A 52,117-nucleotide genomic window follows, 5' to 3' on the forward strand; every position below is an offset into this window, starting at 1 on the left:
AGGGCCTGGCGGGCGATCTCCTTGGCGATTTCGTAGGCGTCTTCTTCTACTACGTCATCTGCCCGTCCATCGCACCACCACGAGAATTGGCAGGGACCCTGCTCGGAGCCGGCGGTGATGACCTCGCATATCGTATTGGGGAACTCCGGATGTGCCAGCCGGTTCATGACCACGCTGGCCACGCCCGCCTTCTCTGTCTCGGGGGTGCCCTTGGCTTCCCAATAGAGGGCGCGGGCAAGGCAGGTCAGCGGATCTTCCAGCGCTGCCTGGCCGGCGGGATCCACGGCCTGGGCTTCACCTGGCGTGATGGGGGCGTCGGGTGGTGTGGCCTCGACGTCCGGCGCGATGACCTGTTCCAGCACCTCGGCCTTGTCGAGGGCGGATTGGGCCTTGGGCGATGGCGAGGCGACGGCTGCCTGGGCTGTGGCAAGTAGCGACGCGAACATGAGCGTGGCAAGCAAGGCAGTCATGCGTGGCTGGCGCATGGGAGGGATCTCTGAGCATGGACGCCAGGAGGCGCGCTGGTAAACGCAGTATAGCCGGTGGCCGCACTGCGGGCATGCTGCCACACTGGGTGTCGTTCAATCACCAAAGGAGTCGCCCCATGTCGTTTTGCTATCGCGCTATGTGGCGCTACGCCCGCTGATGGAACGGATGCCTTGATCTCGCTGCCGAACGAGGCCGGGGCGGCCTTCGACATCGTTGCCCGCGAGCTGGGCGAGAGCGTGGTCGGTGTTTATCTGTTCGGCTCGGCGCTTGCCGGTGGTCTGCGCCTCAATAGCGATGTGGACTTGCTGGTCATCGTTAGCCAGCCGCCCGCCGAGCTGGCTCGAAGACGCCTGGTCGAGGCGCTGATGAGGGTTTCCGGCAGCCCCACGAACGACGGCTCGCCCAGGCCATTGGAGGTGACGCTGCTGTGCCGCCAGGCGCTGGTGCCGTGGCGCTACCCGCCGCGGAGTGAGCTGGTCTACGGCGAGTGGTTGCGAGATGACTTCGAGCAGGGCCACATACCGCCAGCGGCTACCGACCCCGACCTGGCGGTGGTGCTGACCACCGCCAGGCAGCAAAGCCTCGCCCTGTGCGGACCGGAGCTCGCGGCGCTGATCGCGCCGATTCCCGAGGCGGACCTGCGACGGGCCATCGTCGATTCGCTGTCTGGCCTGGTGGCGGGGCTGCAGGGCGATGAGCGTAACGTGCTGCTGACCCTGGCGCGCATGTGGATGACCCTCGAGACTGGAGAGATCGCGCCCAAGGACGTCGCTGCCGCCTGGGCTGAGGAGCGCCTTCCACCCGACCATCGGACTACCATGGCGTTGGCACGTCTCGGCTACCTTGAAGGGGGCGGTGATGACTGGACGCAGCGCATGCCGCAGGCGGAAGCGCTGGCGGCTTTCATGCAGCGATCCATCGCTTGACCCGCCGTGGGGCCACTACGTTACTCTGTTAGCACGCTTATTTTTTCAAGGAGTACCTCATGAAGGTCGTGACACTAGGCAGCGGCGGCGGCTTGGATCAACTGCAGGTCGTCGATCGCGAGGCGCCGGGTGAGCCGGGCCCGGGGGAGATCCGCGTACGCATCCATGCCAGCTCGCTCAACTTCCATGACTATGCCGTGGTCGCCGGGATGATTCCTACCGAGGATGGCCGCATTCCCATGTCCGATGGGGCGGGTGTGGTCGAGGCGGTGGGCGAGGGCGTCGAGGAGTTCGCGGTGGGCGATGCGGTGGTCTCCACCTTCTTCCCCTACTGGCTCGACGGCCCGGCGCGGGTGGCGGATTTCAAGGCCACCCCCGGCGACGGCCTGGACGGCTACGCCCGCGAGCAAGTGGTGCGCCCGGCTACCTGGTTTACCCACGCGCCCCAGGGCTATAGCCACGCCGAGGCCGCGACCCTGACCACCGCGGGGCTCACCGCCTGGCGGGCGCTGGTGGTGGATGGCAACCTCAAGGCCGGCGATACCGTGCTCACCCTGGGCACCGGCGGCGTGTCCATTTTCGCTCTGCAGTTTGCCAAGGCCATGGGGGCGCGGGTGATCTCGACTTCCTCTTCCGATGAGAAGATCGAAACGCTCAAGAAACTCGGTGCCGACCACACCATCAACTACAAGACCGACCCTGAGTGGGGCAAGACGGTGCAGTCGCTGACCAACGGCCGGGGCGTGGATCACGTGATCGAGGTGGGTGGCCCGGGCACCCTGCCGCAGTCCATCGACGCGGTATGCATCGGCGGCCATATCGCGCTGATCGGCATCCTGACCGGCCGCGGTGGCGAGGTGCCGACCATCAAGCTGATGGCCAAGCAGGCGCGCCTACAAGGGCTGATCGTCGGCAGCCGCGCCCAGCAGCAGGAGATGGTGCGCGGCATCGAGGCCATCGGCGTGCGCCCGATCATCGACAGCAGCTTCGAGCTGGACAAGATCGCCGATGCCTTCCGCCATGAGGAGTCGGGCCGCCACTTCGGCAAGATCTGCCTGTCGCTCTAGCCTGGGCGGCCCTGCAGCGGTCAGTTGTTGCAGCGCCTCCTCTTGTGACCCAGGGCACGAAATCCCCGGTTTCTGCGTAATTCAGGCTGGCTATTCGCCAGCGCTTCTCCGACAGTACGGCACATGGAGCCCGCCGTGCTGGCGGGGGTCGAGACTGTTGGTCGAGGGAACGAGAATGAAAAGACGCTTTGCCATCTTGTTGGGATCGCTGGCCATCGTGCTGATGGGCTGTGCCGCTATGGAGGGGGAGATGAGGCACGACGAGCCGCTGGTGAACACCTACTGGAAGCTGACCCAGGTTGGCGAGGTGACGCCCCAGGCGGTGGATAGCCAGCGCGAGGCGCATTTCGTGCTGCACACCGAGGAGAGCCGCGTGGCGGGCTCCACCGGCTGCAATCGCCTGATGGGGAGCTACCGCTTGGAGAACGACACTCTCCGCTTCGGTTCCTTGGCCACCACCCGTATGGCCTGCCTGGAAGGAGGCGAGACCGAGCAGGCTTTCCTGGCCGCGCTGGAGGCGACGGCGACATGGCAGATCGAAGGCCAGGCGCTGACCCTGCACGATGAAGCAGGCGCTGCCGTGGCGCAGTTCGAGGCCGTGCACCTCTACTGAGCGATGACTGAACGCACGAAATCGCCCTTGGCCCGGGTATAGGCCTCGCGATCTACTTGGTGGCGGGAAGCCAGTTCGCACTTGAGAGCGGCGTAGCGAGTGGCCTGGATCGGGTCGGCGCGCAGCGCATCGCGGAAGGCGAGCCTCTGTCGCCATAGCTCGCCGTTGTGCACTACCACATGCAGATGGTGAGTGCGCCGGCCGTTGGCGTGGCGCATGAACCAGCGGCGGTCGGTGAGGGCGGCATTGAACTCCCGCGAAGTCACGTAGCCGTGATCGAGAATGGGCTCGAATAGGGAATCGGCCGCGGCCATGGAGGCGACCCCGGCCATGACGTCGATGATGGGCTTGGCCGGCATGCCGGGGATGGCGGTGCTGCCGATATGCTGCACGTCGATCAGCGCGACGGGGAAGCGCTCCAGCAGACGCTCGCGCTCGGCGTCGAAGTGTGCCGGCCAGGTGGAATCGTACTCCGCCAGGCGCACCGGCTCGTCAATGGCCTGCTGCAGCGACTGGGCGTCGTTCATGAGGATTCCCGAAAGCGGAGGATTGCTGGAGGTTAGCGGGCTCACGCTGCTGGCGCAGGACCCCGGGCGGATGGCCATGGATGCGCTTGAAGGCGCGGCTGAAGGCCGCGGTACTGCCGTAGCCGAGGCGGTAGGCGACGGTCTCGATGGGTTGGCGCTCGCGGCCGATCCACTGAGCTGCCAGGCGCATGCGCAGCTCGGTCACGTAGCGATGCGGCGTCATGCCGGTTACCGCCAGGAAGCGCTCGGCAAACACCGAGCGCGAGCTGCCCATCTCGGCGGCGAGCTCGGCTACCGTCCAGTGGCGCCCCGGCTCGCGGTGTAGGGCGGCGATGACGCGACCCAGGCGCGGATCGCGCAGCGCCTCGATCCAGCCGCTGGCGTCGCCGCAGCCGCACTCCACCCAGCCGCGTACGATAAAGGCGGCCATCACATCGGCGAGCCGCGCCAGGATGGCAGCGTAGCCTGCCCGCTCGCTTCCCGCCTCGCGCTCCATCGCTTCGAGCATGGGTAGGATCTCGGGCTGGCGCTCGAGCAGGGTGCCGACGTGCATCACTTCGGGCATCAGCGAAACCAAGGCGTGCATGCTACCCAGGTCGAACTCCATGCAGCCGCTGAAGGTCAGGGCGCCGTCCTGGGTACAGCCCTGCGGGCAGGCGCGAATCGCGCTGACCGCCTCACACAGTCTGGCGCTTTCGAAGGCGGCGACGTCCTGTGCCGGCTGGTCGGGTGTGGAGAGCAGGGCATGCAAACCGCCGCGTGGCAGCAGGAGCGCATCGCCGGTCGACAGGGTATGAACGCAGCCGCTGGGGCTACGTAGGTAGACGGGGCCGCGGGCCACGAAATGGAACTGCGCCCAGCCCTCTACCTGGCCGAACTCAACGCCCAGGGGGGGCGAGAGTTGGATGCGGCGATAGGCGATGCCACGCAGGCGCATGCCGAGCAGCAGCTCACTTACCAGGTCGCTGGGCAATTCCGGCTCGGGCATCTCGCACTCCTTTCTTCAAGATTCGGATGAAAGATCAACTATTCGAGAGCTTCTAGCATAGATCGTCCGGCCCGGTCCCTCTAGTCTTCTCGTTCCTGATGAACGCTTCTCTAGGAATGGGAACGAGCAATGAACGAGTCGGTATCGCGGGCACGGCCCGCATGGGGGGCGGTTATCTCGATGGCCCTCGGTGTGTTCGGGCTAGTCACGGCGGAATTCCTGCCCGCCAGCCTGCTGACGCCCATGGCGGCGGACCTGGGTATTACCGAGGGCATGGCGGGTCAGGCGGTGACGGTTACCGCGGCGGTGGCGCTGCTGACCAGCCTGCTGATCTCCACCGCCACCCGGCGCATCGACAGGCGCCATGTGCTGTTGGGGTTCTCCATGCTGCTGGTGGCCTCGAACCTGTTGGTAGCCTTTGCCCCCAATCTGACGCTCCTGCTGATCGGACGCGTGCTGCTGGGGATGGCGCTGGGCGGCTTCTGGACCATGTCGATTGCCACCATGATGCGCCTGGTGCCCGAGGATCTGGTGCCGCGAGGGTTGTCGATCATGTTCAGCGGCGTTTCCGCCGCAACCATCGCCGCGGCGCCGCTGGGTAGCTACTTCGGCGACCTGTTCGGCTGGCGCGAGGTATTCCTTATGGCGGCAGGGCTGGGGTTGTTGGCACTGGCGGTGCAGTTCATGACGCTGCCGCGGCTGGCACCGACTGGCCTGACCCGCCTGCGTACCCTGTTCGACGTGCTGATGCGGCCGCGCATCGGCCTGGGCATGCTGGCCGCAGCGCTGGTCTTCACCGGTCACTTCGCCTTCTTCACCTATATTCGGCCGTTCCTCGAAACGGTGACCGGCGTTGGCGTGAACGGCGTAGCCGTGATTCTGCTGGGCTTTGGTGTGGCCAACTTCCTTGGCAACTATGTGGGCGGCTGGATGGTCGAGCGCAGCCTGCGCATGACTATGATCTTGATGCCGCTGCTGATGGGCACGCTGGGGGTCTCGCTGGTGCTGCTGGAAAGCACGCCGGCCACCGATGCTGCACTGGTGGCTATTTGGGGACTGGCCTTCGGTGCCATCCCGGTGGCGTGGTCGACCTGGCTGACTCGCACGGTGCCCGATGAGGCCGAGAGCGCCAGCGGCCTGTTGGTAGCCTCCATCAACCTGGCGATCGCCACCGGTGCCGCCGTGGGCGGGCTCATCTTCGACCTGGGCGGTGCGCTAAACGTCTTCGCCGCCAGCGCGGCGGTACTGCTGTTGGCCGCGCTGATGATCCTGGTTGGGGTCAAAACCCGGACGTTGGCGACAGCGTGATTCACGAGGCCCGCATTGGCGGGCCTCAGTTCAATCTCTGTTACTCTTCGAGCGCCCACCTGACCGCTTCTTCGGCGTGAATGGCCGTGGTGTCATAGAGCGGCACCCCAGTATGGGGCTGCTGCACCAGCAGGGCGATTTCGGTGCAGCCGAGGATTACCGCCTCGACGCCACGTTCGTGTAGCGAATCGATGATCTCCAGATAGCGCTGGCGCGAGCTCTCTTTCACCTCGCCCAGGCACAGCTCGGTATAGATCACCTCATGCACCAGGTCGCGCTGGGCCTCGTTGGGTACCAGAACCTCGATGCCGAAGCCTTCGCTGATCCGCCCCTTGTAGAACTCCTGCTCCATGGTGAAGCGGGTACCGAGCAGGCCAACGCGGCGAATGCCGACATTGGCTAGGCGCTTCGCCGTGGCGTCGGCGATATGCAGCAGCGGAATGGAAATCGAGGCCTCGATCTCCGGCGCGACCTTGTGCATGGTGTTGGTGCCGATCAGCAGGAAGTCGGCACCACCGGCCTCCACGTTGCGCGCGGCACAGCTGAGGATCTCGGCGGTGGCGTCCCAGTCGCCGGCGTGCTGCAGCCGCTCGATCTCGGCGAAGTCGACGCTATACAGGCATAGCTTGGCCGAGTGGAACCCACCCAGGGCGGCTTTCACCCCCTCGTTGAGCGCGCGGTAGTAGCTGACAGTGGATTCCCAGCTCATGCCGCCGAGCAGGCCGATGGTCTTCATGGTCGTGTCCCTCCTCTTATTGCCGTTCACTCCATCACTATCGAACGGCTCGACTATGTCTCGTATTCGTCGTGGCGGCGGTTCCAACCATAGGGTGGCGTCTGAGGCCAGCCGGGCGGTGACTCTTCCCAGGTTTCCTGGCGGCCGTAGGGCGTCAGGTCCAGATAGGTCCACAGGCTGCCCAGGTACTCCACGCCGCGCTTGCCGCTGAAGTAGCTGCGAAACATCCGCTCGCCGTCGCGCAGGAAGACGCTAATGCCATGTCGCTCGCCGCGGTCGGTGTCCGGGGCGCAGCAGGTCTCGCTGGTGACCCCCATATCCTGGTTGAAACGATTGCCTTGCGACGAGACCCAGGTTGGGTGCTGCCAGCCCATGCGTGCCTGGTAGCGCTGGAGCTTTTCCAGCGGCGCACGGGAGACCAGTACCAGGGTGGTGTCGCGGGCGTTGAGATGGGCGGGATGGGTCATGGCATCCACCACCCAGGAGCAGCCATCGCAGCCGGCCTCCCAGTCGGGCCCGAACATGAAATGGTAGACGATCAGCTGACGGCGTCCCTCGAACAGGTCGAGCAGGGTGGCCTCTCCCTGTGGCCCATCGAAAACATAATCGGCGCGCACTTCGGTCATCGGCAAACGGCGCCGTGCAGCATTGAGCTTGTCGCGTTCACGCGTATGGGCCTTTTCACGAGCGATCTGTTCGTCCAGCGCGCTGTGCCACTCCTCTTCGCAGACGATAGGGGGCAGGGGTGAGGTCGTCATGGCGTCTTGCTCCTCATGCCAGATTGAGCTGCCAGGAGACGCCGAAGCGGTCGTTGATCCAGGCGAAGCGGGTGCTGAAACCGTAGTCATCGGAGGGCATCAGGGTCTCGCCCTGTTCCGATAGCTGCTCAAGAAGGCGCTCGAACTCTTCACGGCTTTCGCACTCGACGAATAGCGATATCGAAGGCGTAAAGCTGAAGGGGTGCGCTATGTGGCTGTCGATGCAGGTGTAGCGTCGGCCGGCCAGGGTGAATTCGGCCTGCATGATGCTGCCTTCTCTACCAGGCCCTTCGGGGCCATAGCGATCGAGCCGGACGATGTCGGAATCGTCGAACAGCGAGACGTAGAAGCGCATGGCCTGCTCGGCATTGCCTTCGAACATCAACTGCGGGGCGACATGATGTGGCATCGGTACTCCTCCTCTAGGCTCTCGAAGGTGGGCCAGAAAGGGGCAGGGGCATGGCCCAGAAGCCTTCGTAGAAGCTTAGCCACTGTTACACCTCACTGATCTGGCCTTGACGCTCGTACGGCAACGCCGTATATTTTGGCAATGCTATTCATCGAAACCTCAACGTTCACCAAACTATTGCCGAACTACCTCACGGATGAGGAATACCGTGGGCTTCAAACCTATCTTTTGCAGAAGCCGGACGCCGGAGATTTAATCAAAGGTTCGGGTGGTGTTCGTAAAGTTCGATGGGCTCCAGCGGGTTCGGGAAAGAGCGGTGGTATCAGAGCCATATATTACTGGCAGAAGTCTGACCACGAGATATGGATGCTCACGCTGTATAGTAAATCAGAGCGTGCCAGTATTCCTGGCCATACGCTCAAGCAGATAGCGGAGGCAATCAAAAATGGGTGACAGGAACCTTGGGGCAGAGATTCTTGAAGGCATCAATGAAATAAAGCAGTTCAAGAAGGGCAAATTGGCTCTACGAACCCATGAGCTATCAGAGCCCTCACCGCCTAAAGAGATCAGGCTGAAATTACACATGTCGCAGTCAGCATTTGCCGGTCTTATGGGCGTGAGTGTGCGTACCCTTCAGGATTGGGAACAGGGTCGGCGCGAGCCGCAGGGTCCTGCGGTTGCACTTCTGCGCATTGCTGAGCAACATCCGGAAGTTTTTAGTCAGCTTCACTGACCTAAGTGAGGCGTAACCAGACCATGCACCGGATGCCAAAACCTCCGCTGCGCTACGATTTTGTCACCGGTGATGGCAGGCGTTCCGCCGCCGCCAGTGGCTGCGGTTGCAGCCGGCAGTAGTGGGCGCGTCCTTCGATGCGCCGTTCCATCAGTCCCGCCTGCTCCAGTACGCGCACTTGCTTGGAGAAGGCGGCCAGCGAGAACGATCATGATGCGCATCTGCTCTCTCCTCGCTTATCGGCGAGCCAGGTGTCGGCTCGCTCGCCAGCGAGGCTAGCCCCTCGACTTCACTTGAGGTCAACCTTCGAGGGGCAAGCCAGAGGTGCGGGTTGTGAGCCTATAGGCGTCGCTGGCGTTGCCAGACCCACAGCCGGTCGAGCACCAGCATCGCCAGCAACGAGGCCCCCACCAGAGGAAAGATCACGCCGCCCAGTGCCAGAATGGCGACGACGCCGCGCAATATCTTGGGGTCTTTGGGTAGCGGGGGAGTGCCGAGCTTGCCCGAGGGGCGGCGCTTCCACCACATGATGGCTGCCGAGACGGCGAGCAGGACCATGGCCAGGCAGGCGATCAGCAGCACGATCTGATTGGTGCGACCGAACTGTTGGCCGAGATGGACATTGATGCCCCACTCCAGCCAGCGGCCCAGGGGGCCGTAGTCGGCATAGCGCATGTCGAGCAGTGGCTCGCCGCTGTACTGGTCCAGGTGCACGACCCGTTGCTGCGCCACGTCATCCGGGTAGACCGAGCCGGTGAATACGCCATCCGGCGTGCTGGGCAGGTTGACCGCATAGCCGGGATGCAGCCCCAGGCGTTCGAAGGTGGCCACGGCCTGGTCGAGGTCGATGGGGGCGGCGTCATGCCGGTCATGCGAGGAGAGAGGCACCTGAGCCCGCTCGAGCGACCAGGTGGTGGGGCCCAGGTGATCGAGGTGCTCGTCTGATAATGGCACTGCCACACGCAGGCCGGCGGGATAGCCGAAGTTGTTGCCGTTGGCCCACTCGTTGACCTTGCCGCCCCACAGGTTGGACCAGGGCATGCCGGTGACGGCCAGGAAGACGATGAAGGCGCCGACCAGTACGCCGCTGACGGCATGGGTGTCGCGCCAGAATAGCCGGCGCCTGGGGGTGCCACGCACGCTGAGCACACCGCCGAGCCGGCTGCTCCCGCTGCGCCGCGGCCACCATAGGTAGAGGCCGGTCCCGACCAGCAGGATCGACCAGCCGGCGGCGATCTCGATGAGCCCGCGGGCGATGGGGCCGAACAGGCGCAGGCTGTGCAAGTGGCGCACCGTCCACATCAGGGTGCCGCGATCGGGTAGCCAGCCCAGCACTTCGCCGCGATAAGGGTCGAGGTAGACGGCGATCGGCTCGCCCTGCGGATCGGCGATGGTGATCTCCGCCGAGGCGTCTGGCGTCGCGGGGGCGGTGTACTTGAGCGGGGTGCCGGGCTGGGCCTCTAGTGCCGCTGCCAGTAGCGTGGAGGGTGGCAGTGGCGCCTGCTCCTGGACGCTGACACGCTTGAGATCGGCGTGCCACCAGGCATCCAGCTCGTCGTTGAATAGGTAAAGTGCGCCGGTCACGGCAAGGGTAACGAGAAAGGGGAGTACCAGTAGTCCGGCGTAGAAGTGCCATCGCCATATGGCGAGATAGAGGTCCTGGGCGGCACGTCGCGGCGCCGGGCGAGGCGAACTGGCCGCAACGTCATGATGGGTCTGCATGCTTCCTCCAATACGCATGAGTACCGTCTGGCCGGTTGGGGCCAGGGCGGTGTGAAGATCGAGTCGGGTTACGCGTGGGTATTGGAAGGAGCGGGTGGGGCGCGAGCATCCGGCAGTAGCTGGGCGCGGTGGAATGCCCGACGGCTGGGCAGGGTATCCGGTGTGTCCTCGATCCGCGCGGCTAGCGAGGCATCCGGTGCATGGGCCGGTACGGCCGTGGCGAAGCTGCAGGCCAACTGGCAAAGTGCCTGGCACTGGGCATGGAATGAAGCGTCGTGGGTCGGGGCGAGGTGGGAATCGCAGTCGGCATGATGGTGGCCATGCGACCCATGGTGGCCATATGACCCGTTGCCGAGCATGCTGGCCTGGCCGTAGCTGCCTAGCGTACCGATCATGAGCGTCAGCGCGGCCAGCAGCAGGGCAACAGTGCGCTTCCGGGGCTGGAGTGGGCGGTGTTGGCCCGGTCGCGTCATCAGCGTCGTTCCGTGTCGTGATCGGCTGCCAAGCTGGCGGAGCTAGTGAGTGAAGCCACTTTCCGCTGCCGGGTCAATCCCACTGCCTGCGGCGAATCAGCTCAGTTGCCCAGCACAGGGCCTCGGGATATTCGTCACCATTCAGCACGAACTCCTGGCCCCGTGCCACGGCATCAAGCTCAGTATGGTCGGTGTGCTGGCGCCAGCGCTGGCGATTGGCGTGGTAGCTCAGCGGCGTACGGCCATGCTCCGGATAGCACCAGCGCGGCAGGCGCCATTGCGAGACCCGCGTCGCCTGGGGGGCCGTCAGCTGCCGTTCCGGCGCGACGTGCGAGAAAGCGCCGACACCTGGCAGCGGCTCGTCGAGTTCCGGCAGAGCGAGCCGGGGACGCGCCAGATAGAGCATGTTACCGGGATCCGGCGGGCGCCGAAAATGGGGGTGATAGTGCGCCCAGGCGTGGTGGTCGCCTCTGGCTTGATCGACCGGCAAGACCGAGGCGACCTGTAGCCAACCCCAGATCATATGACAGGGCCGAGCGCCGGGGACCCAGCGCCAGCCGCCGGCGTGGGGTTCGACGCGCCGAAACAGGCCGAAGAATAGAAACAGATCGCCCGGGCCGACGCCGTGGTTGCGCAGATGCCCCTGGGCCTGGCCGCTCTGGCCGAAGAGCGGCCGCCAGCCCGGTGCCCGCGGCAGCATCTCGGGGATCAGGTCAGGGTCGAGGTGAGCGCCATGTTCCGCAGTGATCTTGCCGCGGGTGAGCGGCTCGACCAGCCGGCTTAGCGGCGCGCCGTCGAAGCTGATATCCGCATAGCGAATCATCGAGGCCGCATCCGGGATCGGCAGGGCGAGCAGCCGGCCGTCCGGCAGGATAGGGCTGGGTACCCCGCCGGCGGAGGAGTCGAAGCCCTTGCGGCTGAGGATCAGTTTCATGGCGATCAGTGCTGCTGGGCACGCAGCCAGGCGATTTCCTCGGCCCAGATCGCCGGCTCGATGGTCTCCAGCACCAGGGGGATACCGTCGATGCGCGGGTCGCGCATGATGGTGGTGAAGGCGTCGAGGCCGATATTGCCCTGCCCCAGGCTGTGGTGGCGGTCGACGCGGCTGGCGAAGGCGCTTTTGGCGTCGTTCAAGTGCATGCCACGCAGGTACTCGAAGCCGACCACCTTGCCGAGCTCATCGAGGGTGGCGGCGCAGGTCTCCGAGGTGCGCAGGTCGTAGCCGGCGGCGAAGGCGTGGCAGGTGTCGATGCACACCCCGACCCGCGATTTGTCGTCGACCTGCTCGATGATCTCGGCCAGATGCTCGAAGCGCCAGCCCAGGTTGGTGCCCTGGCCAGCGGTGTTCTCGATCACTGCGGTGACGCCGCGGGTCTCGGCCAGCACCCGATTGATCGAGTCGGCGATGCGGGTCAGGCATTCGCTCTCGCTGATCTTGTTGAGGTGGCTGCCGGGGTGGAAGTTGAGTAGGGACAGCCCGAGCTGTTCGCAGCGCTGGAACTCGTCGAGAAAGGCGGCACGCGACTTCTCCAGTCCTTCCGCATCAGGATGCCCGAGATTGATCAGGTAGCTGTCGTGGGGAAGGATCTGCCCCGGCGCGAAGCCGTGTTCATGGCACGCTGTGCGGAAGGCCTCGATGGCTTCGTCGGTGAGCGGCTTGGCTTTCCACTGGCGCTGGTTCTTGGTAAACAGCGCGAAGGCATCGGCGCCGATCTCCACCGCGCGCAGCACGGCCTGGTCCGGTCCACCGGCGGCACTGACGTGGGCACCAAGATATTTCATGCGACCTTCCTTGCTAAGGGTTTCGAGGAGGCCAAAGCTTAGCATTGCGGCGCCATGGCATCAGCCGTAGCGCCGCTGGCTACGATGCGCAGCCCACAGATAAGCTCATGATGATGTTGGCGGCATATGCAGGAACAGTCTCTCACGCGGCCAGCGTACTTTCTCCAGGCCAGCGTGTCGGTCGGCGCTGCTATCACGATAGCCTAGTGCCATCAGAGCGACGCTGCGCAGGTTCTGTTCTCTGAGCCCCAGCAGATCATCCAGCGCCGCCGGGTCGAAGCCCTCCATGGGCGAGGCGTCGATACCTTCCATGGCGGCTGCGGCCAGGGCCGTGCCCAGTGCCAGATAGGCTTGCTTGGCAGCCCACTGAAACTTGTCCTGGTTAGAGCCAAAGCCGTTGACGGTCTCCTTGATGGCACCTGCGTATGATGCCAGCGCCTCGGTGGGAAGGTTCCGTATCTCGGCGGTGAGTTGAATAAAATCGTCGACGTGGCTCTCTTCCACGGGCTCCCAGGCGGCAAAGACCAGCAGGTGCGAGGACTCAGTGATCTGCGGTTGGTCGAAGGCTACCGGGCTGATCCGCTCGCGCAGCGCTCGATCCTTGATCACCAGTACGGAGTAGGGCTGCAGGCCGTAAGAGGAGGGCGCCAGGCGCACGGCCTCGAGGATCCGGTCGAGCTGTGGCTGGGGCACCTGCTCGCCGTTCATGCGCTTGGTGGCGTAGCGCCAGTTCAGGGCGTCGATAAGGCTCATGAGTCACTCCTTTCAGGTAATAGTAATGAGGGAGGCGCCATCAAGTGGTGGTAGCACCCTTCGGGATGGACGCGGCGCGGGCGCCACGATGGAAGAGCAGGGTGCCCAGTGCCACCAGTAGTGCCGCCAGACCCAGGTTGGGCGGCGGGGCCTCACCGAGGGCCAGTACTGCGATCAGTGTGCCGACCAGTGCCGCGACCGTGCCGATCTGGCTCAGGTAGACAGGGCCGGCGAGTTTCTGCAGCACGAAGTAGAAGAGGTAGAGCACCGAGAATACGGCGATTTCCACCAGCAGCAGTTGCATCGCGGCCCCGCTGGTGAGCAGTGCTGGGAACTGGCCGGGCTCGAACAGCAGTACGAAGGGCAGCAGCGTTGCGGCGCCGCCGAACATCATCAGGGCTGCCAGGAACACCGGCGAGGTGCCTGTGGGCCAACGCAGGGTGCGGTAGATGTTACCGAGCGCGATCAGTAGCGGCATGGCCAGTACCAGTAGGACCCAGCCCAGGGCATCGCCTGCGCCGCCGGCCTTGGCCATGGCCAGCACCAGCCCGCCGGAGAGCCCCAATAGCACGCCCAGCAGGCGTAGGGCGCGCAAGCGCTCCAGGCTCAGCCACACGGCCAACACCCAGGTGATCAGAATCGGGAAGGCGAAGCTGAGTGAGATGAACCCGGCCCCGACATGGCGTATCGCCAGGAAGGCCAAGGCGTTGGGTACGGCGAACAAGGCGCCGGCCACGGTGGCATATTCCAGGCTGCGCAGGTTGATCCTCATCGTCTTGCGCTGCATCGCGCCAATGGCGCTTAGCACGATGCCGGCGCCTGTCATGGCGGCCATCAGGAAAGTCAGCCGCGGTGCCCCGGCTCCATCGGCCAGCTTGGCCACCACCAGCGACAATGCCAGGAAGGTACCCACCAACAGCAGGCAGCCCAGGGCGTAAAGCCCGTTTCGATCCGCGCCCTTGCGCGGTACGCGTGCATTCGACATCATTTCTCCTAAAGCTCGACATGAAGTATCTTTTCGTCAGATATCTTTCCATCGAGATAAAAGTATCTTAGTACCAAGATAGGTGGTTGGCAATGAACAGAGTGAAATCGGCGATCAGCCAGTGGCAGCGCGAGATGGCTGACCTCGACCTGCTGCCAATGGAGGTGGTCGGCTACCTGAAGACCAGCCAGTTGCATACCCGGAATCAGCTTGAGGCCTTCTTCAAGCAGCACGGCCTACAGGCGGGGGAGTTCGATGTGTTGGCCACCTTGCGCCGCTCCGGCACGCCCTACGCACTGACGCCGACACAGCTCTTCGAAGCATTGATGGTCTCGTCCGGCGGAATGACCAATCGGCTGGATCGCTTGGAAAGAGGCGGCTTGATCGTGCGTACTCCCAACCCTGAGGATCGTCGTGGAACCTTGGTCTCGATGACAGAGCAGGGGCTAGCGCTGATAGACAGACTCGTCCCACTGCATGTGGAGAACGAAGCGCGCATGCTCTCAGCCCTCAGTCGGGAGGAGCAGGAAACGCTGGGCCGACTGCTCGGCAAGCTATTGGATGGCCTGGAGGAAGCAGCGCACGGTCGATAGCTGACCCTGACGGCGATTCAGTTGAGTGCTCTAACCAGTGATGCCGAGCATAGTGCTACGGTCAGGCAGCCATCAGCTGTCCGCCGAAACCGATGAGTAAGGCTGCGAATACCCCGCGTTGCAGACGCTGCATCATTGGATGGCTGGTCAGCCACTCTCTGAGCAACGAAGCGGCCATGGCATAGAGCGTATCGAATAGGACGCCAACGCTAACAACCAGTAAACCAAGGAACAGAAATTGCAGCAGGATGTCGCTTCGCTCGACGTCCACAAACTGCGGCAACAGGACGGAACAGAAGAGCAACGACTTGGGGTTCAGCAGGTTGGTGAGCAGTCCGCGCTTGCATGCCGCTCTCAGTTCCATCGGGGAAGTTGGGGGCAGGGGCGAGTCGACAACTGCGAGGCCTGGACCCGATAGCAGTATCTGGATGCCCAGCAGTATCAGGTAGCAGGCACCCACCAGTCGAATGACATCCAGTGTCCAGGGGCTTGCAGCGAAGAGGGTGGCAAGCCCGGTGGCTGCGAGCAAGACGTGAGCGCCTCGTGCCATGGCGAGTCCCGCCGCAGTGGCCAACGCGGGGAGGCGCCCGTTGGCGACGCCGGTTTGTAGTACCAGGATCATGTCCGGGCCCGGTAACAGATAGACCATGACCAGTGTGCTAGTGAATACCCACAGTTCCACGACGCAGTCTCCAAGGTTTGCTGATGCCTGCGTCAGTTTATGGGGTGTCCTTCAGACATGTCCTTGCGTAGTATGCCTATAAGAGGATAAATATTGGCATACTTCGCCCTTTTATATCCTGGAATGTAAAGATTATGCCAATTCGTTCGCTAGACAATCTTGATCGACGGATTCTTGCCGCGCTGCAGCGCGATGCCCGCCTGACCAATGTTCAGCTTGCCGATGAGGTTGGGTTGTCGCCTTCGCCCTGTCTGCGTCGAGTGCGCAGGTTGGAGGCCGCCGGTGTCATTCGTGGTTACCATGCAGAGTTGGGGCGCAGCGAGACAGGGTTTGGTCTCACCGTTTTCGTTGGCATCAAAGTGGAGAGGCATCATGAGGAGCAGGCGGATGCTTTTCGGAAAGCGGTTCAGGCGCTGCCAGAGGTGATCTCCGCCCACCTAGTATCAGGGGAGGCCGACTTCCTGCTCCAGGTCGTGGTGCCTGACCTGGCTGCCTATGAGTCATTCCTGACCGAGACATTGCTGAGGCTGCCCTGGGTGAGTGATATCCGCAGCAACTTTGCCATCCAGACCGTTAAGCAGGCAGGTCCGTTACCACTGCAGCAACTGTCACGTGAAGAGAGTCCCTGAGTGACATGAGATCTGCCGGGATACGGTGTTAGAAGGCACAAAGGGGGGGGCGGTCCCCCCCCTTGTGCGTTGTTCGGCGCTGGCATGATAGGGATCCTCGAACACGCTGCTGATCAAACCGCTAGCGCTTGTGCCGCGCTCGGCGCTCCGTGAGGGCCTTGTGCGCATCCTCTTTCAGCGGCAGGCGCGACGCCCACAGGATGTCGTCACGCCGGTGCCCCATATCCTCGAGGATATGGTCGTCATGGGCCAGCAGTGGCAGGAAACGCTGCCGGAACTGGCGGCGCCGACGGTATCGCCACCACCACAGCTCGAGTGCATGGATGAGTCCGAGCGGTGGCGTGGCCGGCATATATAGCGCCAGCCGGGGCGGTGGTGTGGGCGCTTTGTCGTCAGTTGGTGTTTGACGATGAATGGGCTGGTACTGGGTCATCTCGCACCTCCATACAGGCAGCCGTTACCGGCGGCTGCGATGTCTCTCTGGTTGTGAATGGAGGGTCGCGACCTCTGGGGAACAGCATGGCTTGGGCTCTTTGATCAAACAAACGAAAAGGTCTAAGCTTTCAGTTAAGAAAAATTGAAAAGTGTGACCATGACACAGATGCCCTCACTCTCCGGCCATCGTGCCTTGCCCCTGCTGGATAGCGATGTGCTTCGGACCTTCGTGACGATTGCCGAGAGCGGCAGCTTTACGCGCGCCGCTCAGCAGGTCTTCCGTACGCCGTCGGCGCTCAGCATGCAGATCAAGCGCCTCGAGGAGACCCTGGGCCAGCCGCTGTTCGTGCGCGAAGCCCGCCAGGTGCGGCTCACCCCCGAGGGCGAGATGCTGCTGGGTTACGGCCGGCGGCTGCTCAAGCTCAACGAGGAGGCGGTGACGCAGTTTCTGGCGCCTGCGCTGGCAGGGCGGGTGAGCTTAGGCACTACCGACGACGTCGGCACTCGCATCTTGCCTGGGGTCCTGGCCCAGTTCGCACGTTCGCATCCGGCGGTGCATGTTGATGTGGTGGTGGGCAATAGCGCCAGCATGTTGCAGCGCCTGGATGCCGGCGAGCTGGACTTGATACTGATCACTGCCGGCAACCCGGGCCAAGAGCCGCGCGGCGAGGTCGTGCATAGCGAGCCGCTGGTATGGGTCGGCCGCGAGGGAGGGGTGGCGGTTACGCGTTCCCCCTTGCCGGTGGCGCTGGCCCACCAGGGCTGTGCCTGGCGTCAAATGGCGCTGGATGCCCTCGACAGTGCCGGCATCGGTCATCGCGTGGCTTATACCTGCGAGCACTCGGCGGGCCAGGAGGCGGCGATGCTCGCCGACCTTGCTGTGGCGCCCTTTCCGCGAAGCCTGATTCGCGCACCGCTGCGGCGTATCGAGCCGGAGCAATTGCCGCCACTGGGTGAATACCAGGTCGCCTTGGTCAAGCGAAGCAACCTCGGCGAGGCGAGTGATGCCCTGGCCGGGCATGTCGTGGAGGCGTTTGGCGAGACACGCCACTGACGCCATTGCCACTCTGCCTCGTGCAACAGCGCCGCTCGTATGAGCGGCGCAGCTGGGTAATGAACGAGAGTCGGCGAAAGTGAAGCATCGAGCCAGGCATGGGCGTTCGCTATGACGGCGATAGCCTGCGGTTTCATTGATCTCAACTTAACTTTAGGTATTAGGCTCCGAAGAGTGGGCCGGCCCTCATGTGTCGGCATGACAAAGCCAACGGCAGTGGTGTGCCGCTAGGATAGGGAGTCTTCAAACATGACCACTACTCTGCCTCGATCCGCCCTTCACGATACGGCCCAGTGGGAGACATCGCCGCTCGACCTCGACGCCTACCTGGCGCGCATCGATTATCGCGGCCCCCTCGCGCCGACATTGAGTACGCTGCGCGAGCTGCAGCGTGCGCATCTCGCGGCGGTGCCCTTTGAAAATCTCGAGATCGTCACCGGCGGCGAGATCCGCCTCGATCTTGAGCGCCTGCAGGACAAGCTGGTGCGGCGGCGGCGGGGTGGCTACTGCCATGAGCAGAACACCCTGTTTGCCACTGTGCTGGATCGGCTTGGCTTCGTCGTCGCGGGGCGCAGTGCGCGGATACTGATGGGCGATGATGCGGACAAGGTGACCCCGCTCGGGCACACCATTCTCAACGTGACCTTGGCGGGACGTCAGTGGTTGGTCGACGTCGGGGTCGGCAACGTTGGGCCGCGCGAGCCGATAGCGCTCGAGTTGGGCGTCGAGGCGCGCCATGGCCACTGGGAGTATCGCCTGGAGCGCTCATCGCTGGGGTACTGGCTGCTGCGCCATCATCGCCACGATGGCTGGTTCAATCTCTACCAGTTCAGCGATGAGCCATATTACCGGGCCGACTATGAGGAGCAGAATTACCTCGCCTCCCATCATCCGGACTCGCCCTTCGTGCGACGCATCGTGGCCCAGCACAACGGCGCGGAGGAGCGCCTGGCGTTGACCGATCTGGAGCTGAAGATCTTCCGTCCCGGCCAGGCGCCTGAATTGCAGCGACTCGATGCCGAGGCGCTGCCCCAGATACTGCGCGAGCGCTTCGGCCTGGTGCTTGCGCCGCAACAGGAAGCGGCACTGCTGAGGCGGGCCGAGTCACTAGTCGAGGCGTCGGCCTAGTTGGCGGCCCAGTTGGGCGCTAGGGCTATTCATCATACGGCTTATCCGTACGCGGGGCGTTTGGCATCTGTTCATCGAGTGACTGCCGGTACTGGATGCAGCCACGGATGAATTCCGGCCATTCAGGCACCACGGGAACTGGGTCGCTCTTGTCGGGCAGCAACGCCCAAAGGGCTGGGTGGTGCCAGCACAGGTCGTGTCCGCTGCAGTCGCGGTGCTCACGAATGCCTTGGCGCAGCCGTTTGGCTTCAGCGATCAATTGCTCGTGGGTCATTCTGTCCAGGTCTTCGTCCATGGCTCCCTCCAAGCATGCACGGAGCATGTTCTGAGCGAGTGGCTCACTCATGCTGCAGGATATTGATGAGCTTTCCGAACGGGTCTCGAACGTAGAACCTACGCACGCCCCAGGGCTCGCTTACCGGCCCATACTCGATGGGTATGCTGGCCTTCTCGAAGCGTGCCTGTGCCGTTTCGATATCGTCGACTTCGATGGAAAGGTCGGGCACCGGTGTGCCGGAGCCACCTTCGCTAGCGAAGCTCACCTGTACGGTCATCTTCTCGTTCGAGCCGTAGGTTCGAAACCAGCCGTGATCCATGAGTAGATCGAGACCCAGGATGTCACCGTAGAAGGTAGCAGCCTTGTCGAGATCCGATGTGGCCGAGTTGGACATGATGCGTTTGACTTTCATGTGGCGCCTCGGGATGTGTTGTTGTACGTGGTCAGTGCGGGGCTACGAAATGCTTAAACATAGTCGCTTCGCTATCGTCCTGCCTGTCCTGTCATTCCCCTGGCGCCTACTATGATCGGGTACCCTTTATCACCGAGGAAACTCCCATGAGCGGCACCCTCCATCGCCTTGCAGCCTTTACCGACACCCCAAGCGGCGGCAACCCCGCTGGGGTGTGGCTGGGCGATGCGCTGCTCGAGCCGGCGGTGAGTCTGGAAGCCTAAGCCTGGCCGAGGCGTGGTAATACCTGGCGCAGTCGGGTCGGCTCACGGCCTGAGTACCCAGTAGTCGTTCTGGATGTCGTGGGGCAGCTGATAGACCTCGATGCCGCCGAAGCTGGCTTTGCCGAAATACTCCCGCGCCTTTTCGCGGCCCCACATGGTTCCCAGTCCCTCACCGCCTTGGGCGAGGGAGACGCTCATGCAGTGCATGATCGACAGGGTGTAAAGCAGCGTTCCCAACGGGTGATCGCGGTCGCCGTGGTGGTGGCTCGACGCGTGGATGTCCTGGGCCAGGTAAACGCCATCTTCGCGCAGGGTGCGGCGAATGCCCTTGAGCAGGTTTAGCGGGTGGGCCTGGTCATGGATGGCATCGAAGGTGGTGACCAGGTCGTAGCACTGGGCCGGCGCCGAGCGGTCGAAGTCGCTGAGGTCGCGCTCTTCGAAACGCAGGTTCGTCAGGCCGCGTCGTGCGGCTTGTTCTGTCGCCCAGCCGATCGCCTCGGCGGAGAGGTCGTAGCCGGTAAAGCGACTCTTGGGGAAATGCTTGGCGAGTTTCATCAGCGCGAGGCCCCGGCCGCAGCCCAGATCGAGCACGTCGATGCCCTGAACCAGCCGTTCCGGGAGTTCCGGCGCCAGGGGCAGGATGGCATCCAACAGCACGGGCAGCACGGTCTGGCCGCTGTCCTCGGCCATGACCTGGTGAAAGCGGGCATAGCGCGTGTACGGCACGCCGCCGCCATGCTGAAAGCATTCCAGCACGTCATCCTCCACCTGGCCCATCAGCGGTAGGTACTGGGAGAACACGGCCAGGTTGGCCTCGCCGCCGTCGGTCAGCAGCGTGGCATGTTCGGGGGGAAGGCGATAGGTCATGGCCTGCGGGTCGTGCTCGACCAGGGCGGCGACCGTTGCGCCGCCCAACCACTCGCGCACATAGCGCTCATCGAGCTTGGCCTTGGCGGCAAGTTCGTTGCTGGTCACCGGTTCGCCGTCGGTCAACTGGGTGAGCAGGCCGCTGCGGTGGGCCAGCGAGATCAGTTGCAGCATCGCACCCTCGTTGAGCGCGGTCACGAAGCGGCTCTCGAAGTCGGCGGCGCGGGAGGCGTCGAAATTGGCGGGAACGGAGGGTTGGGCTTGGGCAGTCATGGTGGTTCTCCATAGGTCTTGTTGTGTGCATTGGCGCATCCATTCTGGCGCGCCCGGCTGGGCTACACTGAAGTCCCTACGGACACAAACCGGCGGTTTCCGCCATGTCGATGCACAAACCCACCATCGCCTTGTTGGCGATTCCCGAAGTGGCGGCTTCTACCCTCTATGGGATCTACGATGTCTTCGCCGCCGCGGGGCGCGACTGGCCCGCCCTGATCGAGGGTAAGACCGGTGAGCCATTGTTCGTGCCGCAGGTGGTCGCTCGCACCGGAAGTCGTGAATTGACGGTCGCCAATGGGGTGCGCATCGTTCCCGACGCTGGGCTGGATTGGGTCCCCGAGGTGGTGTGCATTCCCGAGATCATGCTGCCGCCCGAGGCGGTGCTCGAGGGTCGCTATGCCGATGAGGTCGAGTGGCTCAAGCGTTGCCATGCTGCTGGCGCCATTCTGGCAACTGCCTGTTCCGGTGCCTTGCTGCTGGCCGAGTCGGGGCTGCTGCAAGGTGAGGACGCTACCACGCACTGGGCCTACTGCGATGTGTTGGGCCGCTACCCGGGCGTCAGGGTGCATCCACATCGTGCGCTGGTGATCGGCGGTACCGGTAGTCGCTTGGTCATGGCGGGGGGCGGCACCTCCTGGAGCGACCTGGCGCTGTATCTCGTCGCCCGCTTGGGTGGTGTCGACGAGGCGATGCATCTCGCCAAGCTGTTCCTGATCGATTGGCATGCGGCCGGCCAACTTCCCTTCGCCATGCTGGCGCGCACTCGGCAGGCCGAGGATGCCATTATCGGCCGCTGTCAGACGTGGATCGCCGAGCACTACGACGAACCCTCTCCCGTAGCCGCCTTGATCGAGATTTCCGGCCTCAGCGAGCGCAGTTTCCATCGGCGCTTCCGCAAGGCCACCGGCCTGACGCCCATGGAGTATGTGCATACCCTGCGCCTGGAGGAGGCCAAGCAGATGCTGGAGAGCGAAAAAACGTCCGTGGATGCCATTGCCGAGGCGGTGGGCTACGAGGATGGCGCCTTCTTCGGGCGGCTATTCCGGCGCAAGGTCGGTCTGACCCCGGCCCAGTACCGGCGCCGCTTCGGCGGGCTGCGCAAGGCCCTGGTGGGGTGAGGGCTCTTGGGGCCGAAGCAGCGGCAGTGCGCAACTCACAGGCGTCGCCTGAGGATCACGGTGGCGAGCAGGTGTGTGGCGCCGCCGACGGCAGCGACCAGGGTGAAGGCGCCGGGTGCACCGCGCGCGATCTCCCAGAAGAAGCCGAACAGTGCCACGCCGAGCACGGCGCAGTAGGCGGCACGCAGGGCGTGGAGCTGGATCAGAGCGTGGCGCTCATCCAGCGGTGGGTCCTGGCTGAGTACCTGGACCGACTCGAAGCGTTGGCCGAAGCGCATCAGCGCGGCATAGCCTAGCATGATGGCGAGCATGACCAGGCCGACCCCAGGGGCATCCGCGGCCAACCAGGCGGTCAGGAACATCGCAACGCCGAGACCCGCGCCGACCAATGGCACGAGCATGGGTTTGTCATGGGCTGGCGTGTCATGGCGGTGTGTCATCAAATACCTCCTCGACTGGCTTGCCGAAGAATCGCGCCAGGCGCAAGGCGAGTGGCAGCGAGGGCACGTAGCGGCCAACCTCGATGGAGTTGATGGTGTTGCGCGAGACACCCATGGCCTCGGCAAGGTCAGCCTGGGTCAACTGCCGCGCCTTGCGCAGCGCGCGAATGTGATTGTTCATATGCCAAGCTTGTTTGTCACGATGGCTTTTGTCAAGCAAGCTTGGCATTGGGCGGTCAGGACTGGTAGCTGCCGGCCTCGGCGGCAAAGCTGATGGCCAGACGGTTCCAGGCGTTGATGGTACAGACCGCCAGGGTCAGATCGGTCAGGGCCTTTTCAGAGAAGTGCTCGCGGGTGGTCTCGTACAAGGCAGCGTCGATGCCGTTGCCGGCAATCAGGGTATTGGCTTCGGCCCAAGCCAGGGCGGCGCGCTCGCGCTCGGTGTAAAAGGGCGTTTCACGCCAAGCGCTTAGGGCGTACAGCCGCTGCTCGGTTTCACCAGCCTTGCGCGCGTCCTTGGTGTGCATGTCGATGCAGTAAGCGCAGCCGTTGAGCTGTGAAACGCGGGTATAGACCAGCGCCAGCAGGCCGTCACTTAGCGCTTCCTGTTTTGCCGAATTGGCGACATGCTGCTGTAGGCCGAGCATCGCCTCGAGGCCTTCGGGGCTGGCCGAGAAGTAGTTCATGCGCATTGGGAGGTCTCCTGAGTGAAAGAGAGGTTCCACTCTAGCCAGACAGATCGCGGCGGAATTGTAGGTTTTCGACCTGCTGGTCGCTCTGCTGCAGGCCTGACGCTTCGGCGGTTTCACCCTTGCGCGGCACTGCGTCCCTACGTGCAGTGCTTATGGCAGGCCAGGGGGCAAGCGAGCAGCGAAGCAGCGGGGGTCGAACTGCTGCATCCGGATGGCGCCGCGGGGCTGCTGTTCAACTTCGGTGGCGTGCTCGAGCGCGACGGTGAGCGAGTGGGTGGCGCCTATTGGGTCGATGGGCCCAAGCGACGCACGGCGCGGCTGGCGGTGGGGAGTGAACTCGATCTGTTGGGCATACGCTTCCTGCCGGGCATGGCGTTTCCGTTCGTTGGCGAGGCGCTGTCGGCCCTGGCCGGCGGGGAACTGACGTCGGGCGATGCCCTGCGCCGGCTCGAGCTTGAAACGCTACATGAGCGGCTGTGGCAGGCTCCCGGCCTGGCCGGGCGCCTGGCACTGCTGGAGGAGTATCTGTTGGGCAGGCTGCGTGACGCAGAGCCGGTGCCGCTAGGGCTGGTGTCCTCACTTGGCTGGTTGCAACGACACCAAGGCCAGGTCAGCATCGCCACGCTGGTGGATGAGCTGCCGTTCGGCCAGCGCCGCCTGGAGCGGCTGTTTCAGCACCACATGGGGCTCTCGCCCAAGCGCTACGCCCGGCTGCTGCGCGTCGCCCGCAGCCGCGAGTTGATCAAGCAGGGCGGAAGTGCCACTTCCTTGACCGAGACCGCCTTCACCGCCGGCTATTTCGACCAGGCCCACTTCATCCACGACTTCAAGGCCGTCACCGGCCTGACGCCAGGCGGCTATCGCGACCATGTGCGGCGGCGTTATGGGTAACGCTTCGGTCAATCTGGAGTCTGGACAGGAATGAGCGTTGCCGATGAGATTTATCTCGTCGTTTCATACTCATCGTGGCGTTTCACCCAGTCCATCAGGTTGTGATGGGGACCCGTTTCGTTACGGCCCTTGGGCGTCATGTCGAGCAGTATGTAGGTGCTGTCGACGAGTTCGTCGCCGCGCCCGTAGGTCGAGTAGGTGTGGTAGATATCGCCCTTGGCGTTCCGGTAGAACACACTGATGCCGCTTAGATCCTCGATCGAGACGTTGCTCGGGGCGTAGTTGTAGGTGACCTCACCCGTGGCGATCTCCTCGGGCCGGAACGAGACATGATAGTCGTAATTGAAGTCGCTGCCGTGCGAGGAGACCCACTTCACCTGCCAGCCCATGCGCTGGTGATAGGCCTCGATCTCGGCGAGCGGGGCGCGTGAGACCCGCACCAGGCTCACATCGTGGTGCTCGAGATGCACCAACGTGCCTTCGATGTGATCGGCAGCGAAGGAACAGCCGATGCAGCCCGCTTCCCACCCGGGGCCGAACATGAAGTGATGGACGATCAGCTGGCTGCGCCCGTCGAACAGATCGTTGAGCGTCATGCGGTCTCCTAGCGTATCGAAGACATATTCCTTCTCGACCTTCACCCACGGCAAGGCGCGGCGCTTGGCACTTAGGTCATCGCGCAGGCGGGTGAGCTCCTTCTCCCTTGCCAGCAGTTCCTTGCGCACGGTTAGCCATTCTTCGAGGGATACGACGGGGTGGGACATTTCATCATGCACTGACATGAGGATTCCTCCTGTGCTGACGTTGCACGAGGTAATCGTCCTGCGGGGGCTGGATTCGACAGGTGGGCAGTGCGCGTATGTTGACATAATTGCCTAGAGCAATTAACTATTTGCCTTAGGCAAACAAATAGGTGGCTGCCATGAGCGTAGAACAAGACCTACACGAGCGGGCCGGGACCGTACGCAGCTTCAATCGTTTCTACACGCGGCAGATTGGGGTCTTGCACGAACACCTTCTGGAGAGCCAGTTCTCGCTGACGGAAGTCCGCATGCTTTACGAGCTGGCGCATCGGCCGATGCTCACCAGCGCCGATATCTGCCGAGAGCTTGGCCTCAACGCCGGTTATGTGAGCCGGGTGCTGAAGGGCTTCGAAAAGCAGGGGCTCATTACCAAGACTCCCTCGCCCTCCGACAGACGAGCAGCGCAACTGCAGCTGACGGATCAAGGGCTGGCTACGTTCCGGCCGCTGGACGAGGCGTCGCAACGCGAGGTCATCGGCATGCTGAAGCAGCTCACGGAGCTGGAGCAGCATCAGTTGATCGAAGCGATGAGCCAGATCAGGCGGTTGCTCGGAGAAGCCGGCTCGAGCTATCTGATGCGCGGCCCACAGCCGGGCGACATGGGCTGGATCGTACACCGGCAGGCGGTGCTCTACGCGCAGGAGTACGGCTGGAACGAAGAGTATGAAGCGTTGATCGCAGAAATCGTTGCCAAGTACCTGCGCAATTTCGATCCGCGCTGGGAGCGGTGCTGGATCGCCGAAAAGGATGGCGTCGTCATGGGGTCGGTGTTCGTCGTCCGCGAAGACGACGCGACCGCAAAACTGCGGCTGCTCTATGTCGATCCCTCTGCCCGTGGGCATGGCATCGGCAGCCGCTTGGTAGATGAGTGCCTCAGGTTCGCCCGCCAGGTCGGCTATCGGAAAATGATGCTGTGGACCAACAGCGTACTAACCGATGCGCGCCGGCTCTATGAAAAAGCAGGATTCGAACTGGTGGAGGAGGAGCCCCATCACAGCTTCGGCAAGGATCTGGTAGGCCAGGTTTGGAGTCGTGAGCTGTAGTACTCTTTTCATTCCACGCGGCATAGAGCAAGCCGCCGAGTCGGCATACAGCCAGCCCTGATTTGTTGACGCCTCGATCATCGAGGTATAGGTTTCCCCCATGACCAACGCGAAATCCGAAGCGGCCGCCGGCCGCCGGATCCCCGACTACAGCGACCCTTCCTACTGGCGCGGCACGATAAAGATGTCGCTGTCGAAGTTCTTCGTGCTCAGCGTGTTGCACCGCAAGCCGATGCACGGTTACGAGGTGGTGCAGGCGGTAGAGAAGAGCACCAACGGCTGCTGCAGCCCCTCGGAGGGTACGGTCTATCCGGTGCTCAACGAGTTCGAGGCGGGGGGCTATCTCTCCTCGAGTAACGAGGTCGTGCAGGGGCGCTCGCGCAAGGTCTACGCGCTGACGGAGAAGGGGCGGGATGCCTTTCAGGTGGCGGTGGACGCCTGGCTCGAGGCCACGGCCTGCATCGTCGAGAGCCGCCGCATGGCGGGCGGGTCGGTGAAACGGGAGGAGTGGGAAGGATGAGCGCGGCGCGTTTTTTCAGGTCCAGATACCTCGATGATCAAGGTAGGCGATGAGTTCGCGCACCGGGGTGGTCGTCGCCCTGGGCGTTTCCCAGACGCTTGCCTGGGGCTCGACCTATTATTTGCCGGCCATTCTGGCCGTGCCCATGGCGCAAGACCTCGGCCTTGCCACGGGTACGGTATTCGCGGCGTTCTCCTCGGCACTGGTGGTCTCGGCCGTGCTGGGCCCGGCGGTGGGGCGGCGCATAGACCGTTTCGGCGGGCGCGACGTGCTGGCGGTTTCCAGCCTGGTGTTCGCCCTGGGCCTGGTGCTGCTGGGGTTGGCGGATGGCCCCGTGCTGCTGTGGGTGGGATGGCTGGTGATCGGCGTCGGCATGGGCATGGGGCTGTACGAATCGGCTTTCTCGACCCTGGCCGGGCTCTATGGCCGAGAAGCGCGTGGCCCCATTACCGGTATTACGCTACTGGCGGGCTTTGCCAGCACGGTGTGCTGGCCGATCACCGGCTGGCTCAACGCCGAATTCGGCTGGCAGAACGCCTGCTTCACCTGGGCGGCGGTGCACCTGCTGCTGGGCCTGCCGCTCAACCGCCTGTTGATTCCCTTCGGTATCCAGCCGCCCGCGCCTCACGCCGAGGCGACAGCGGCCGAGGGAGAGGCGACCTGGCTGCCCATGGCGCTGCTGGCTTTTGTCTTTGCCGTGACTTGGTTCGTCAGTACCGGCATGGCCGCGCACCTGCCGTGGCTGCTGCAGATCGCCGGCCTGTCGCCCGCCGCCGCCATTGCCGCCGCGGCGCTGGTAGGGCCGGCCCAGGTGGCGGCGCGGCTGCTCGAGTTCTCGCTGCTGCGGCGTTTTCATCCCTTGCTTTCGGCCAAGTTAGCGGTGGTGGCGCATCCCATTGGTGCGCTCGGCGTGATGACGCTGGGGGCACCGCTGGCCACGCTGTTCGTGCTGCTCCATGGCGCCGGCAACGGCATTCTCACCATCGCCAAGGGCACGCTGCCGCTGGCTATTTTCGGCCCCCACGGCTATGGCCTGCGCCAGGGCGTGCTGATGGTGCCGGCACGCTTCGGCCAGGCGCTGGCGCCGTTGGCCTTCGCCCTGTTGATCGAGCGCTTCGGCACCCAGGCGCTGCTGTTTTCCTCGGCCCTGGGGCTTGCCGCCCTGGTGGCGCTGCTCGTCCTGCAAACCCACGCCATGAAGGAGGCGACATGAGGCTTCGCACGCTTAACGACCCCGACCAACTACCGGCCCTCGACGAGCGCTTCGCTCTTCGGCATCCCGGCCAGGGCTTGCCCGATCCGCTGGGCCATCCGCCGCGCATCCTGCTGCTCTACGGTTCGCTGCGCGAACGCTCGTATTCGCGTCTGGCGGTGGAAGAAGCCGCGCGGCTGCTGCGCTATTTCGGCGCCGAGACGCGGATCTTCGATCCGTCCGATCTGCCGCTGCCTGATCAAGTGCCGGGCGACGATCACCCAGCGGTGAGGGAGTTGCGCGAGCTGGCCATCTGGTCCGAGGGCCAGGTGTGGTGCAGCCCCGAGCGCCACGGCCAGATCACCGGCGTGATGAAGGCGCAGATCGATCATCTGCCGCTGAGCATGGGCGCGGTGCGGCCCACCCAAGGGCGTACCCTGGCGGTGATGCAGGTCAGCGGCGGCTCGCAGTCGTTCAATGCGGTGAACACCCTGCGCCTGCTGGGGCGCTGGATGCGCATGTTCACCATCCCCAACCAGTCCAGCGTGCCCAAGGCTTACCAGGAATTCGACGAGGCCGAGCGCATGAGACCCTCGCCGCTCTACGACCGCATCGCCGACGTGATGGAGGAGCTGGTGCGCTTCACCCTGCTACTGCGGCCCCACAATGAGACGCTGGTGGACCGCTACTCGGAGCGCCGCGAAGCGGCCGGCGCCAAGGCCGACCCGGTGACCGACAAGGCGGCGGTCGGCCAGGCCTCATAGCGGTGAAACGCAGAGCGGGGCGCCAAGCGCCCCGGTGTCCGGCCATCGAGGGGGGGCCATCAGGCTGGCTGTAGTTGGCGCTTGGCCGTAGCTTCACTTCGCAATTGCTCGACTAGCCGATCGATACGCGCCAGGGCGCTTTTGGTCGAGGCGGCCAGCGCCTCGCCGCCTTCCTCCTGATGCTCGATGGCGATGCTGTGAAAGCCGCCGATGCCGATGAACTGCAGGGCGGTGCGTGCGCCAGGCTCCATATGGTTGAGCTCGGCTAGACGGCCCCCGGGGTCGAAGCCGTGATCGCCGCGGGAGGAGAGCAGCACCGCGTGGCGCGGCCGGTCGGCCATTAGCGGAATGTAGTGCGTCAGCGGCAGGTAAGGGTGATCTCCATATTGCGGGTCGTAATCGACGGTGCGGCCCAGGCGGACGATATTGTCGATCCAGGCCTTGAACGCGGCCGGCGGGCCGAAGTTGTACATCGGTACGCCGAGCACCAGGATATCGGCTTGCTCGACCTCATTGGTCAGTGTGTCGCTCTCGGCGAGCACTGACTGCATGGATTCGCTGCGATTTTCGGCGGGCGTGAAGGCGGCCTCGATCCATTCGACGCTGGTCAAAGGAGGCGGATTGGCGCCGATATCCCGATAGACGATCTCGGCATCCGGCGCCAGAGTGCGCCAGCGGGAAACGAAGTGATGGGTCAGCCGGCGGGTGTGGGAGCCGTGGTCGTGGGTGCCGGCACGACCGGGGCGTGGGCTGGCATCGAGATGGAGTAGACGTGTCATGGGATTTCTCCTTTAATTGGACATAGGTTCTTTTGGATGAATCTTTTTCAGGCGTGTTTGATAGCTTGTGCCAAGCATTGATTGGCAACAAACGACGATTCTTTTTCGATATCGGAAAATTAAGCTCATCTATGATGCCGCGACGACTCCCTTCGCTCTCCGCCCTGCGCGCCTTCGAGGCGGCGGCGCGCCACCTCAGAGCCAAGCGTGCCGCCGAGGAGCTGTCGGTCACGCCGACGGCGATCAGCCATCAGATACGCCAGCTCGAGGAGAGCCTGGGCGTGGCCCTGTTCGTGCGGCGGCCGCGGCAGTTGGTGCTGACGACTCAGGGCCAGGCGCTGCTCGGTGTGTTGAGCGACTCTTTCGACGCCATCGCCGAGACGGTGACCAAGCTGCGCCGTCCGCCGGCGCGGCAGGCGGTAACGCTCTCCACCACGCCGGCCGTGGCCGCACGCTGGCTGCTGCCCTGGGTCTGCCTGCTGCGCGATGCCCATCCGCAAATCGACTTGAGCATTCAGGTCTCACACAAAGCGGTCGCCCTGGATGGTGTCGTTGCCGATATGGCGATTCGCTATGGCGAGGGCCCCTGGCCCGGGCTGGTTGCGGAGAAGCTGTTCGACAATGTCTTCGTGCCCGTCTGCAGCCCCGTGCTGAAGCTGCGTGAACCGGCCGAACTGGTGCACCACACGCTGCTTCACTTCTCTTCGCCCGCACCCTTGGACTGGGTGGCCTGGCAGCGCCAGGTCCGAGTGCCGGGGCTCGACGTCAGCGCCGGACTGATGTTCTCCGACGAAACCCACGGCATCGCTGCCGCACTGGATGGCCAGGGCATAGCCCTGATGAGCCGGTATCTGATCGAGGAGGAACTGCGACAGGGGCGCCTGGTGCAGCCATTCGGCCCTGAGGTAAAGGCCGCTCCCTTCCAGCTCGTCTACCCGCCTGAGCGGCTCGAGGAACCAGCCATCGCTGCCGTGCGCGAGTGGATCATGGGGTTGCTGGACGCTTCGTCCAGAGAGCGTGCCTGTCGGTCAATCGTCGAGGGGCAGCCTTAGCGTGCAGCCTGATAAACAGTGATGCTTATCAGGAGCAAAGCGGCTTGGGAGTCGAGGCTCAATGTATCGATTTATATCGATCACGTTTGAGGTTGGGGAATAAGGCGCCGCAGTTCTGCAATACGTGATGATCTCAACGGCGCCCATCAGCGAGGAGGGCGGAGCAGCCAGCTACGCCTCCTTCTCGTAGTTGATCATCCAGGCCACGCCGAACTTGTCCACCAGCATGCCGAAGCGATGGGCCCAGAAGGTCTCTTCGAGGGGCATCTCCACATTGCCGTTGTCGGCCAGCGCATTGAAGAGCTTGTCGGCCTGCTCTATTGACTCGACACCGACCGCAATACTCGCGCCCTTGATGCCTTCATAGGGCGCCGGGCAGAAGGGAGCATTGTCCGACGCCATCAACAGCTGGTCGCCGATACGCAGGCGGGCGTGCATGATCAGGTCGCGGGCTTCGTCGGGTATCTCCATGCCCTCGCTGGCGGGCATCTCGGCATAGGTGGAAATGGCCTCGAGCTTGGCGTCGAAGCAGCGCTGGTAGAACGCGAAGGCTTCGCGGCAGTTGCCGTCGAAGATAAGGTAGGTGGAAAGCTGCATGGTGAATCTCCAGGGGGTGTTGTCGGTGCTACCTCTTTGTGTCGATTCAACCCGGCCAGTTTCGACAAGCGCTGCGTGGCAGTACAGCGTTGGCAGTAGACTTAATCGGCACGAATACTCAACCGTCCCACCAGCTGCATATCGTCTCCATCTGGGCGTACCACGATCATTTCTCCAGAGCCCACGCCGCCGCCCACCAGCGCCGAGATATTCACCTGGTGCGTTATCAGCAGAAGATTACCCGGCCCTTGCCAGCCCAGTAAGCGCTCACGGGCGCGCTGGCTCCGCGCTGCCTGTTCGCTACGTTCTCGGAAGAAGGAATCTAGCCATGGGGCAGGCGCTACCTCGCCAACATCCATCAGCTCGGCGGTATCCAGCGCTCGACACCACTGCGACGAGAACACCGCCGCAATTGGAATGTCCCGCTGGCGCAATGCCCGGCCGGTCGCCTCGGCCTGGGCGCGCCCGGCAACGGAAAGATTGCGCTGGGTTTCGCAGCGGCCACGCTCAAACCCAGGCGGGTCGCCAACGCCAGGCGCCAGCGAATGGCGCATCAGAATTACCAAGCCACCTTCACGCAATGCCTGCCAGGTTGCCTCGTTAGCCTGAGCGCTTACAGGTCCCGCGGCCAACACGCTGAGTAGTACGGCGAATGTGAGGCGGCGTAGGTTGAGCATGGGAAGATACCAAGCGGATGGGAAGCAGCCATGAGGCTATCCCAATCGACGGGGCACGGGTAGCGGCTCAATCAACGACTTTGCTGCTGTCAGTGCTATGTGGTCGTTGTTGCTTGGCTGTAACGCTGGCTTGTTTATTCTCTTGAGGCCAGCCGATGGAGCCGCTCGGCCTGGGCGGAGAGGGCGGCGCGCAGCTCGAGTGGGGCCAGGATCTCGAAGTCGAAGGGCTGGTGGGCCAGCTGACGTGCGAACCAGCTCAGGCTGTCGGTGCGAGCGTACAGCATCACTCCGTTTTCATCGGGAGTGAACACGCCGATATGGCGGCCCAGCTCTTCAACGGCATGGGCAAGGTCGGTGTGCAGGCGCACGCTGACGGCGATGGCGCGGGGCAAGCTGGTAATGCTGTTGGCCAAATGCTCGGCGGCATCGAAATCGGCGGGTCGCTCGAAGCTGGCCTCGAGCAGTGTTGCCTCGGTGATGCGGTCCAGGCGAAAGCTACGCAAATCACGGCGCAGGTGGCACCAGCCGCTGACATACCAGCGCCCTTCACGATAGACCAGGCCGTAGGGATTGAGCACGCGGTCACTATGCTGTGCTCGGTCGTCTTGGTAGGCAAGTCGTACACGTTGCCGCGCCTGGCTGGCCGTCGCGAACAGGATCAGCAAGCGTTCGTCGCCCGGGGCCTGTGCCGAAGGCAATTCCAGCCGCGCACTCTCGCTCAGAGCTTGCGCCTGTTGTTTCAGCCTGGCGGGCATGGTCCGCTCCAGTTTGGTTCGCGCGGTTTCCAACGCAGGGGCCACGTCGGCGACTCCTAGCTCTTGAGCGGCGAGCAGCCCCAGAGAGATGGCCAGCGCTTCCTCGCTGCTGAACATCAGCGGCGGTAGCTTGAAGCCTGGCATCAGCCGATAGCCGCCGTGACGTCCGCGTTCGGCGGTCACGGGAATGCCGAGCTCTTCCAGCGCCTGGATATAGCGCCGCAGCGTGCGGCGATCGACACCCAGCCGCACGGCCAGCTCGCGACCGCTCATATGGCGGTGGGTCTGCAGCAGTTCCAGCAGCGTCAGGACGTGGACGGCGGGGTTGGCCATGCTGGAATTTCCCCTTTTTAATAGGACGTAATTTGTCCTATTTGGCCATTACCTTGCTGACAAGGCCAGGCGCAGAGGGCGCTGGCCTTCACCATCAGACTTAGCGAGGAGAACCGGCATGTATCTATCGGCGCAGGATATCGAGGCTCTAGAGGGCGTGAGGAAGGTGCACTTTCTCAATGCTCAAGCCGTGCGTATCAATAAGTCACTGGGGGATGCCGTGGGTATGTCCCAGCTAGGCATCCACCAGATCAGCGTGCCACCGGGGCATTTCTCGACCGAATATCACTACCACTGCTATGAGGAGGAGGCGATCTACGTGCTTTCAGGAACCGGCTTGGCCACCCTGGGCGACCGCACGCAGCCAATCAGTCCTGGCGACTTCATCGGCTGTCCCATCAACGGCGTGGCCCATGAGATGTACAACGACGCTGACGAGCCGCTGGTATGTCTGGTGATAGGCCAACGGTTGGCTCAGGACGTATGCGACTATCCGCGCAAGGGCAAGCGGCTGTATATCAACAATGGTGAACGGAGCTTGGTCGATCACCATGCCATCGAGCATGCGCCGTGATAGCTCGTTGTCATGCTGAACTCAATGCATCCCGGTAAGTAAGGACTAACCGGGGTGGGGTTCGGCTCGCCTTGGCCAGAATTGACCTTCACGCGAATCGTGCTATGTTCATCAGGTCTGGTAACCGCAGCGAGACTGCTTTGACATGACCTTGCCGATACGCACTTCGCTTTCCGCACCGATGGCCGTCCTGGCCATGTCGGTGGTGTGTGCGGCATCGCCACCCCCTCTTTCATCTGTCGCCCCGCCGCTCGGCGTTTCGCCGCCAGCGGGGCTCGGCGTGGTCGGCGTTTCTCCGCCGCCCATGCGCGCCCTGGGCTGACCTCCAGCCCACCAGCTGCCTCAGCTTTTGTCGTTCGGCATCCCTTGCTCGATGCCGGCTGAGGTCTGTGCGTCTCTAGACAGGTGAAAGTCATTATGACAAACCCTTCCGTGGCCTGGACCGCCTACGCGTCCACGGCGCTCTTCGTGCTGCTGTGGGGCAGTGGCGCCATCTTCACCAAGTGGGGGCTGGATCATGCCCCGGCCTTTGCATTTCTACTGTTGCGCTTCGCTTTGGCGCTTTTCTGTCTCTCGCTCATCGGTATGTATCGACGACGTTGGCTGCCTCGGGCGGGGTCGCGCTCCTACGTCTTTGCTACGGGAGCGCTGATGATCGGGGCTTACGCGATCTGTTATTTCCTGGCCATGGCGCAGGGTATTACGCCCGGGTTGCTGGCCACTGTGTTGGGAATACAGCCGATTCTCACCCTGATGCTGCTTGAGCGACGTTTCTCACCGCTAAGAATGGTGGGGCTCTGCGTAGCACTGATGGGGTTGGTACTGGTGGTGTACCAAAGCGTCGTCCTGGTGCGTTTTTCCCTGGCAGGTATCGGCTTGGCCCTGGGAGCGCTGGGTTGCATGACGGTAGGCGCCATCATGCAGAAGCGCATCCGGCAGTCGCCCGCTGAGGTTCTGCCGCTGCAGTACGTGGCCAGCCTGGTCTTGTGCCTGCCCTTCGCCGCCGTCCAGCCGGTGGCGTTCGCGCCAACCTGGGAATTCCTGGTACCGCTGCTGTGGCTGGCAGTGGTCATCTCGGTGGTGGCGCAGCTGCTGCTGTATCGGCTGATCCAAGCCGGCAATCTGGTCAACGTCACCAGCCTGTTCTATCTGGTGCCGGTGGCCACCGCCGTAATGGATTACCTCTTCCTGGGCAATTCGCTGCCCATGCTCAGCCTGACGGGCATGGCGCTCATCCTGTTTGGATTGGCACTGGTGTTCCGTCAGCCGGCAATGGCGTCTCGGCAATAAGATAGGCCAGGCCGCGAGCGATCACGAAGTATCGTGGTGCTCGCGGCTGTCGGATTTGGGGATGACTTCGCAGATGACGGCGATCATGCATGGACCCTGTGGCTTACCCGTCGTTTTCGCCCGGGATGAACCGAGCGTGAGGGATCGGTTGCACAGAGAGCTGGAGGAGGGGGTTACTATCAACTACGAGTACCTGCTCAAGCACCTCGGAATAGGAGAGACCCTCATGCCTGATACACGACTCGATAACCCGCTTACCTTGCATTTTGGGCGGGAAGAGTTGGTGATCCGACGCCGCTACGAGACGCTCAGCATCGCCAATGATTTCTTGATTGCCATCTGGTTCCTGGCTGGCAGCATCCTGTTTCTCTATCCCAGCATGGAAAGGGTTGCCGTATGGCTGTTTATCATCGGCAGTTGCCAGTTCCTGATTCGCCCCACTGTTCGACTGGTGAGCCATCTCCACCTCCAGCGAGTGCCACCGAGTCATTGGGAGAGTTGAGGCAGGCATGACCCATGAGATGTACAACGACGGCGACGAGTCGCTGGTATGTCTAGCGGTGGGCCAGCGGCTGGCCCTGGACGTTTGCGACTATCTGCGCCAGGGCATATCAACAGCGGCGAGCTGACCTTTTGGTCGCTCACGATACCATCGAGTACCCGTAGCGCTAGCTGCCAAGTAAGTAAAACTTACTTGGGTGCGGTCCTACTGCTCGAAACGTGAAGCTTCGTCGTGGCGCTCGCGACTGTCGGCAGGCGCCTGTCCGCGTTCGTGCATACCGTAGTCGCGCATCACCCCGGCCACGCGCAGGCGATAGTCGTCGAACACTATTTCACGACCTTGGGTCTGGGCGCTGCGGTGGCGCCCGAGCTGACGCCATTGGGCGACGGCTTCCTCGTCTCGCCAGAAGGAGAGCGAGAGGATCTTGCCCGGCTGAGTGAGGCTCTCGAAGCGTTCGATGGAAATGAAGCCATCGATCTCGTCGAGCAACGGACGCAGGCTGGCGGCGATATCGAGGTACTGGTCGCGGCGGCCGGACTTGGGAATGACTTCGAAGATAACGGCGATCATTGGGCACTCCGTTTTGACTTATCGGTATTGAAGCGATGTTCCCGCTTCGTCTTGTTCAATGTCGCTCCATTGTGTGCCGTTGGCCTATGCTTGTCAGACATAAACAGTTAGGTGTGGAGCTAACGATGGCTGAGCCGGACCTACCACGCCTGTCCCGTACCATTGGCGATCCAACCCGCATGGGCATGCTCGCCTTGCTGATGGAAGGGCGGGCATTGACCGCCAAGGAACTGGCCTATGGCTGTGGCGTGCAGCCGGGCACGGCGACGGAGCATCTCAAGCGGCTCCAGCGCGACGGATTGATCGAATCGACGGCACAGGGGCGGCACAAGTACTACCGGCTGGCGACTGCCGAGGTGGCGCATGCCGTCGAGGCGTTGATGGTGGTGGCCCAGCCAGTGCCGGTGGTCTCGCCGTGTAGGCGACCGGCGGGTGCCCTGGGGGCTGCGCGGTTCTGCTACGACCACTTGGCGGGGGAGCTGGGCACGCGGATGACGGCGGTACTGCTCGAGAGGGCGTTCTTGGTGACGGATGGCGAGGCCTTGGACGTGACGGAGCGAGGGGAGGCCTGGTTCTCGAACTTCGGCATCGATACCGCTTCCCTGCGCAAGCGCCGCCGGCGTTTCGCCTACCTCTGTCTCGACTGGAGTGAACGGCACGATCATCTCGGCGGGGCGCTGGGGGCCGCCATGGCCGAGCGCTTGCTGGAACTCGGCTGGATCGGGCGTCAGAAGCACTCGCGGGTGGTGAGTATCAGCGAACTGGGCCATCAAGCGCTGGCACGCGAGTTCGGGCTCGTCATCGGTTCGCCGGAGGAGTGATCGAGCGAGCCCGGTCCGTCTTTGCGCCGATGTGTCAGAGAGCGCCTAGCCAATATCCGGGCACTAGCTGGTAAGTAAGAGCCTATGGAGCAGCGGGTGATATTCGCAGGGTAGCGGGGGCTGTGGGGGTAAAAGATCAATTTCTTTCAATAACCACAGTGGTCTTTCTTGGCAGGCTCCAGGTTCAAAAAGAGGAGCCGCTATGTCCATGAAGACCGTTATCGTCCTTTCTAATCACTTGCCTGCTGGCCTTGCGGTCAACTTCGCTGCTGTGCTTGGCATGAGCCTTGGGAAGCATGTGCCCGACTTGGTGGGAAGCGATACCACCTCCGCTGATGGCATCTTGCTCAAAGGGATTACTACCGTGCCCCTACCGATCCTCAGTGCCCCTGAAAGTGATCTACCCGGTCTCTTTGATGCTGCGGAGGAATTACCGATTCGTTTTGCCTACATGCGTGCTGCATTCGAGGCGAGTGACTATGCGGATTATATGTTGCGCATCACTTCAACTGCATTCGGTGAGCAATTACCCAAGGGAATCTTATTGGCCGGGCCGAGGAGAGCGGTAGACCGGATATGCGGCCAATTACCTCTGCTGCGTTAAGCACGCGTATGGCTGAAGAGGTGGTCGTACGGCTGTGGGCTGCTCAGAAAGCGGTGCCGGCAGGGGGCACCGCTTTATGGCCATCAGGTGCGATTGATCGAGGCGCCACCATCGGCCAGCATCGCTGTGCCGGTGACGAAGCTGGCATCGTCGGAAGTCAGATAGAGCGCCGCTCGGGCAATCTCTTCCGGCGTGGCCATGCGCTTGAGCGCGTGCAGGTTCTCGACGAATGCCAGGACCTCCGGGCCCGCGTCGGGGGCGTTGGTGATGCTGGCGGGTGTATCGGTGCCTCCGGGAAGCAGGGCATTGACCCGAATGCCGTTGGGTCCCAACTCTGCAGCCAGGCATTTCATCATTCCCAGGATCGCGGCCTTGCTGGCACCGTAGGCCGCCATGCCGGGCATGCCGGCGGTATGGCCAACGAAGCTGGAGGTGAACAGCAGGCTGCCACCGCCGCGCTGCAGCAGCGCCGGTATCTGGTGTTTGGCTCCCAGATAGGCGCCGGTCAGATTGGTATGCATAATGTCGTGCCAGTCACTCGGTGCCATGTCCTGCAGTGGTCCCATCGGCCCGACGATGCCGGCATTGTTGAAGGCGATATCGAGCCCTCCGAAGCGTTCCAGGGCGGTAGTGACCAGGCGCTGGGCCAAGTGCTCGTCGCCTACGTCCCCGGCGACGGCAACGGCCGTGCCGCCATCGCGAGCGATGGCGTCGACCAGCGCATCGAGTTCGTCCCGGCGGCGCGCGCTCACGATCACGCTGGCGCCTTCGCTGGCGAACAGCCGGGCGGTGGCATGGCCGATACCTGAGCTGGCCCCGGTGACGATGGCGATCTTTCCGACAAGTCGGTTCATAGCGGTAATCTCCATGGGAGGTGTGGGGTGGTTTGCGTTCCCACGCCTACTCTGCCGGTGCTCGGGGGCGCCCTCACTCCACTTCTTGCTATCAAAAATCTGACGGTTTGATGGTGCTATGCTGCGAAATGCTGTGAAGAGATGGGGCACTTTGAAAGCAAGGGACGGAGTGTGTCAGGCGGGTCCAGGGTTCATCCTGAACTTACGGAAAACGCCGAACTCACTGCGGAGACCCGCCATGAACGAGACAACCACCGAACCACTTGCCGCCTTCGATTCCGATGAGGCGAAATGGGCAGCGGTGCTGGCGCGCGTTGCGGCGGCGGATGGCGCTTTCGTCTACGCGGTGCGTACCACGGGCATCTATTGTCGTCCGACCTGCCCATCGCGTCGGCCACGTCGCGAGAACGCGGAGTTCCATGCAGACGCAGCGGCGGCCGAGCGGGCCGGCTATCGGCCGTGCCAGCGCTGCAGGCCGCAGGAAGCCCCGCTGACGCAACGTAATGCCGAGCGCATTGCGCGTGCCTGTCGGCGCATCGAGGCCGCCGAGGACCTACCTTCTCTCGATGAGCTGGCACAAGCCGCGGGGCTGAGTCGCTTTCACTTCCACCGGGTGTTCAAGTCGGTCACCGGGCTCACGCCCAAGGCCTATGGTGTGGCGTGTCGTGCCGAGCGGGTGCGTGCTGAGTTGCTTAACAGTGAGACCGTAACTGACGCGATCTATGACGCAGGCTTCAATTCCAGCGGGCGCTTCTACGCTGGGTCGACCCAGATACTTGGCATGACGCCAAAGTGCTACCGCTCGGGAGGAGAGGGCCTGGAGATCCGCTTTGCCCTGGGCGAGTGTTCTCTGGGCGCCATTCTGGTCGCGGCAAGCGACAAGGGACTCTGTGCTATCTCCCTGGGAAATGACCCTGAGGCACTGCTACAGGAATTCCAAGATCGTTTCGCCAATGCCAACTTGGTCCCGGGAGGAAAGGATTTCGACGCCTGGGTGGCCCGGGTGGTGGGCTTCGTCGAGGCGCCCGAGGTCGGGTTGTCGCTGCCCCTGGATATTCGTGGCACGGCCTTCCAGCAGCGGGTCTGGCAGGCGCTGACCGAGATTCCCGTAGGGCACACCATTAGCTACAAGGAGCTGGCGGAGCGAATCGGCTCGCCCAAGTCAGTGCGCGCCGTTGCCAGTGCCTGTGCTGCCAATAGCATTGCGCTGGCCATTCCCTGCCACCGGGTGGTGCGTAGCGACGGGGCGCTTTCCGGATACCGCTGGGGTGTGGAGAGAAAGCGCACGCTGCTCGAGCGTGAGGCGGCACTGGTGGATGCCGCCGTAACGGAGAATCTACGGGAATGACGTGAATTCAGCGCCTCGGTGATGCCCGCCTGGGGCGTGGCCAACCCTATCGCTCTCAACCTGCTGCTGCGCCGCCTGGGGGAGCTCGACCCGGCGCAGCGCGGCGCCATTATGGGGCTGAATAGCGCGGTAACCTACCTGTGCGTTTTCGTCGGCGCGCTGCTCTATCGCCCCATCTTCCTGCACCTTGGTTTCGCCGCCTGCGCCTGGGCCTCGGCGATGCTGGTACTGCCCGCGCTGGGCTGGGCGCTGGAGCAGCGGCGCAGAAAACAGGCAGTGCTACGCTGTCGTTCTGAGGTTTGAGACATCCGTAAGGAGGGAAACTGGGTATGATCGCTTACACCATGGTGGGGACCAGAAACTTAGATAAAGCACGGACGTTCTATGACCCACTTTTCGCCGAAATGGGCTGGGATATCTGCTGGCAGGACGAATCGTGCGTTTCCTATGGAAAAGACACCGATCTCGATTTCCCCAGGTTCTTTGTTACCTATCCCTTCGATGGCCAAGCCGCCAACGTGGGAAACGGCACCATGACGGCTTTCCAATTCGCTGCCCCCGAGCAGGTCGACAGGTTATATCAAATCGCCATCGACAAAGGCGGCAGTGACGAGGGGGTTCCAGGCTATCGGCCGGAGTATGCCGAAGGCTTCTACGCGGCTTATGTGCGTGATGGGGATGGCAACAAGTTGGCTTTCGTGGTTTATCCCAAAGAGGCAGAAAAAAAGTAAACCACCATCCGGAGATGCCGGTGCTCGTCCACCAGCAGCGTGGTGTGTTCATACGTCTGGGTAACCGAGTCGGCGTCGATGAGCGTGCCGATGCCGTAGCGATAGGCTTCGTGATCGGGTTGCTCCCACCAGCGCCGAAAGTCCGGCGATAGCGTGGAGAGCGCTTCGATCAGCGCCTGCATGGCCGGCCCATGTACGCAATGAGCGTCACGGGCCAACTGGGGTCAGTCATGACCGGTTCGTATCCGTAGTCGCCCCGGGAGCCCAGCACCACCATCCGCTTACCCATCCCGGTCAGCATTGGCCAGTTGGGCAGTCCTTGGCGCGAGCGGTCGAAGCCGAAGGTGCGCCCGACTCGCACGATGTTGTCGATATATACCTTGAAGCCCGCCGGGACGCCGACGTTGTACCTCTGCACGCCGGCAACGATCAGGTCCGCCTCCAGCAGTTCGTCGACCGCTGGGACGGGCTTTTTGCCATTGCTCGACGAAAGAGCGCTAAGACGGCGCGAATGGGAGCCGTGCGGATCGATCCCGGAATGTCCGGGCTCGCGCTGGTATCAAGGTGGAGCAGGGTGGTCATGGGTCATCTCCTGTTCGGGCCAAGGCTGCCGGGGCTGCGCTATCAGCTGGTTCGGCATGGCTGCTTCAAAGACCACGCTGCCCTCGAGCGGGTCGACGAATGGCTGCGAGACGTGTTCGCTGAGCCGTGCCTGGGCGTTTGAGATAAGTCGAATAGTGGCGCCCTTGCCAAGGCGTTCTATTCTTTGCGGTGACAAGGATGCCGCGTACCTATCACCGTTAAGGAGAGGCAATGTTTTCGTTCGAGATTTGGGTCGCCTATACCGCGGCCTGCATTCTGCTGGTGCTTGCGCCAGGGCCTGACAACCTGCTGGCGGTGGGGCGGGGGCTTAGCCAGGGCTGGCGGGCGGCTTGGACCTCGGGGGTGGCCTCGGGAGCAGGAATTCTCTTTCACGTGCTGGCGGCGACCTTCGGCCTGACGCTGCTGCTGCAGACGTCGGAGATTGCCTTCTGGGTCGTCAAGGTGCTCGGCGCCGGTTATCTGATCTGGCTCGGGATTCGGGTGCTGCGTGCGCGAAACCTGATTCACTTTGCGCCTTCCAAGCGCCAGCCGCTGGTGCGCATCTTTGCCATCGGCTTTCTCTCTGCCGCCCTCAATCCCAAGCCGGGGCTGTTCGTGCTGGCCTTCATTCCCCAGTTCGTTGACCCAGCGGCGGGATCCGTCGCCGTGCAAATGCTCATCTATGGTGGCTGGTTTGCTGCGTTGACGGCAGTCGGGTTCTCACTCATGGGCGTCTTTGCGGCGCGTCTCTCCATCTGGCTGCAGGCGCGGCCACGGATCGTTGCTGGTCTCAATGTCGGTGCCGGCCTGACTTTCGTGGTCACGGGCCTGTCGGTGGCGGCCATGAAGCAGCGTTGATCTCCCAGCAGACGGGAGTGGGACGATGTCGAATAGCGCCGACCTGCAGCGATAGTGTGATGACCAGGGCGAACGGCCTTGTCAGATAAATGGGGAGAGATGACATGCAATACATGCTGATGTGCTGTATCGACGAAACGCTGTGGGAGGGACTGCCGGAGGCGTCCCGCGATGCGGTAATGCACGACTACCATGCGCTGATCCAGGAGATGGTCACGAGCGGCGCTTATCGCGGCGGGGCGCGTCTGCAGTCGGTGGAAAGTGCTACCACGCTGCGCGAGCACAATGGCCAGGTGGTGACTCACGACGGGCCTTTCGCCGAGGCGCGCGAGCAGTTGGGGGGCTTCCATGTCGTGGAGTGTCGCGATCTTGATGAGGCGCTGGCGCTGGCTCGACGCATTCCGCCGCTGCGAGTGGGGGGCTCGGTCGAGGTGCGGCCGGTCGACCCCGCCTATCGCATGTAGGCAATGAATCTCGACGCGCTCTATCGCGAGGCCTATGGCCGATTGCTGGCGGGTCTGATTCGTCGCTTCGGCGACTTCGCCCTGGCCGAGGATGCGCTGCAGGCGGCCTTCGAGGCCGCCATGTATCAGTGGCCCGAGCAGGGTACGCCGCCCAGTCCACTGGCCTGGCTGGCGGCGACCGCCCGCCACAAGGCGCTCGATCAGCTGCGCCATCGCCAGATGCTCGAGCGCAAGCAGGGCGAGTTGGCCATGCATCTCGAGCAGACTCTGGGCGAGGCGCCAGCGCCGGATGATGAGGTGCCGCTGGATAGCCTACGGCTGATGTTCACCTGCTGCCACCCGGCGCTCGGGCGTCCCGCTCAGGTTGCCTTGACCTTGCGCACTCTGGGCGGTCTGACCACGGAGGAAATTGCCCGCGCGTTCATGCTGCCGGTGCCGACGCTGGCCCAGCGCCTTGTACGCGCCCAGGCCAAGATACGCGATGCCGGCATTCCGTTCGAGGTGCCGGATGACGCCGCCCTTGGTGAGCGTCTCGATGCGGTGCTGGCGGTGATCTACCTGATCTTCAACGAGGGCTATGCCGCCAGCGGCGGCGAGCGGCTAGTGCGCGAGGAACTGTGTCATGAAGCCATCCGACTGGGCCGCTTGCTAGTGGGGCTGATGCCCGCCGAGCCCGAAGCGCGCGGCCTGTTGGCATTGATGCTGTTCCACGATGCACGGCGCGATACGCGTCTCGACGCGAACGGCGATATCGTGCTGCTCGAGGATCAGGAACGCGCGCGCTGGCATCATGAATCAATAGAAGAGGGGCGTGCCCATCTGCACCAGGTGCTGCGCGACGGCCCACCCGGCCCCTATGTCGTGCAGGCCGCCATCGCTGGGCTGCACGTCGAGGCGGCTACCGCTGCCGATACCGACTGGCGGCGCATCGCCGCCCTCTACAGCCTGCTGCATGCCATGCAGCCGACCCCGGTGGTGGCGCTCAACCGTGCCGTGGCGATCGCCATGGCCGATGGTCTCGAAGTCGGCTTGGCACTACTCGATGAGATTCATCTGCCGGGTTACCACCTGCTGCCGGCAGTGCGCGCCGACCTGCTACGACGCTTGGCACGCTACGATGAGGCAGCGCAGGCCTATCGCGAGGCCTTGGCGCTGTCGCCCCAGGCGGCGGAGCAGCGCTTTCTCGAGCGCCGCCTGGCTGAGGTGCGCTCAGCGTGCGACTGAATCGCTGAGGGTGTCGAGCCACTCGCTTATGCGCGGATGATGGAAAAATGCCGCCAGCCGTTCGGCGCTGACCTCGCCGATCCCCGGCTGGGCACGCCAGTCGACAACGGCGCGCTGGCGAAGCTCGGCCAGTGATAGCGTTCCGCTGGCGTCTTGCAGCGCTTCGGGGGCCACGCTGGGCATGCCCAGGGCCACTAGCCAGGATGTCAGCGACTGCTCCTCTGCAGCGGAAAAACGCGCATGCCACTGAGCGGCACGAACGTCGCCGACGCCGTGGGCCTGTTGAAGCTGAGCCGGGTCGAGGATGCGCCAGTCGAGCAACCCCTCTATCAATCCTGCGTCGATCAGGCGTTGCCAGCTGCCCTCGCCGATGCCGGCCATGTCTAGGCCGTCCGGGCCGGAGAGCCACGTCAGCCGGGCCAGAAACTGGCTTTCGCAGCCCGGGCTCAGACGCAGGCAACTCAGCGGGTGATAGGCCGCGGGGTCGGGTGCGTCGAGGGGTGGGCGCGGTTCGCGGCGCGTCAGCACCGACTCGAACTGGGGGATGGTCAGTCCGGCAAGGCGAATCGTGACGTGATCCCCAGGGCGGATATCGTGACGTTGCCACTGCGCCAGCGAACCGAGGCTCACGCGGCGGATCGTGCGATCGTCAAGAACGGTGGGCATAAGCCTGAGTACCGGGGTGATTTGGCCGGTGCGGCCAACCCGGAACTCGACACCGCGTACTTCGGCCATCGCCTGCTGGGCCGGGTGCTTCCAGGCCACCGCCCAGGCCGGCGCGGCCGCCTGCCAGGCCTCGGCATCTGGCCGCTGGCTCTGACGCACGACGATGCCATCGGTGGCAAAGGGGAGGGCGCCGCGATACCAGCGCTGACGCCAGGTGGCCACCTCTTCGGCACGGGTCACCGCCTGGGTCATGGCCACGCTGTCCTCAAAGCCCCAGGCGGCGAGCCTGTCCAGCCGCTGCTGCATGCCGGCTGGCCCGTCCGGCCAGTCCCAGACGAACAGGCCGACCCGCTCGGCATCCTCCGTCTGCCAGGCATGGCGGGCCATCAGGCCGATGATGGCACTGCGCGCCCCAGCGCTGCCGTGCTCGGCCTGCACGTGGTCACCAAGGCGCAGATAGAGCTCGCCCTGCAGCACCACGCGCGCTGGGTAGGGGGCTGTCAGGCGCTGGGCAACATGGGGCGCCTGGCGTAGATGTGGCAGCCAGTCGCTGCCGCGTTCGCCGTCGCCGCGGCTGATGGCCTGAACCAGCTGGCCGCGTTCATAGACCAGCGTCACGGCTACGCCGTCGACCTTGGGCTGCACCCACAGCGAGTGAGCCTGGCGGCGCTGCATCCAGCGTGCCAGGCTGGCCTGGTCGTCGAGCTTGGACAGGCCGGTCTGTGCCACCGGGTGGTGGAGCGGGCCACCAGGCTCATGCGGGGTGGCGGCGGAGCGCTTACCGCGGCAGACCTGCCAGCGCTCCAGCCGCTGGCGTGCCTGGTCGTAAAGGGCATCCTCGACCAACCGCTCGCCGCGCTGATAATAGGCTTCGTCCCAGGCGGCAACGCGTTCGGCGAGCTGTTCGACACTGGCATCATCCGGTGCCGTATCGGGGCAGTCATACGCAACGGCGGTGGGCAGGAGAGTGGCGCTGCAGAAAGCCAACGCCAGGCTGGTGAACCAGTGCAGTAGGCCCGGAGCGGTGTAGCGGAGAGAGATCATGCTGACATCCTTGTCATCGCCATGGGTGATACGGCGTTGATATCAGCGTAGTCGAATGCACAAACGATTGCCCCGCCGTAGTGGCGGGGCAGTCGAACGGTGAGTCGGGAGCGCTTAGCGCTGTTCGACCAGCAGCGCGTAGTCGAGGAGCACCTCGGCGCTTTCCAGTAGCTTGGCACGCTCGGCGGGCTCGCTCTCCTCTTCATCCTCGCCGCGGGCGTCGACCCAGTCGTCGAGTAGCTCGAGGCCCAGGGCGCGACGGCGGTCGTTCTCGAGGCCGAGCTGACGCCCCTCTAGCTCTTCCATCTCGTGCTGTCGCTGCTCGCGGTTGAGGCTGACGCTGGTCTGCTCTTCGCGCAGCTCGCGGGCCAGTTCCGCCTGAGACTCGAGATAGACGAAGTTGGGGTTCGCTGCCACGCGCTCGCGGTGCCGTGCACTCAGCTCTTCGAGGTAGCGCCACGGCTCGCCGTAGTGGCGATACTGCACGGCGCGCACGGTGTCCCACTCCAGGGCGTTGTCGAGTGCACTCTCACCGATGATCTCGGGGTCGAGCAGGCTGGGGAACACGATGTCCGGTTCCACGCCGCGGTGCTGAGTACTCTCGCCGGAGATGCGGTAGAACTTGGCGCGAGTCAGCTTGACCTGGCCGTGGCTGAGGTCGTTGACGGTCTGCACCGTGCCCTTGCCAAAGGTACGGTTGCCGAGCACCAGGCCGCGACCGTAGTCCTGGATGGCGCCGGCGAAAATTTCCGAGGCCGAGGCCGACAGTCGGTTGACCAGCACCCCCAGCGGTCCCTCGTAGAGGCTGCCGCTCTCGGTGTCGCCGTAGAGGCTGATGCGGCCGCGGGCGTCGCGCACCTGCACGGTAGGGCCGCGGTCGATGAACAGGCCGATCAGCGAATTGGCTTCCTGCAAGGCGCCACCGCCGTTGTTGCGCAGGTCGAGCACGATGCCCTCGACGCCCTGCTCCTTGAGTGACTCGACCTCGCGCGCCACATCGCGGGTGGTGCTGCGATACTCATCCTCGCCGGCTTGCCAGGCATCGAAGTCGACATAGAAGGTCGGGATCTTGATTACGCCGACCCGGTGGCTGCGACCGTCGCGGGTAAATTCGACCACTTCACTGCTGGCCGCCTGGTCCTCCAGGTCAACGGTGTCGCGGGTGATCTCCACGACCCGCGAGCGGGTCATGTCGACGGCCTGGGCGGGCACCACGTCGAGGCGGACGACCGAGCCCTTGGGGCCGCGGATCAGGTCGACCACTTCATCAAGGCGCATGCCGATGACGTTGACCATCTCCTCTTCGTCTTCCTGGCCTACGGCAATGATCCGGTCGGCCGGCTCGAGGACGCCGGCGCGCTCGGCGGGGCCGCCTGGCACCAGGCTGGAGACCTTGACGTACTCGCCTTCGCTCTGCAGTAGTGCGCCGATGCCCTCCAGCGACAGCCGCATCTGGATATCGAAGGATTCCCCCTGACGCGGCGACATGTACTCGGTATGCGGGTCGATGGTGCTGGTCATGGCGGCCATGAACAGCCCGAAGATGTCTTCGCTGTTGGTTTGACGAACGCGAGATAGCTGGCCCTCGTAGCGCTGGCGCAGATTGTCGATGACCTGTTCGTCGTCCAGCTCGTTGAGCATCTGGCTGAGGGCGGCATTCTTGAGACGCTTATGCCATAGCTCATCGAGCTCGGCCTGACTCTCGGCCCAGGGGGCCTCGTCGCGGTCGAGATCGAGACGCTCGTCATCGTCGTAGGTGTAGCTCAAGCCCTCATCGAGACGGTCGAGGATCCAGTTTAGTCGCGCTTCCAGCCGCTGTTGGTAGCGGCTGTGAAGTGCGAAGACTGGCTCCAGTTCACCGTCATAGAGCACGTTGTCGAGCTGGGTTTCGAGATCACGAAACTCGTCGACATCGGCTTGCGTCAGGTAGGCGCGCTGACCGTCGAGTACCTCCAGATAGCGCTGAAAGGCGTCACGCGACCACGCCTTGCCGAGGCTGACATCGGCGTAGTGGCCATAGCGTAGCGATTCGGCGACCTCGGTGGCAGCCTGACGTTGAGCGTCGGAGGGTTCGGGTTGGGCATGTATCGCGGTGCTTAAGGTTAGCACCAGCACAAGGGCACTCAATTGCCGAATGGCTGCAATCAGGCTCATCAATGAAGCACTCCCGGTTTCATGTACACTTCTTCCCTAGACCAGCGTCCGGCACCTGAGTTGCCATGGCCGAGCCGGCATTGTAGCAGCCTGCGTCGCCAGACACAGACTCTTAGATGAGGATGATCATGCCCCACGACCCTACATTGGAACGATTGTTGTCCTTTCTGCAAGCATCTCCGACGCCATGGCATGCGACAGCCAACATGGCGCGGCGTCTGGAGCGTGCCGGTTATCGTCGCCTGGAAGAGACGCAAGCCTGGCAGTTAGCCCCCGGCGAGAGGGTCTATGTGACGCGCAATGACTCCTCGATCATTGCCCTGCAGTTGCCCGATGAGCCGCTCAGCGCGCTGCGCATGCTCGGTGCGCATACCGACAGCCCGGGGCTTCGCCTCAAGCCCAATGCCGTCCTGCACCAGCAGGGGTGGTTGCAGCTGGGCGTGGAGGTTTACGGCGGGGCGTTGCTGGCGCCGTGGTTTGATCGCGATCTGGGGCTCGCCGGACGCGTCCACGTGCGCCGCGAGGACGGGCGTCTGCAGGGCGTGCTGCTCAACGTCGAGCGGCCGGTGGCGATCGTCCCCAGCCTGGCAATCCACCTCGACCGCGAGGCCAACAACGGTCGCGCCATCAATCCGCAGACGCAGATGGCGCCGGTGCTACTGCAGGGGAGCGAGGAGGCGGGGTTGGAGCCTCTGCTTCGTCGTTGGCTCTACGAGCAGCATGGCCTGGAGACGGCCGAGGTGCTGGATTTCGAACTGGCACTCTACGATACTCAGCCGCCGGCGCGGGTTGGCGTGAACAGTGAGCTGATCGCCAGTGCTCGCCTCGACAATCTGCTGTCGTGCTTCATTGGCCTGGAAGCGCTGCTCGACTCCGACGGCCGTCAGGGAGCCGTCCTGGTCGCCAACGACCATGAAGAAGTCGGCAGTGCCAGCGCCTGCGGCGCCCAGGGGCCGTTCCTTGGCGACGTGTTGCGTCGAGTCTGCGAGCAGCTTGGCACGCCCGGTGAGGAGTCGTTCATCCGACTGATCCAGGCATCGCGGATGATCTCCTGCGACAACGCCCATGCCCTACATCCCAATTTCGCCGACAAGCACGATGCCGCTCACGGGCCGGCGATCAACGGCGGGCCGGTGATCAAGGTCAATGCCAATCAGCGCTATGCCACCAACAGCGCTACCGCAGCGATGTTCCGCGAGCTGTGCCGCGAGGCCGGGGTGCCGGTACAGACCTTCGTGACCCGCGCCGACATGGGCTGTGGCAGTACCATCGGCCCGATTACCGCCACTGAGCTCGGGGTGCCGACGCTGGATGTGGGCGTGGCCCAGTGGGGCATGCACTCGATTCGCGAGACCGCCGGCAGCCGCGATGTCGCCCACCTGATCCGTGCCCTCAAGGCCTTCGTCAACCGTCCAGCGCTGAGCTGATCCGGCGCTGGCCGCCTAAGCACGACCCATACGAAAAACCCGCTGCCGGAGCAGCGGGTTTTTTAATCGTGGTGGCTACGCCCTGATTCGAACAGGGGACCCCATCATTATGAGTGATGTGCTCTAACCAGCTGAGCTACGTAGCCAACGGGGGCGAATCATACGGGTAAGGGCATGATCCGTCAACTATTTTAGGTTATGACTGAAAACTGGCTGCGCTCGCTGACTTTTCAGACACAACCTGAGTTAGACATTGAACCGGAAGTGGATCACGTCGCCATCCTTGACCACGTACTCCTTGCCTTCCAGGCGCCACTTGCCGGCATCCTTGGCGCCCTGTTCGCCGCCCAGGCTGACGTAGTCGTCGTAGCCGATGACTTCGGCGCGAATAAAGCCCTTCTGGAAGTCGGTGTGGATCACGCCTGCCGCTTCAGGGGCGGTGGCACCGACCTTGACCGTCCAGGCGCGAACCTCCTTGACCCCGGCGGTGAAGTAGGTCTGCAGGTCGAGCAGTGCATAGCCGGCGCGGATTACCCGGTCGAGGCCCGGCTCGTCCATGCCCATTTCGTCGAGGAACATGGCGCGCTCCTCGTCATCCAGTTCGGCGATTTCGGCCTCGATCTGGTTGCATACCGGCACTACCACGGCGCCTTCCTCGGCGGCGATCTCGTTGACCACCTCGAGGTAGGGGTTGGCCTCGAAGCCGTCCTCGTTGACGTTGGCGATGTACATGGTCGGCTTGAGGGTCAGGAAGCCGAAACTCTTGAGCTGTTTCTTGTCGTCCTCATCGAGGCCAAAGCTTCTCAGCGGTAGGCCCTCGGCGAGGTGCGGTTGAATGCGCTCGAGGATCTCCTTGGTGGCGATGGCCTCCTTGTCGCCGCCCTTGGCGACCCGCACCAGGCGCTGAATGGCGCGTTCCACGGTATCGAGGTCGGCCAGTGCCAGCTCCAGGTTGATGGTTTCGATATCGACGCGCGGATCGACCTGATTGGCGACGTGGATGACGTTGTCGTTATCGAAGCAGCGCACCACGTGGGCAATGGCCTGGGTCTCGCGGATATTGGCCAGGAACTTGTTGCCCAACCCCTCGCCCTTGGAGGCGCCAGCGACCAGGCCGGCGATATCGACGAACTCCATGGTGGTGGGCAGCACTTTCTGCGGTTTGACGATATCGGCCAGCTTATCGAGGCGCGGGTCGGGCATCGGTACGATACCGACGTTCGGCTCGATGGTGCAGAACGGGAAGTTCTCGGCGTCGATACCGGATTTGGTCAGTGCGTTGAAGAGGGTGGACTTGCCGACGTTGGGCAGGCCGACGATACCGCAGTTGAAACCCATGGAATCTTCCTGGAAGTCGTTAGTGATAGGCGATTGGCCACTATTCTACTTGACCAAGGTGGTAGAGATAAGCGGTCAGTAGTAAGAACGCGGCTACGCCGCTTGACCTTCTAGGCGCTTGGCGCTGTGAAACTGTGCAGCCGATTCATCGCCCGCGCCCAGTCGCCGCTCACGGCATCGGGCAGGGTGGCCTCGATCTCGCCGAGCGCGGCATCGATGGCGCTGCGCTCGGCCTTGCCGGGGCGGCTCAGCACATAGTTGACGACCTGGCCGGCCTCACCGGGGTGGCCGATGCCGATGCGCAGGCGGTGGAACGACTTGTCGTTGCCCAGTGCGCTGATGATGTCGCGCAGGCCGTTATGGCCGCCGTGGCCGCCGCCGGTCTTGTAGCGGGCGGTGCCGGGGGCGATATCGAGTTCGTCGTGAGCCACCAGCAGCTCATCCGGGAGGATCTTGAAGAACTGGCACAGCGCTGCCACGGCGCCGCCGCTACGGTTCATGTAGGTCTGGGGATTGAGCAGGTGCAGTTCTTGGCCGGCCAGCGAGATCTTGGCGTAGTGGCCGAGAAACTTGCGCTCGGCGCGCAGCGGTGTGTGCTGGTCCTTGGCAAGCGCTTCGACTAGCCAGGCGCCGGCATTGTGGCGCGTCTCCGTGTACTTGTCGCCGGGATTGCCGAGTCCGATAAGCGCCTTGACCTGAGGCATGTTGCGGATCCTCCTTGAGTGTGCAGGCAAAAAAAATCAAGCGCCGAAGCGCTTGATCTTACCTCAGAGAGGCGCCCTCGCGTGAGGGCGCCCTGGACCCGGTCCGATTACTCGGACTTGTCCTCGTCTTCAGCGCTGTCGTCTTTGGTTTCCGGTGCTTCCGGCGCGTCTTCATCTTCCTCGGCACGTACCTTGGCCTTGGTGATGTTGACGATGGCGTTGTCGTGGTCTTCGCCGTGGGTCAGGGCGACCAGGGTCACGCCGGCCGGCACGCTCAGATCGGACAGGTGCAGCGTGGTGCCCAGCTCGACATTGGTGATGTCGATCTCCAGGTACTCAGGCAGGTCCTTCGGCAAGCAGCTGATTTCCACTTCGTTGGCCAGCACGTGGAGCTCACCATCCTGGTCCTTGATCGCGGCACAGGTGTCTTCACCCACCACGTGCAGCGGCACGTTGAGGGTGATCTCGTGGGTAGCATCCACACGCATGAAGTCGGCGTGGGTGACCAGCGGCTTGTAGGGGTGACGCTGGAGATCACGCACCACGACCTGCTGTGATTTGCCTTCGACCTCGAGGTTGATCAGCGAGGAGAAGAACGACTCGTCCTCGATCGCCTTGTAGAAGGCGGTCTTGTCCACCGCGATGGTCTGGGGCGCGGTTTCACCACCGTAGATGATGGCCGGCACCTGTTGGTTCGCACGACGCAGGCGGCGGCTCGCACCTTTCCCCAGGTCGTTGCGAACGCTGGCAGTAAGAGTGAAATCTGACATTGGGTATAACCTCATGGTTAATCAAGAGAACGCCACCGCCCGCGACCAGACGATTGGCGCCCTCGGAGCCCGGCGGAGGCCGGGCACGTATCCGCGCGCTGTGCCCTGACGGCTGTCAGTGGAACATCGCGCTGACGGATTCTTCGTTGCTGACCCGACGGATCGCTTCGGCGATCAGCCCGGCCACCGACAGCTGGCGAATCTTGCCACTGCGGCGGGCGGTTTCGGACAGCGGGATGGTATCGGCGACCACGACTTCGTCGAGCACCGAGCCCATGATGTTGTCCACCGCGGGGCCCGAAAGGATCGGGTGAGTGGCGTAGGCCACCACGCGGCGTGCGCCGTGCTGCTTGAGTGCCTCGCCGGCCTTGCACAGGGTGCCGGCGGTATCGATCATGTCGTCCACCACCACACAGGTGCGGTCCTGAATCTCACCGATGATGTGCATCACCTGGGCCTGGTTGGCCTGGGGGCGACGCTTGTCGATGATGGCGAGATCGGCGTTCAGCTGCTTGGCAATGGCTCGGGCGCGGACCACGCCGCCCACGTCCGGCGAGACCACTACCAGGTCGTCGTAATTCTGCCGCTCGATGTCGTCGAGCAGGATCGGCGAGCCGTAGACGTTGTCCACTGGCACGTCGAAGAACCCCTGAATCTGGTCGGCGTGCAGGTCCATGGTCATGACCCGGTCGACGCCGGCCTTGACCATCATGTCGGCGACCACCTTGGCCGAGATCGGCACTCGGGCGGAGCGTACCCGGCGATCCTGACGGGCGTAGCCGAAGTAGGGCACCACCGCGGTGATACGCGCCGCCGAGGCGCGCCGCAGGGCATCCACCATCAGGATCAATTCCATCAGGTTGTCGTTGGTCGGCGCGCAGGTGGACTGCAGGATGAAGACATCCTTGCCGCGCACGTTCTCGTTGATTTCGACCGCGATTTCACCATCGCTGAACTGGCCGACCGTCGCATGGCCGAGGCGGTTATCGAGTCCTTCGGCAATCTTGCGGGCGAGTTCGGGATTGGCGTTCCCGGCGAAAACCATCAATTT

65 protein-coding genes and 1 tRNA gene (2 of these 66 cut by a window edge) are annotated in these 52,117 nt (G+C 63.5%); 30 read left to right on the forward strand and 36 right to left on the reverse strand.

Annotated elements, in window-relative coordinates:
* On the reverse strand, positions 1–485 hold the 5' portion of the coding sequence (locus BLT16_RS10045; protein WP_245701594.1) for a cell wall hydrolase. It extends 145 nt beyond the left edge of the window; only the first 485 of its 630 coding nucleotides appear in the window; its start codon is at positions 483–485; the stop codon falls past the left edge of the window.
* Positions 486–659: 174 nt separating this feature from the next.
* On the opposite strand from BLT16_RS10045, the gene BLT16_RS10050 reads away from it, so the two are divergent.
* The 3 genes from BLT16_RS10050 to BLT16_RS10060 all read left to right on the forward strand — a co-directional run bounded on the left by BLT16_RS10050 (position 660) and on the right by BLT16_RS10060 (position 3,095).
* Complete coding sequence (locus tag BLT16_RS10050; protein ID WP_089658396.1) at positions 660–1,415, forward strand: aminoglycoside adenylyltransferase family protein; 756 nt, start codon at positions 660–662, stop codon at positions 1,413–1,415.
* Between the two features lie 59 nt (positions 1,416–1,474).
* A complete protein-coding gene (locus BLT16_RS10055; RefSeq protein WP_089658397.1) occupies positions 1,475–2,482 on the forward strand; it encodes a zinc-dependent alcohol dehydrogenase family protein in 1,008 nt (335 codons plus the stop codon).
* A gap of 175 nt (positions 2,483–2,657) precedes the next feature.
* Entirely contained in the window at positions 2,658–3,095 is a 438-nt protein-coding gene (locus BLT16_RS10060; RefSeq protein WP_176817209.1) for an META domain-containing protein, read from the forward strand.
* Here BLT16_RS10060 and BLT16_RS10065 read toward each other — a convergent pair.
* Entirely contained in the window at positions 3,089–3,622 is a 534-nt protein-coding gene (locus tag BLT16_RS10065; protein WP_089658398.1) for a GrpB family protein, read from the reverse strand. The genes BLT16_RS10060 and BLT16_RS10065 overlap by 7 nt on opposite strands.
* The gene (locus BLT16_RS10070; RefSeq protein WP_089658399.1) at positions 3,588–4,610 is read right to left on the reverse strand and encodes an AraC family transcriptional regulator; all 1,023 of its coding nucleotides are present in this window, start codon (positions 4,608–4,610) and stop codon (positions 3,588–3,590) included. Before BLT16_RS10070 ends, BLT16_RS10065 begins: the two co-directional genes overlap by 35 nt.
* A gap of 129 nt (positions 4,611–4,739) precedes the next feature.
* Here BLT16_RS10070 and BLT16_RS10075 point away from each other — a divergent pair, with 129 nt between their 5' ends.
* Positions 4,740–5,918 (forward strand): MFS transporter, encoded by a 1,179-nt coding sequence (locus BLT16_RS10075; RefSeq protein WP_089658400.1) that lies wholly within the window; start codon positions 4,740–4,742, stop codon positions 5,916–5,918.
* A gap of 40 nt (positions 5,919–5,958) precedes the next feature.
* On the opposite strand, the gene BLT16_RS10080 is transcribed toward BLT16_RS10075, so the two are convergent.
* From BLT16_RS10080 to BLT16_RS10090, 3 genes are read right to left on the reverse strand one after another with little or no spacing between them, the layout of a single operon-like run.
* Positions 5,959–6,654 (reverse strand): aspartate/glutamate racemase family protein, encoded by a 696-nt coding sequence (locus BLT16_RS10080; RefSeq protein ID WP_089658401.1) that lies wholly within the window; start codon positions 6,652–6,654, stop codon positions 5,959–5,961.
* A gap of 53 nt (positions 6,655–6,707) precedes the next feature.
* Positions 6,708–7,412: a DUF899 domain-containing protein gene (locus BLT16_RS10085; RefSeq protein WP_089658402.1), complete on the reverse strand. Its 705-nt coding sequence runs from the start codon at positions 7,410–7,412 to the stop codon at positions 6,708–6,710.
* 13 nt (positions 7,413–7,425) lie between these two features.
* Complete coding sequence (locus BLT16_RS10090) at positions 7,426–7,821, reverse strand: VOC family protein (protein WP_089658403.1); 396 nt, start codon at positions 7,819–7,821, stop codon at positions 7,426–7,428.
* Positions 7,822–7,962: 141 nt separating this feature from the next.
* Between BLT16_RS10090 and BLT16_RS10095 the strand changes: the two genes are divergently transcribed.
* On the forward strand, positions 7,963–8,274 hold the full coding sequence (locus BLT16_RS10095) for a type II toxin-antitoxin system RelE/ParE family toxin (RefSeq protein ID WP_089658404.1): 312 nt from the start codon (positions 7,963–7,965) through the stop codon (positions 8,272–8,274).
* Positions 8,267–8,554 (forward strand): helix-turn-helix domain-containing protein, encoded by a 288-nt coding sequence (locus BLT16_RS10100; protein WP_089658405.1) that lies wholly within the window; start codon positions 8,267–8,269, stop codon positions 8,552–8,554. The genes BLT16_RS10095 and BLT16_RS10100 overlap by 8 nt, the downstream gene beginning before the upstream one ends.
* A 339-nt stretch (positions 8,555–8,893) precedes the next feature.
* On the opposite strand, the gene BLT16_RS10110 is transcribed toward BLT16_RS10100, so the two are convergent.
* The 6 genes from BLT16_RS10110 to BLT16_RS10135 all read right to left on the reverse strand — a co-directional run bounded on the left by BLT16_RS10110 (position 8,894) and on the right by BLT16_RS10135 (position 14,269).
* A complete protein-coding gene (locus BLT16_RS10110; RefSeq protein ID WP_089658406.1) occupies positions 8,894–10,276 on the reverse strand; it encodes a PepSY-associated TM helix domain-containing protein in 1,383 nt (460 codons plus the stop codon).
* Positions 10,277–10,344: 68 nt separating this feature from the next.
* Entirely contained in the window at positions 10,345–10,749 is a 405-nt protein-coding gene (locus BLT16_RS10115) for a hypothetical protein (RefSeq protein WP_089658407.1), read from the reverse strand.
* A 73-nt stretch (positions 10,750–10,822) separates the two neighbouring features.
* The gene (locus tag BLT16_RS10120; protein ID WP_089658408.1) at positions 10,823–11,683 is read right to left on the reverse strand and encodes an Nmad3 family putative nucleotide modification protein; all 861 of its coding nucleotides are present in this window, start codon (positions 11,681–11,683) and stop codon (positions 10,823–10,825) included.
* A 5-nt stretch (positions 11,684–11,688) separates the two neighbouring features.
* Complete coding sequence (nfo, locus tag BLT16_RS10125; RefSeq protein WP_089658409.1) at positions 11,689–12,531, reverse strand: deoxyribonuclease IV; 843 nt, start codon at positions 12,529–12,531, stop codon at positions 11,689–11,691.
* Positions 12,532–12,636: 105 nt separating this feature from the next.
* Positions 12,637–13,284, reverse strand: a complete 648-nt coding sequence (locus BLT16_RS10130; protein WP_089658410.1) for a nitroreductase family protein — start codon at positions 13,282–13,284, stop codon at positions 12,637–12,639.
* A gap of 40 nt (positions 13,285–13,324) precedes the next feature.
* On the reverse strand, positions 13,325–14,269 hold the full coding sequence (locus BLT16_RS10135) for a DMT family transporter (RefSeq protein WP_089658411.1): 945 nt from the start codon (positions 14,267–14,269) through the stop codon (positions 13,325–13,327).
* Positions 14,270–14,361: 92 nt separating this feature from the next.
* Between BLT16_RS10135 and BLT16_RS10140 the strand changes: the two genes are divergently transcribed.
* On the forward strand, positions 14,362–14,862 hold the full coding sequence (locus tag BLT16_RS10140; RefSeq protein WP_089658412.1) for a MarR family winged helix-turn-helix transcriptional regulator: 501 nt from the start codon (positions 14,362–14,364) through the stop codon (positions 14,860–14,862).
* Between the two features lie 61 nt (positions 14,863–14,923).
* Here BLT16_RS10140 and BLT16_RS10145 read toward each other — a convergent pair whose 3' ends face one another.
* A complete protein-coding gene (locus BLT16_RS10145) occupies positions 14,924–15,544 on the reverse strand; it encodes a LysE family translocator (RefSeq protein ID WP_245701595.1) in 621 nt (206 codons plus the stop codon).
* 134 nt (positions 15,545–15,678) lie between these two features.
* On the opposite strand from BLT16_RS10145, the gene BLT16_RS10150 reads away from it, so the two are divergent.
* Positions 15,679–16,173, forward strand: coding sequence for an Lrp/AsnC family transcriptional regulator (locus tag BLT16_RS10150; protein WP_089658413.1), 495 nt, complete (start codon positions 15,679–15,681; stop codon positions 16,171–16,173).
* Positions 16,174–16,294: 121 nt separating this feature from the next.
* On the opposite strand, the gene BLT16_RS10155 is transcribed toward BLT16_RS10150, so the two are convergent.
* Positions 16,295–16,606 carry a hypothetical protein gene (locus BLT16_RS10155; RefSeq protein WP_089658414.1) on the reverse strand — a complete coding sequence of 104 codons (312 nt, stop codon included), beginning with the start codon at positions 16,604–16,606 and terminating at the stop codon, positions 16,295–16,297.
* Positions 16,607–16,765: 159 nt separating this feature from the next.
* On the opposite strand from BLT16_RS10155, the gene BLT16_RS10160 reads away from it, so the two are divergent.
* Both BLT16_RS10160 and BLT16_RS10165 read left to right on the forward strand, forming a co-directional pair.
* On the forward strand, positions 16,766–17,662 hold the full coding sequence (locus BLT16_RS10160; protein ID WP_089658415.1) for a LysR substrate-binding domain-containing protein: 897 nt from the start codon (positions 16,766–16,768) through the stop codon (positions 17,660–17,662).
* A gap of 249 nt (positions 17,663–17,911) precedes the next feature.
* On the forward strand, positions 17,912–18,790 hold the full coding sequence (locus tag BLT16_RS10165; protein ID WP_089658416.1) for an arylamine N-acetyltransferase family protein: 879 nt from the start codon (positions 17,912–17,914) through the stop codon (positions 18,788–18,790).
* A gap of 25 nt (positions 18,791–18,815) precedes the next feature.
* Here BLT16_RS10165 and BLT16_RS10170 read toward each other — a convergent pair whose 3' ends face one another.
* The 3 genes from BLT16_RS10170 to BLT16_RS10180 form a co-directional block, all read right to left on the reverse strand.
* Positions 18,816–19,085 (reverse strand): hypothetical protein, encoded by a 270-nt coding sequence (locus tag BLT16_RS10170; RefSeq protein WP_089658417.1) that lies wholly within the window; start codon positions 19,083–19,085, stop codon positions 18,816–18,818.
* Between the two features lie 43 nt (positions 19,086–19,128).
* A complete protein-coding gene (locus BLT16_RS10175) occupies positions 19,129–19,479 on the reverse strand; it encodes a VOC family protein (protein ID WP_089658418.1) in 351 nt (116 codons plus the stop codon).
* A gap of 305 nt (positions 19,480–19,784) precedes the next feature.
* Positions 19,785–20,882, reverse strand: coding sequence for a class I SAM-dependent methyltransferase (locus BLT16_RS10180; protein WP_089658419.1), 1,098 nt, complete (start codon positions 20,880–20,882; stop codon positions 19,785–19,787).
* A 104-nt stretch (positions 20,883–20,986) separates the two neighbouring features.
* Between BLT16_RS10180 and BLT16_RS10185 the strand changes: the two genes are divergently transcribed.
* Complete coding sequence (locus tag BLT16_RS10185; protein ID WP_089658420.1) at positions 20,987–22,003, forward strand: GlxA family transcriptional regulator; 1,017 nt, start codon at positions 20,987–20,989, stop codon at positions 22,001–22,003.
* Between the two features lie 35 nt (positions 22,004–22,038).
* On the opposite strand, the gene BLT16_RS10190 is transcribed toward BLT16_RS10185, so the two are convergent.
* Genes BLT16_RS10190 through BLT16_RS10200 form a run of 3 tightly spaced genes read right to left on the reverse strand, consistent with a single transcriptional unit; the run spans position 22,039 to position 23,135 of the window.
* On the reverse strand, positions 22,039–22,404 hold the full coding sequence (locus BLT16_RS10190; protein WP_089658421.1) for a hypothetical protein: 366 nt from the start codon (positions 22,402–22,404) through the stop codon (positions 22,039–22,041).
* A gap of 22 nt (positions 22,405–22,426) precedes the next feature.
* Positions 22,427–22,624 carry a helix-turn-helix transcriptional regulator gene (locus tag BLT16_RS10195; RefSeq protein WP_089658422.1) on the reverse strand — a complete coding sequence of 66 codons (198 nt, stop codon included), beginning with the start codon at positions 22,622–22,624 and terminating at the stop codon, positions 22,427–22,429.
* A 55-nt stretch (positions 22,625–22,679) separates the two neighbouring features.
* The gene (locus BLT16_RS10200) at positions 22,680–23,135 is read right to left on the reverse strand and encodes a carboxymuconolactone decarboxylase family protein (RefSeq protein ID WP_089658423.1); all 456 of its coding nucleotides are present in this window, start codon (positions 23,133–23,135) and stop codon (positions 22,680–22,682) included.
* A 15-nt stretch (positions 23,136–23,150) separates the two neighbouring features.
* Here BLT16_RS10200 and BLT16_RS10205 point away from each other — a divergent pair, with 15 nt between their 5' ends.
* Positions 23,151–24,026 carry a helix-turn-helix domain-containing protein gene (locus BLT16_RS10205; RefSeq protein ID WP_340148255.1) on the forward strand — a complete coding sequence of 292 codons (876 nt, stop codon included), beginning with the start codon at positions 23,151–23,153 and terminating at the stop codon, positions 24,024–24,026.
* A 50-nt stretch (positions 24,027–24,076) separates the two neighbouring features.
* Here the strand turns inward: BLT16_RS10205 and BLT16_RS10210 are convergent, their stop codons facing one another.
* Positions 24,077–24,808 (reverse strand): DUF899 domain-containing protein, encoded by a 732-nt coding sequence (locus tag BLT16_RS10210; RefSeq protein ID WP_089658425.1) that lies wholly within the window; start codon positions 24,806–24,808, stop codon positions 24,077–24,079.
* 140 nt (positions 24,809–24,948) lie between these two features.
* Between BLT16_RS10210 and BLT16_RS10215 the strand changes: the two genes are divergently transcribed.
* The 4 genes from BLT16_RS10215 (at position 24,949) to arsH (ending at position 28,348) form a co-directional block, all read left to right on the forward strand.
* The gene (locus tag BLT16_RS10215) at positions 24,949–25,872 is read left to right on the forward strand and encodes a bifunctional helix-turn-helix transcriptional regulator/GNAT family N-acetyltransferase (RefSeq protein WP_089658426.1); all 924 of its coding nucleotides are present in this window, start codon (positions 24,949–24,951) and stop codon (positions 25,870–25,872) included.
* A gap of 100 nt (positions 25,873–25,972) precedes the next feature.
* Positions 25,973–26,392, forward strand: a complete 420-nt coding sequence (locus tag BLT16_RS10220) for a PadR family transcriptional regulator (RefSeq protein ID WP_089658427.1) — start codon at positions 25,973–25,975, stop codon at positions 26,390–26,392.
* A 49-nt stretch (positions 26,393–26,441) separates the two neighbouring features.
* Entirely contained in the window at positions 26,442–27,605 is a 1,164-nt protein-coding gene (locus BLT16_RS10225) for an MFS transporter (protein ID WP_089658428.1), read from the forward strand.
* Positions 27,602–28,348, forward strand: a complete 747-nt coding sequence (gene arsH / locus BLT16_RS10230) for an arsenical resistance protein ArsH (protein WP_089658429.1) — start codon at positions 27,602–27,604, stop codon at positions 28,346–28,348. Before BLT16_RS10225 ends, arsH begins: the two co-directional genes overlap by 4 nt.
* A gap of 59 nt (positions 28,349–28,407) precedes the next feature.
* Here arsH and BLT16_RS10235 read toward each other — a convergent pair whose 3' ends face one another.
* Positions 28,408–29,127, reverse strand: a complete 720-nt coding sequence (locus BLT16_RS10235; RefSeq protein ID WP_089658430.1) for an FMN-dependent NADH-azoreductase — start codon at positions 29,125–29,127, stop codon at positions 28,408–28,410.
* A 131-nt stretch (positions 29,128–29,258) separates the two neighbouring features.
* Here BLT16_RS10235 and gcvA point away from each other — a divergent pair, with 131 nt between their 5' ends.
* Complete coding sequence (gene gcvA, locus BLT16_RS10240) at positions 29,259–30,179, forward strand: transcriptional regulator GcvA (RefSeq protein ID WP_089658431.1); 921 nt, start codon at positions 29,259–29,261, stop codon at positions 30,177–30,179.
* Positions 30,180–30,350: 171 nt separating this feature from the next.
* On the opposite strand, the gene BLT16_RS10245 is transcribed toward gcvA, so the two are convergent.
* From BLT16_RS10245 to BLT16_RS10255, 3 genes are all read right to left on the reverse strand, one after another.
* A complete protein-coding gene (locus BLT16_RS10245; RefSeq protein ID WP_089658432.1) occupies positions 30,351–30,776 on the reverse strand; it encodes a VOC family protein in 426 nt (141 codons plus the stop codon).
* Between the two features lie 101 nt (positions 30,777–30,877).
* Complete coding sequence (locus tag BLT16_RS10250) at positions 30,878–31,453, reverse strand: histidine phosphatase family protein (RefSeq protein ID WP_089658433.1); 576 nt, start codon at positions 31,451–31,453, stop codon at positions 30,878–30,880.
* A gap of 134 nt (positions 31,454–31,587) precedes the next feature.
* On the reverse strand, positions 31,588–32,541 hold the full coding sequence (locus BLT16_RS10255) for a helix-turn-helix transcriptional regulator (RefSeq protein WP_089658434.1): 954 nt from the start codon (positions 32,539–32,541) through the stop codon (positions 31,588–31,590).
* A gap of 118 nt (positions 32,542–32,659) precedes the next feature.
* Between BLT16_RS10255 and BLT16_RS10260 the strand changes: the two genes are divergently transcribed.
* From BLT16_RS10260 to BLT16_RS10270, 3 genes are all read left to right on the forward strand, one after another.
* Positions 32,660–33,115 (forward strand): cupin domain-containing protein, encoded by a 456-nt coding sequence (locus tag BLT16_RS10260; protein ID WP_089658435.1) that lies wholly within the window; start codon positions 32,660–32,662, stop codon positions 33,113–33,115.
* A gap of 417 nt (positions 33,116–33,532) precedes the next feature.
* Entirely contained in the window at positions 33,533–34,405 is an 873-nt protein-coding gene (locus BLT16_RS10265) for a DMT family transporter (RefSeq protein ID WP_089658436.1), read from the forward strand.
* Between the two features lie 226 nt (positions 34,406–34,631).
* Complete coding sequence (locus BLT16_RS10270) at positions 34,632–34,907, forward strand: YrhK family protein (protein WP_089658580.1); 276 nt, start codon at positions 34,632–34,634, stop codon at positions 34,905–34,907.
* Between the two features lie 204 nt (positions 34,908–35,111).
* Here BLT16_RS10270 and BLT16_RS10275 read toward each other — a convergent pair whose 3' ends face one another.
* Complete coding sequence (locus BLT16_RS10275; protein WP_089658437.1) at positions 35,112–35,477, reverse strand: antibiotic biosynthesis monooxygenase family protein; 366 nt, start codon at positions 35,475–35,477, stop codon at positions 35,112–35,114.
* Between the two features lie 125 nt (positions 35,478–35,602).
* Between BLT16_RS10275 and BLT16_RS10280 the strand changes: the two genes are divergently transcribed.
* Both BLT16_RS10280 and BLT16_RS10285 read left to right on the forward strand, forming a co-directional pair.
* The gene (locus tag BLT16_RS10280) at positions 35,603–36,298 is read left to right on the forward strand and encodes an ArsR/SmtB family transcription factor (protein ID WP_089658438.1); all 696 of its coding nucleotides are present in this window, start codon (positions 35,603–35,605) and stop codon (positions 36,296–36,298) included.
* Between the two features lie 202 nt (positions 36,299–36,500).
* Entirely contained in the window at positions 36,501–36,902 is a 402-nt protein-coding gene (locus BLT16_RS10285; protein ID WP_089658439.1) for a DUF2000 domain-containing protein, read from the forward strand.
* 83 nt (positions 36,903–36,985) lie between these two features.
* Here the strand turns inward: BLT16_RS10285 and BLT16_RS10290 are convergent, their stop codons facing one another.
* Positions 36,986–37,756: an SDR family oxidoreductase gene (locus tag BLT16_RS10290; RefSeq protein WP_089658440.1), complete on the reverse strand. Its 771-nt coding sequence runs from the start codon at positions 37,754–37,756 to the stop codon at positions 36,986–36,988.
* A gap of 238 nt (positions 37,757–37,994) precedes the next feature.
* On the opposite strand from BLT16_RS10290, the gene ada reads away from it, so the two are divergent.
* The 3 genes from ada to BLT16_RS10305 are packed head-to-tail and all read left to right on the forward strand — an operon-like array spanning position 37,995 to position 39,835.
* Positions 37,995–39,104, forward strand: coding sequence for a bifunctional DNA-binding transcriptional regulator/O6-methylguanine-DNA methyltransferase Ada (gene ada, locus BLT16_RS10295; RefSeq protein WP_089658441.1), 1,110 nt, complete (start codon positions 37,995–37,997; stop codon positions 39,102–39,104).
* A gap of 18 nt (positions 39,105–39,122) precedes the next feature.
* Positions 39,123–39,407 carry a hypothetical protein gene (locus tag BLT16_RS10300; RefSeq protein WP_218124434.1) on the forward strand — a complete coding sequence of 95 codons (285 nt, stop codon included), beginning with the start codon at positions 39,123–39,125 and terminating at the stop codon, positions 39,405–39,407.
* A 26-nt stretch (positions 39,408–39,433) separates the two neighbouring features.
* The gene (locus BLT16_RS10305) at positions 39,434–39,835 is read left to right on the forward strand and encodes a VOC family protein (RefSeq protein ID WP_089658442.1); all 402 of its coding nucleotides are present in this window, start codon (positions 39,434–39,436) and stop codon (positions 39,833–39,835) included.
* Here BLT16_RS10305 and BLT16_RS10310 read toward each other — a convergent pair.
* Positions 39,808–40,017: an MmyB family transcriptional regulator gene (locus tag BLT16_RS10310; protein ID WP_245701596.1), complete on the reverse strand. Its 210-nt coding sequence runs from the start codon at positions 40,015–40,017 to the stop codon at positions 39,808–39,810. The genes BLT16_RS10305 and BLT16_RS10310 overlap by 28 nt on opposite strands.
* Positions 40,005–40,253, reverse strand: a complete 249-nt coding sequence (locus tag BLT16_RS21225) for an NAD(P)H-dependent oxidoreductase (protein WP_218124435.1) — start codon at positions 40,251–40,253, stop codon at positions 40,005–40,007. The genes BLT16_RS10310 and BLT16_RS21225 overlap by 13 nt, the downstream gene beginning before the upstream one ends.
* Here BLT16_RS21225 and BLT16_RS20910 point away from each other — a divergent pair.
* From BLT16_RS20910 to BLT16_RS10335, 4 genes are all read left to right on the forward strand, one after another.
* The gene (locus BLT16_RS20910; RefSeq protein WP_218124439.1) at positions 40,155–40,559 is read left to right on the forward strand and encodes a hypothetical protein; all 405 of its coding nucleotides are present in this window, start codon (positions 40,155–40,157) and stop codon (positions 40,557–40,559) included. The genes BLT16_RS21225 and BLT16_RS20910 overlap by 99 nt on opposite strands.
* An 89-nt stretch (positions 40,560–40,648) precedes the next feature.
* Positions 40,649–41,275, forward strand: a complete 627-nt coding sequence (locus BLT16_RS10325) for a LysE family translocator (protein ID WP_089658445.1) — start codon at positions 40,649–40,651, stop codon at positions 41,273–41,275.
* A 104-nt stretch (positions 41,276–41,379) separates the two neighbouring features.
* Positions 41,380–41,739 carry a YciI family protein gene (locus tag BLT16_RS10330; RefSeq protein ID WP_089658446.1) on the forward strand — a complete coding sequence of 120 codons (360 nt, stop codon included), beginning with the start codon at positions 41,380–41,382 and terminating at the stop codon, positions 41,737–41,739.
* A 3-nt stretch (positions 41,740–41,742) separates the two neighbouring features.
* Positions 41,743–42,963, forward strand: a complete 1,221-nt coding sequence (locus tag BLT16_RS10335) for an RNA polymerase sigma factor (protein WP_089658447.1) — start codon at positions 41,743–41,745, stop codon at positions 42,961–42,963.
* Here the strand turns inward: BLT16_RS10335 and ligB are convergent.
* Positions 42,949–44,673 (reverse strand): NAD-dependent DNA ligase LigB, encoded by a 1,725-nt coding sequence (ligB, locus tag BLT16_RS10340; RefSeq protein ID WP_089658448.1) that lies wholly within the window; start codon positions 44,671–44,673, stop codon positions 42,949–42,951. The genes BLT16_RS10335 and ligB overlap by 15 nt on opposite strands.
* Before the next feature lie 114 nt (positions 44,674–44,787).
* Positions 44,788–46,827 carry a carboxy terminal-processing peptidase gene (locus tag BLT16_RS10345; RefSeq protein WP_089658449.1) on the reverse strand — a complete coding sequence of 680 codons (2,040 nt, stop codon included), beginning with the start codon at positions 46,825–46,827 and terminating at the stop codon, positions 44,788–44,790.
* A 128-nt stretch (positions 46,828–46,955) separates the two neighbouring features.
* Between BLT16_RS10345 and BLT16_RS10350 the strand changes: the two genes are divergently transcribed.
* Positions 46,956–48,254 carry a M18 family aminopeptidase gene (locus BLT16_RS10350; RefSeq protein WP_089658450.1) on the forward strand — a complete coding sequence of 433 codons (1,299 nt, stop codon included), beginning with the start codon at positions 46,956–46,958 and terminating at the stop codon, positions 48,252–48,254.
* A 69-nt stretch (positions 48,255–48,323) separates the two neighbouring features.
* On the opposite strand, the gene BLT16_RS10355 is transcribed toward BLT16_RS10350, so the two are convergent.
* From BLT16_RS10355 to BLT16_RS10375, 5 genes are all read right to left on the reverse strand, one after another.
* Positions 48,324–48,400 (reverse strand) — tRNA-Met (locus tag BLT16_RS10355).
* A gap of 100 nt (positions 48,401–48,500) precedes the next feature.
* The gene (gene ychF, locus BLT16_RS10360; protein WP_089658451.1) at positions 48,501–49,592 is read right to left on the reverse strand and encodes a redox-regulated ATPase YchF; all 1,092 of its coding nucleotides are present in this window, start codon (positions 49,590–49,592) and stop codon (positions 48,501–48,503) included.
* A gap of 110 nt (positions 49,593–49,702) precedes the next feature.
* Positions 49,703–50,296 (reverse strand): aminoacyl-tRNA hydrolase, encoded by a 594-nt coding sequence (gene pth, locus BLT16_RS10365; protein WP_089658452.1) that lies wholly within the window; start codon positions 50,294–50,296, stop codon positions 49,703–49,705.
* A gap of 107 nt (positions 50,297–50,403) precedes the next feature.
* A complete protein-coding gene (locus BLT16_RS10370; RefSeq protein WP_089658453.1) occupies positions 50,404–51,066 on the reverse strand; it encodes a 50S ribosomal protein L25/general stress protein Ctc in 663 nt (220 codons plus the stop codon).
* A gap of 115 nt (positions 51,067–51,181) precedes the next feature.
* Positions 51,182–52,117: the 3' portion of a ribose-phosphate pyrophosphokinase gene (locus BLT16_RS10375; RefSeq protein ID WP_176475823.1), read on the reverse strand. 6 nt of this gene lie beyond the right edge of the window; only the last 936 of its 942 coding nucleotides appear in the window; its start codon lies beyond the right edge, outside the window; it ends in the stop codon at positions 51,182–51,184.

The sequence above is a fragment of the Franzmannia pantelleriensis genome (assembly GCF_900102875.1).
Classification (GTDB): Bacteria; Pseudomonadota; Gammaproteobacteria; order Pseudomonadales; family Halomonadaceae; genus Franzmannia; species Franzmannia pantelleriensis.

Bases quoted from the DNA above. Each gene is read 5' to 3' on its own strand.
- BLT16_RS10055 (WP_089658397.1), top strand. From the start codon at position 1,475: ATGAAGGTCGTGACACTAGGCAGCGGCGGCGGCTTGGATCAACTGCAG.
- BLT16_RS10060 (WP_176817209.1), top strand. From the start codon at position 2,658: ATGAAAAGACGCTTTGCCATCTTGTTGGGATCGCTGGCCATCGTGCTG.
- BLT16_RS10065 (WP_089658398.1), bottom strand. From the start codon at position 3,622: ATGAACGACGCCCAGTCGCTGCAGCAGGCCATTGACGAGCCGGTGCGC.
- BLT16_RS10070 (WP_089658399.1), bottom strand. From the start codon at position 4,610: ATGCCCGAGCCGGAATTGCCCAGCGACCTGGTAAGTGAGCTGCTGCTC.
- BLT16_RS10075 (WP_089658400.1), top strand. From the start codon at position 4,740: ATGAACGAGTCGGTATCGCGGGCACGGCCCGCATGGGGGGCGGTTATC.
- BLT16_RS10080 (WP_089658401.1), bottom strand. From the start codon at position 6,654: ATGAAGACCATCGGCCTGCTCGGCGGCATGAGCTGGGAATCCACTGTC.
- BLT16_RS10085 (WP_089658402.1), bottom strand. From the start codon at position 7,412: ATGACGACCTCACCCCTGCCCCCTATCGTCTGCGAAGAGGAGTGGCAC.
- BLT16_RS10090 (WP_089658403.1), bottom strand. From the start codon at position 7,821: ATGCCACATCATGTCGCCCCGCAGTTGATGTTCGAAGGCAATGCCGAG.
- BLT16_RS10095 (WP_089658404.1), top strand. From the start codon at position 7,963: ATGCTATTCATCGAAACCTCAACGTTCACCAAACTATTGCCGAACTAC.
- BLT16_RS10100 (WP_089658405.1), top strand. From the start codon at position 8,267: ATGGGTGACAGGAACCTTGGGGCAGAGATTCTTGAAGGCATCAATGAA.
- BLT16_RS10110 (WP_089658406.1), bottom strand. From the start codon at position 10,276: ATGCAGACCCATCATGACGTTGCGGCCAGTTCGCCTCGCCCGGCGCCG.
- BLT16_RS10115 (WP_089658407.1), bottom strand. From the start codon at position 10,749: ATGACGCGACCGGGCCAACACCGCCCACTCCAGCCCCGGAAGCGCACT.
- BLT16_RS10120 (WP_089658408.1), bottom strand. From the start codon at position 11,683: ATGAAACTGATCCTCAGCCGCAAGGGCTTCGACTCCTCCGCCGGCGGG.
- nfo (WP_089658409.1), bottom strand. From the start codon at position 12,531: ATGAAATATCTTGGTGCCCACGTCAGTGCCGCCGGTGGACCGGACCAG.
- BLT16_RS10130 (WP_089658410.1), bottom strand. From the start codon at position 13,284: ATGAGCCTTATCGACGCCCTGAACTGGCGCTACGCCACCAAGCGCATG.
- BLT16_RS10135 (WP_089658411.1), bottom strand. From the start codon at position 14,269: ATGTCGAATGCACGCGTACCGCGCAAGGGCGCGGATCGAAACGGGCTT.
- BLT16_RS10140 (WP_089658412.1), top strand. From the start codon at position 14,362: ATGAACAGAGTGAAATCGGCGATCAGCCAGTGGCAGCGCGAGATGGCT.
- BLT16_RS10150 (WP_089658413.1), top strand. From the start codon at position 15,679: ATGCCAATTCGTTCGCTAGACAATCTTGATCGACGGATTCTTGCCGCG.
- BLT16_RS10155 (WP_089658414.1), bottom strand. From the start codon at position 16,606: ATGACCCAGTACCAGCCCATTCATCGTCAAACACCAACTGACGACAAA.
- BLT16_RS10160 (WP_089658415.1), top strand. From the start codon at position 16,766: ATGACACAGATGCCCTCACTCTCCGGCCATCGTGCCTTGCCCCTGCTG.
- BLT16_RS10165 (WP_089658416.1), top strand. From the start codon at position 17,912: ATGACCACTACTCTGCCTCGATCCGCCCTTCACGATACGGCCCAGTGG.
- BLT16_RS10170 (WP_089658417.1), bottom strand. From the start codon at position 19,085: ATGGACGAAGACCTGGACAGAATGACCCACGAGCAATTGATCGCTGAA.
- BLT16_RS10175 (WP_089658418.1), bottom strand. From the start codon at position 19,479: ATGAAAGTCAAACGCATCATGTCCAACTCGGCCACATCGGATCTCGAC.
- BLT16_RS10180 (WP_089658419.1), bottom strand. From the start codon at position 20,882: ATGACTGCCCAAGCCCAACCCTCCGTTCCCGCCAATTTCGACGCCTCC.
- BLT16_RS10185 (WP_089658420.1), top strand. From the start codon at position 20,987: ATGTCGATGCACAAACCCACCATCGCCTTGTTGGCGATTCCCGAAGTG.
- BLT16_RS10190 (WP_089658421.1), bottom strand. From the start codon at position 22,404: ATGCTCGTGCCATTGGTCGGCGCGGGTCTCGGCGTTGCGATGTTCCTG.
- BLT16_RS10195 (WP_089658422.1), bottom strand. From the start codon at position 22,624: ATGAACAATCACATTCGCGCGCTGCGCAAGGCGCGGCAGTTGACCCAG.
- BLT16_RS10200 (WP_089658423.1), bottom strand. From the start codon at position 23,135: ATGCGCATGAACTACTTCTCGGCCAGCCCCGAAGGCCTCGAGGCGATG.
- BLT16_RS10210 (WP_089658425.1), bottom strand. From the start codon at position 24,808: ATGTCAGTGCATGATGAAATGTCCCACCCCGTCGTATCCCTCGAAGAA.
- BLT16_RS10215 (WP_089658426.1), top strand. From the start codon at position 24,949: ATGAGCGTAGAACAAGACCTACACGAGCGGGCCGGGACCGTACGCAGC.
- BLT16_RS10220 (WP_089658427.1), top strand. From the start codon at position 25,973: ATGACCAACGCGAAATCCGAAGCGGCCGCCGGCCGCCGGATCCCCGAC.
- BLT16_RS10225 (WP_089658428.1), top strand. From the start codon at position 26,442: ATGAGTTCGCGCACCGGGGTGGTCGTCGCCCTGGGCGTTTCCCAGACG.
- arsH (WP_089658429.1), top strand. From the start codon at position 27,602: ATGAGGCTTCGCACGCTTAACGACCCCGACCAACTACCGGCCCTCGAC.
- BLT16_RS10235 (WP_089658430.1), bottom strand. From the start codon at position 29,127: ATGACACGTCTACTCCATCTCGATGCCAGCCCACGCCCCGGTCGTGCC.
- gcvA (WP_089658431.1), top strand. From the start codon at position 29,259: ATGATGCCGCGACGACTCCCTTCGCTCTCCGCCCTGCGCGCCTTCGAG.
- BLT16_RS10245 (WP_089658432.1), bottom strand. From the start codon at position 30,776: ATGCAGCTTTCCACCTACCTTATCTTCGACGGCAACTGCCGCGAAGCC.
- BLT16_RS10250 (WP_089658433.1), bottom strand. From the start codon at position 31,453: ATGCTCAACCTACGCCGCCTCACATTCGCCGTACTACTCAGCGTGTTG.
- BLT16_RS10255 (WP_089658434.1), bottom strand. From the start codon at position 32,541: ATGGCCAACCCCGCCGTCCACGTCCTGACGCTGCTGGAACTGCTGCAG.
- BLT16_RS10260 (WP_089658435.1), top strand. From the start codon at position 32,660: ATGTATCTATCGGCGCAGGATATCGAGGCTCTAGAGGGCGTGAGGAAG.
- BLT16_RS10265 (WP_089658436.1), top strand. From the start codon at position 33,533: ATGACAAACCCTTCCGTGGCCTGGACCGCCTACGCGTCCACGGCGCTC.
- BLT16_RS10270 (WP_089658580.1), top strand. From the start codon at position 34,632: ATGCCTGATACACGACTCGATAACCCGCTTACCTTGCATTTTGGGCGG.
- BLT16_RS10275 (WP_089658437.1), bottom strand. From the start codon at position 35,477: ATGATCGCCGTTATCTTCGAAGTCATTCCCAAGTCCGGCCGCCGCGAC.
- BLT16_RS10280 (WP_089658438.1), top strand. From the start codon at position 35,603: ATGGCTGAGCCGGACCTACCACGCCTGTCCCGTACCATTGGCGATCCA.
- BLT16_RS10285 (WP_089658439.1), top strand. From the start codon at position 36,501: ATGTCCATGAAGACCGTTATCGTCCTTTCTAATCACTTGCCTGCTGGC.
- BLT16_RS10290 (WP_089658440.1), bottom strand. From the start codon at position 37,756: ATGAACCGACTTGTCGGAAAGATCGCCATCGTCACCGGGGCCAGCTCA.
- ada (WP_089658441.1), top strand. From the start codon at position 37,995: ATGAACGAGACAACCACCGAACCACTTGCCGCCTTCGATTCCGATGAG.
- BLT16_RS10305 (WP_089658442.1), top strand. From the start codon at position 39,434: ATGATCGCTTACACCATGGTGGGGACCAGAAACTTAGATAAAGCACGG.
- BLT16_RS10310 (WP_245701596.1), bottom strand. From the start codon at position 40,017: ATGCAGGCGCTGATCGAAGCGCTCTCCACGCTATCGCCGGACTTTCGG.
- BLT16_RS10325 (WP_089658445.1), top strand. From the start codon at position 40,649: ATGTTTTCGTTCGAGATTTGGGTCGCCTATACCGCGGCCTGCATTCTG.
- BLT16_RS10330 (WP_089658446.1), top strand. From the start codon at position 41,380: ATGCAATACATGCTGATGTGCTGTATCGACGAAACGCTGTGGGAGGGA.
- BLT16_RS10335 (WP_089658447.1), top strand. From the start codon at position 41,743: ATGAATCTCGACGCGCTCTATCGCGAGGCCTATGGCCGATTGCTGGCG.
- ligB (WP_089658448.1), bottom strand. From the start codon at position 44,673: ATGATCTCTCTCCGCTACACCGCTCCGGGCCTACTGCACTGGTTCACC.
- BLT16_RS10345 (WP_089658449.1), bottom strand. From the start codon at position 46,827: ATGAGCCTGATTGCAGCCATTCGGCAATTGAGTGCCCTTGTGCTGGTG.
- BLT16_RS10350 (WP_089658450.1), top strand. From the start codon at position 46,956: ATGCCCCACGACCCTACATTGGAACGATTGTTGTCCTTTCTGCAAGCA.
- ychF (WP_089658451.1), bottom strand. From the start codon at position 49,592: ATGGGTTTCAACTGCGGTATCGTCGGCCTGCCCAACGTCGGCAAGTCC.
- pth (WP_089658452.1), bottom strand. From the start codon at position 50,296: ATGCCTCAGGTCAAGGCGCTTATCGGACTCGGCAATCCCGGCGACAAG.
- BLT16_RS10370 (WP_089658453.1), bottom strand. From the start codon at position 51,066: ATGTCAGATTTCACTCTTACTGCCAGCGTTCGCAACGACCTGGGGAAA.